General features: G+C 40.5%; 51 protein-coding genes and 3 rRNA genes (2 of these 54 running past the window's edge). 39 read left to right on the forward strand and 15 right to left on the reverse strand.

Features of this window, described 5'->3' with window-relative positions; translation table 11 throughout:
* The 3 genes from FLM47_RS03690 to FLM47_RS03700 form a co-directional block, all read left to right on the forward strand.
* Nucleotides 1-71 carry the 3' end of a flagellar motor protein MotB gene (locus FLM47_RS03690; RefSeq protein ID WP_010390949.1) on the forward strand. Its footprint begins 850 nt before the window's first position, so the window shows 71 of its 921 coding nt (coding positions 851-921); its start codon lies off the left edge, out of view; the stop codon is at nt 69-71.
* 153 nt (nt 72-224) lie between these two features.
* Nucleotides 225-710: a hypothetical protein gene (locus FLM47_RS03695; protein WP_178955261.1), complete on the forward strand. Its 486-nt coding sequence runs from the start codon at nt 225-227 to the stop codon at nt 708-710.
* Nucleotides 711-787: 77 nt separating this feature from the next.
* On the forward strand, nt 788-2,728 hold the full coding sequence (locus FLM47_RS03700) for a DNA topoisomerase III (protein WP_178955263.1): 1,941 nt from the start codon (nt 788-790) through the stop codon (nt 2,726-2,728).
* 28 nt (nt 2,729-2,756) lie between these two features.
* On the opposite strand, the gene FLM47_RS03705 is transcribed toward FLM47_RS03700, so the two are convergent.
* A complete protein-coding gene (locus FLM47_RS03705; protein WP_178955265.1) occupies nt 2,757-4,067 on the reverse strand; it encodes a M20 family metallopeptidase in 1,311 nt (436 codons plus the stop codon).
* Nucleotides 4,068-4,179: 112 nt separating this feature from the next.
* Between FLM47_RS03705 and FLM47_RS03710 the strand changes: the two genes are divergently transcribed.
* From FLM47_RS03710 to glsB, 5 genes are all read left to right on the forward strand, one after another.
* Complete coding sequence (locus FLM47_RS03710; RefSeq protein ID WP_138605123.1) at nt 4,180-5,037, forward strand: tetratricopeptide repeat protein; 858 nt, start codon at nt 4,180-4,182, stop codon at nt 5,035-5,037.
* A 605-nt stretch (nt 5,038-5,642) separates the two neighbouring features.
* Nucleotides 5,643-7,178 (forward strand): 16S ribosomal RNA (locus FLM47_RS03715).
* A gap of 285 nt (nt 7,179-7,463) precedes the next feature.
* Nucleotides 7,464-10,348: ribosomal RNA gene (locus FLM47_RS03720) — 23S ribosomal RNA — on the forward strand.
* 137 nt (nt 10,349-10,485) lie between these two features.
* A 5S ribosomal RNA gene (gene rrf / locus FLM47_RS03725) occupies nt 10,486-10,600 on the forward strand.
* Together the 16S, 23S and 5S rRNA genes form the textbook arrangement of a ribosomal RNA operon.
* A 639-nt stretch (nt 10,601-11,239) precedes the next feature.
* Nucleotides 11,240-12,163: a glutaminase B gene (gene glsB / locus FLM47_RS03730; RefSeq protein ID WP_138605120.1), complete on the forward strand. Its 924-nt coding sequence runs from the start codon at nt 11,240-11,242 to the stop codon at nt 12,161-12,163.
* Nucleotides 12,164-12,185: 22 nt separating this feature from the next.
* Here glsB and FLM47_RS03735 read toward each other — a convergent pair whose 3' ends face one another.
* On the reverse strand, nt 12,186-13,490 hold the full coding sequence (locus tag FLM47_RS03735; protein ID WP_138605119.1) for an inosine/guanosine kinase: 1,305 nt from the start codon (nt 13,488-13,490) through the stop codon (nt 12,186-12,188).
* 177 nt (nt 13,491-13,667) lie between these two features.
* Here FLM47_RS03735 and tadA point away from each other — a divergent pair, with 177 nt between their 5' ends.
* Nucleotides 13,668-14,174 (forward strand): tRNA adenosine(34) deaminase TadA, encoded by a 507-nt coding sequence (gene tadA / locus FLM47_RS03740; RefSeq protein ID WP_138605117.1) that lies wholly within the window; start codon nt 13,668-13,670, stop codon nt 14,172-14,174.
* Here tadA and FLM47_RS03745 read toward each other — a convergent pair.
* Nucleotides 14,171-14,341, reverse strand: a complete 171-nt coding sequence (locus tag FLM47_RS03745) for a hypothetical protein (protein WP_008115566.1) — start codon at nt 14,339-14,341, stop codon at nt 14,171-14,173. The genes tadA and FLM47_RS03745 overlap by 4 nt on opposite strands.
* A 136-nt stretch (nt 14,342-14,477) precedes the next feature.
* Nucleotides 14,478-15,929 (reverse strand): membrane-bound lytic murein transglycosylase MltF, encoded by a 1,452-nt coding sequence (mltF, locus tag FLM47_RS03750; protein ID WP_138605116.1) that lies wholly within the window; start codon nt 15,927-15,929, stop codon nt 14,478-14,480.
* Between the two features lie 211 nt (nt 15,930-16,140).
* Here mltF and purL point away from each other — a divergent pair, with 211 nt between their 5' ends.
* The 4 genes from purL to FLM47_RS03770 all read left to right on the forward strand — a co-directional run bounded on the left by purL (nt 16,141) and on the right by FLM47_RS03770 (nt 23,117).
* A complete protein-coding gene (purL, locus tag FLM47_RS03755; protein WP_178955267.1) occupies nt 16,141-20,031 on the forward strand; it encodes a phosphoribosylformylglycinamidine synthase in 3,891 nt (1,296 codons plus the stop codon).
* 124 nt (nt 20,032-20,155) lie between these two features.
* Entirely contained in the window at nt 20,156-22,597 is a 2,442-nt protein-coding gene (locus tag FLM47_RS03760; RefSeq protein ID WP_178955269.1) for a YdbH domain-containing protein, read from the forward strand.
* On the forward strand, nt 22,590-22,772 hold the full coding sequence (locus FLM47_RS03765) for a YnbE family lipoprotein (RefSeq protein WP_008115575.1): 183 nt from the start codon (nt 22,590-22,592) through the stop codon (nt 22,770-22,772). The genes FLM47_RS03760 and FLM47_RS03765 overlap by 8 nt, the downstream gene beginning before the upstream one ends.
* A 9-nt stretch (nt 22,773-22,781) precedes the next feature.
* Complete coding sequence (locus tag FLM47_RS03770) at nt 22,782-23,117, forward strand: YdbL family protein (RefSeq protein ID WP_008115577.1); 336 nt, start codon at nt 22,782-22,784, stop codon at nt 23,115-23,117.
* Between the two features lie 32 nt (nt 23,118-23,149).
* Here FLM47_RS03770 and FLM47_RS03775 read toward each other — a convergent pair whose 3' ends face one another.
* Nucleotides 23,150-23,698 (reverse strand): DUF1415 domain-containing protein, encoded by a 549-nt coding sequence (locus FLM47_RS03775; RefSeq protein WP_178955271.1) that lies wholly within the window; start codon nt 23,696-23,698, stop codon nt 23,150-23,152.
* Nucleotides 23,695-24,975: a lipid IV(A) 3-deoxy-D-manno-octulosonic acid transferase gene (gene waaA, locus FLM47_RS03780; RefSeq protein ID WP_178955273.1), complete on the reverse strand. Its 1,281-nt coding sequence runs from the start codon at nt 24,973-24,975 to the stop codon at nt 23,695-23,697. The genes FLM47_RS03775 and waaA overlap by 4 nt, the downstream gene beginning before the upstream one ends.
* Before the next feature lie 235 nt (nt 24,976-25,210).
* Here waaA and FLM47_RS03785 point away from each other — a divergent pair, with 235 nt between their 5' ends.
* Together FLM47_RS03785 and hldE are read left to right on the forward strand one after the other, a co-directional pair.
* The gene (locus tag FLM47_RS03785; RefSeq protein WP_008115583.1) at nt 25,211-25,801 is read left to right on the forward strand and encodes an SIS domain-containing protein; all 591 of its coding nucleotides are present in this window, start codon (nt 25,211-25,213) and stop codon (nt 25,799-25,801) included.
* The gene (gene hldE, locus FLM47_RS03790) at nt 25,801-27,240 is read left to right on the forward strand and encodes a bifunctional D-glycero-beta-D-manno-heptose-7-phosphate kinase/D-glycero-beta-D-manno-heptose 1-phosphate adenylyltransferase HldE (protein WP_138594062.1); all 1,440 of its coding nucleotides are present in this window, start codon (nt 25,801-25,803) and stop codon (nt 27,238-27,240) included. The genes FLM47_RS03785 and hldE overlap by 1 nt, the downstream gene beginning before the upstream one ends.
* A 63-nt stretch (nt 27,241-27,303) precedes the next feature.
* Here the strand turns inward: hldE and FLM47_RS03795 are convergent, their stop codons facing one another.
* Nucleotides 27,304-28,851, reverse strand: coding sequence for a capsule assembly Wzi family protein (locus tag FLM47_RS03795; RefSeq protein ID WP_178955275.1), 1,548 nt, complete (start codon nt 28,849-28,851; stop codon nt 27,304-27,306).
* 190 nt (nt 28,852-29,041) lie between these two features.
* Here FLM47_RS03795 and FLM47_RS03800 point away from each other — a divergent pair, with 190 nt between their 5' ends.
* A complete protein-coding gene (locus tag FLM47_RS03800) occupies nt 29,042-30,115 on the forward strand; it encodes a glycosyltransferase family 1 protein (RefSeq protein ID WP_178955277.1) in 1,074 nt (357 codons plus the stop codon).
* Entirely contained in the window at nt 30,112-31,197 is a 1,086-nt protein-coding gene (locus FLM47_RS03805) for a glycosyltransferase (RefSeq protein WP_178955279.1), read from the forward strand. Before FLM47_RS03800 ends, FLM47_RS03805 begins: the two co-directional genes overlap by 4 nt.
* Here the strand turns inward: FLM47_RS03805 and FLM47_RS03810 are convergent.
* The gene (locus tag FLM47_RS03810; protein WP_178955281.1) at nt 31,194-31,922 is read right to left on the reverse strand and encodes a 3-deoxy-D-manno-octulosonic acid kinase; all 729 of its coding nucleotides are present in this window, start codon (nt 31,920-31,922) and stop codon (nt 31,194-31,196) included. The genes FLM47_RS03805 and FLM47_RS03810 overlap by 4 nt on opposite strands.
* Before the next feature lie 123 nt (nt 31,923-32,045).
* Between FLM47_RS03810 and FLM47_RS03815 the strand changes: the two genes are divergently transcribed.
* From FLM47_RS03815 to glpG, 6 genes are all read left to right on the forward strand, one after another.
* Nucleotides 32,046-33,107 (forward strand): glycosyltransferase family 9 protein, encoded by a 1,062-nt coding sequence (locus tag FLM47_RS03815; protein WP_178955283.1) that lies wholly within the window; start codon nt 32,046-32,048, stop codon nt 33,105-33,107.
* Nucleotides 33,104-33,673 (forward strand): D-glycero-beta-D-manno-heptose 1,7-bisphosphate 7-phosphatase, encoded by a 570-nt coding sequence (gene gmhB / locus FLM47_RS03820; protein ID WP_178955285.1) that lies wholly within the window; start codon nt 33,104-33,106, stop codon nt 33,671-33,673. Before FLM47_RS03815 ends, gmhB begins: the two co-directional genes overlap by 4 nt.
* A gap of 163 nt (nt 33,674-33,836) precedes the next feature.
* Nucleotides 33,837-35,033: a glycine C-acetyltransferase gene (locus tag FLM47_RS03825; RefSeq protein ID WP_178955287.1), complete on the forward strand. Its 1,197-nt coding sequence runs from the start codon at nt 33,837-33,839 to the stop codon at nt 35,031-35,033.
* Between the two features lie 52 nt (nt 35,034-35,085).
* Entirely contained in the window at nt 35,086-36,111 is a 1,026-nt protein-coding gene (gene tdh / locus FLM47_RS03830; RefSeq protein ID WP_178955289.1) for an L-threonine 3-dehydrogenase, read from the forward strand.
* A gap of 66 nt (nt 36,112-36,177) precedes the next feature.
* Nucleotides 36,178-36,495 (forward strand): thiosulfate sulfurtransferase GlpE, encoded by a 318-nt coding sequence (gene glpE, locus FLM47_RS03835; protein WP_010390998.1) that lies wholly within the window; start codon nt 36,178-36,180, stop codon nt 36,493-36,495.
* Nucleotides 36,492-37,313: a rhomboid family intramembrane serine protease GlpG gene (gene glpG, locus FLM47_RS03840; protein WP_010391000.1), complete on the forward strand. Its 822-nt coding sequence runs from the start codon at nt 36,492-36,494 to the stop codon at nt 37,311-37,313. Before glpE ends, glpG begins: the two co-directional genes overlap by 4 nt.
* On the opposite strand, the gene FLM47_RS03845 is transcribed toward glpG, so the two are convergent.
* Entirely contained in the window at nt 37,310-37,708 is a 399-nt protein-coding gene (locus FLM47_RS03845; RefSeq protein WP_008115596.1) for a flagellar basal body-associated protein FliL, read from the reverse strand. The genes glpG and FLM47_RS03845 overlap by 4 nt on opposite strands.
* A 248-nt stretch (nt 37,709-37,956) precedes the next feature.
* Here FLM47_RS03845 and FLM47_RS03850 point away from each other — a divergent pair, with 248 nt between their 5' ends.
* Nucleotides 37,957-38,502: a chorismate lyase gene (locus tag FLM47_RS03850; RefSeq protein ID WP_178955291.1), complete on the forward strand. Its 546-nt coding sequence runs from the start codon at nt 37,957-37,959 to the stop codon at nt 38,500-38,502.
* Nucleotides 38,499-39,377 (forward strand): 4-hydroxybenzoate octaprenyltransferase, encoded by an 879-nt coding sequence (gene ubiA / locus FLM47_RS03855; protein ID WP_178955293.1) that lies wholly within the window; start codon nt 38,499-38,501, stop codon nt 39,375-39,377. The genes FLM47_RS03850 and ubiA overlap by 4 nt, the downstream gene beginning before the upstream one ends.
* On the opposite strand, the gene FLM47_RS03860 is transcribed toward ubiA, so the two are convergent.
* From FLM47_RS03860 to FLM47_RS03870, 3 genes are all read right to left on the reverse strand, one after another.
* Entirely contained in the window at nt 39,374-39,994 is a 621-nt protein-coding gene (locus tag FLM47_RS03860; RefSeq protein ID WP_178955295.1) for a 2OG-Fe(II) oxygenase, read from the reverse strand. The genes ubiA and FLM47_RS03860 overlap by 4 nt on opposite strands.
* A 256-nt stretch (nt 39,995-40,250) precedes the next feature.
* The gene (locus tag FLM47_RS03865; RefSeq protein ID WP_138605089.1) at nt 40,251-41,129 is read right to left on the reverse strand and encodes a LysR family transcriptional regulator; all 879 of its coding nucleotides are present in this window, start codon (nt 41,127-41,129) and stop codon (nt 40,251-40,253) included.
* Nucleotides 41,130-41,372: 243 nt separating this feature from the next.
* On the reverse strand, nt 41,373-41,822 hold the full coding sequence (locus tag FLM47_RS03870) for a DUF2721 domain-containing protein (RefSeq protein ID WP_138605088.1): 450 nt from the start codon (nt 41,820-41,822) through the stop codon (nt 41,373-41,375).
* A gap of 63 nt (nt 41,823-41,885) precedes the next feature.
* Between FLM47_RS03870 and FLM47_RS03875 the strand changes: the two genes are divergently transcribed.
* The 3 genes from FLM47_RS03875 to tsaD are packed head-to-tail and all read left to right on the forward strand — an operon-like array spanning nt 41,886 to nt 43,892.
* A complete protein-coding gene (locus FLM47_RS03875) occupies nt 41,886-42,260 on the forward strand; it encodes a DUF2007 domain-containing protein (protein WP_372239236.1) in 375 nt (124 codons plus the stop codon).
* Entirely contained in the window at nt 42,244-42,834 is a 591-nt protein-coding gene (locus tag FLM47_RS03880) for a YjaG family protein (RefSeq protein ID WP_178955297.1), read from the forward strand. Before FLM47_RS03875 ends, FLM47_RS03880 begins: the two co-directional genes overlap by 17 nt.
* 44 nt (nt 42,835-42,878) lie before the next feature.
* Nucleotides 42,879-43,892 (forward strand): tRNA (adenosine(37)-N6)-threonylcarbamoyltransferase complex transferase subunit TsaD, encoded by a 1,014-nt coding sequence (gene tsaD / locus FLM47_RS03885; protein WP_178955299.1) that lies wholly within the window; start codon nt 42,879-42,881, stop codon nt 43,890-43,892.
* A 23-nt stretch (nt 43,893-43,915) separates the two neighbouring features.
* Here the strand turns inward: tsaD and plsY are convergent, their stop codons facing one another.
* The gene (gene plsY / locus FLM47_RS03890; protein WP_010391012.1) at nt 43,916-44,521 is read right to left on the reverse strand and encodes a glycerol-3-phosphate 1-O-acyltransferase PlsY; all 606 of its coding nucleotides are present in this window, start codon (nt 44,519-44,521) and stop codon (nt 43,916-43,918) included.
* A 207-nt stretch (nt 44,522-44,728) separates the two neighbouring features.
* Between plsY and folB the strand changes: the two genes are divergently transcribed.
* The 8 genes from folB to FLM47_RS03930 all read left to right on the forward strand — a co-directional run bounded on the left by folB (nt 44,729) and on the right by FLM47_RS03930 (nt 50,866).
* On the forward strand, nt 44,729-45,088 hold the full coding sequence (gene folB, locus FLM47_RS03895; protein WP_178955301.1) for a dihydroneopterin aldolase: 360 nt from the start codon (nt 44,729-44,731) through the stop codon (nt 45,086-45,088).
* On the forward strand, nt 45,089-45,577 hold the full coding sequence (gene folK, locus FLM47_RS03900) for a 2-amino-4-hydroxy-6-hydroxymethyldihydropteridine diphosphokinase (RefSeq protein WP_075170695.1): 489 nt from the start codon (nt 45,089-45,091) through the stop codon (nt 45,575-45,577). It begins immediately after the preceding gene.
* Nucleotides 45,574-46,374 (forward strand): undecaprenyl-diphosphate phosphatase, encoded by an 801-nt coding sequence (locus FLM47_RS03905; RefSeq protein ID WP_178955303.1) that lies wholly within the window; start codon nt 45,574-45,576, stop codon nt 46,372-46,374. Before folK ends, FLM47_RS03905 begins: the two co-directional genes overlap by 4 nt.
* 146 nt (nt 46,375-46,520) lie before the next feature.
* On the forward strand, nt 46,521-47,876 hold the full coding sequence (gene mpl / locus FLM47_RS03910) for a UDP-N-acetylmuramate:L-alanyl-gamma-D-glutamyl-meso-diaminopimelate ligase (RefSeq protein ID WP_178955305.1): 1,356 nt from the start codon (nt 46,521-46,523) through the stop codon (nt 47,874-47,876).
* Nucleotide 47,877: 1 nt separating this feature from the next.
* Nucleotides 47,878-48,501: a flavin prenyltransferase UbiX gene (locus FLM47_RS03915; protein ID WP_178955307.1), complete on the forward strand. Its 624-nt coding sequence runs from the start codon at nt 47,878-47,880 to the stop codon at nt 48,499-48,501.
* Nucleotides 48,498-49,427, forward strand: a complete 930-nt coding sequence (locus tag FLM47_RS03920; RefSeq protein WP_178955309.1) for an ABC transporter ATP-binding protein — start codon at nt 48,498-48,500, stop codon at nt 49,425-49,427. The genes FLM47_RS03915 and FLM47_RS03920 overlap by 4 nt, the downstream gene beginning before the upstream one ends.
* On the forward strand, nt 49,428-50,195 hold the full coding sequence (locus tag FLM47_RS03925; protein ID WP_010391022.1) for an ABC transporter permease: 768 nt from the start codon (nt 49,428-49,430) through the stop codon (nt 50,193-50,195).
* Nucleotides 50,195-50,866 (forward strand): tRNA (guanosine(46)-N(7))-methyltransferase TrmB, encoded by a 672-nt coding sequence (locus tag FLM47_RS03930; RefSeq protein ID WP_178955311.1) that lies wholly within the window; start codon nt 50,195-50,197, stop codon nt 50,864-50,866. Before FLM47_RS03925 ends, FLM47_RS03930 begins: the two co-directional genes overlap by 1 nt.
* On the opposite strand, the gene FLM47_RS03935 is transcribed toward FLM47_RS03930, so the two are convergent.
* A complete protein-coding gene (locus FLM47_RS03935) occupies nt 50,863-52,731 on the reverse strand; it encodes a GGDEF domain-containing protein (RefSeq protein WP_178955313.1) in 1,869 nt (622 codons plus the stop codon). The genes FLM47_RS03930 and FLM47_RS03935 overlap by 4 nt on opposite strands.
* Before the next feature lie 259 nt (nt 52,732-52,990).
* Here FLM47_RS03935 and panP point away from each other — a divergent pair, with 259 nt between their 5' ends.
* Complete coding sequence (gene panP / locus FLM47_RS03940) at nt 52,991-54,616, forward strand: pyridoxal-dependent aspartate 1-decarboxylase PanP (RefSeq protein WP_178955315.1); 1,626 nt, start codon at nt 52,991-52,993, stop codon at nt 54,614-54,616.
* Nucleotides 54,617-54,865: 249 nt separating this feature from the next.
* On the opposite strand, the gene argE is transcribed toward panP, so the two are convergent.
* A complete protein-coding gene (gene argE, locus FLM47_RS03945) occupies nt 54,866-56,011 on the reverse strand; it encodes an acetylornithine deacetylase (RefSeq protein WP_178955317.1) in 1,146 nt (381 codons plus the stop codon).
* A 221-nt stretch (nt 56,012-56,232) separates the two neighbouring features.
* Between argE and argC the strand changes: the two genes are divergently transcribed.
* Together argC and argB are read left to right on the forward strand one after the other, a co-directional pair.
* Nucleotides 56,233-57,246, forward strand: coding sequence for an N-acetyl-gamma-glutamyl-phosphate reductase (gene argC / locus FLM47_RS03950; RefSeq protein ID WP_178955319.1), 1,014 nt, complete (start codon nt 56,233-56,235; stop codon nt 57,244-57,246).
* On the forward strand, nt 57,243-57,671 hold the 5' portion of the coding sequence (gene argB, locus FLM47_RS03955; RefSeq protein ID WP_178955321.1) for an acetylglutamate kinase. Its footprint extends 339 nt past the window's final position; the window shows 429 of its 768 coding nt (coding positions 1-429); its start codon is at nt 57,243-57,245; its stop codon lies off the right edge, out of view. The genes argC and argB overlap by 4 nt, the downstream gene beginning before the upstream one ends.

Consider the following 57,671-nt stretch of genomic DNA (forward strand, 5'->3'; position numbering starts at 1 on the left):
GTAACCGCCGGGTAGAAATATCAATTTTACAAGGCAAGGCGAAAGAATCAGATCCTATTGATATTAGATAGAATTTATTGGTTTTGTTACTTTTTTAGCATAGAATACACCTTTATTAACAGATGTAATTAAACTGGAGTGAATATGTTGGATAAGTTTTGTAGTATGCCTGGTAATGGAAATGGCGATGACGATGATAAAAAAACGAATTTTACTAAGTAATCATGCCTGATTGGTTTGATAAAGTCTTAGAGATTACAAACAGTAGCTGGATGCTTTTTTTGAGCCCAGCTATTTTTGTTTTTTATTTACGAAAAGATTTTTGTGCTTTAAGGTTTACTTTATTAACAGCCGCTTTTTTTCTTTTTGGTGCTTTAATTCATTCATCAATCAAAGAGTTTGATGACGGTACCTACATATATCGTTATATAATTTGGGCATTTAATGATTTAGCGTGGATGGCTCTGATTGCTTATTTGGGCCTGAAAGATAAACTGCATTTGTGGCAATGCGTACTGGGCCAACTTGTGGTTATTGGTGCACCCATCCTGCAGTTGTTTCGTCTAGTTGACCGTCACCTTTGGGATTTATCGTACAGCACTTATATGTATAAAACTTTGCTGCCATTAATTAATATTGGCACTATTGTAGTGTGTTATCTTCCCCTTTTATATATTTTTGCTAATAAGCGAAATAAAGCTTTAAGTTAATAACTACAAAAACACCCCTCGTTTTAAAATGATATGCTAGACTACTGTTTATATGAACAGTGTTAGAGCTTTTGGTTATGAAACTTTATATTGCTGAAAAACCCTCGCTGGGTCGCGCTATTGCAGACGCACTTCCTAAACCGCATAAAAAGCATGATGGCTATATTGAGGTAGCGAATGGTGATTGTGTATCTTGGTGCATAGGTCATTTGCTCGAACAAGCAGAACCCGATGACTATGACGAGCGTTTTAAAAAGTGGCAGTTTGAACATTTACCTATTGTGCCAGAACATTGGCAACTTAAAGCAAAGCCTAAAACTCGTAAACAACTCACTATTTTAAAAAAGCTAATCAAACAAGCAACAACACTTGTACATGCTGGCGATCCTGACCGTGAAGGCCAGTTATTAGTTGATGAAGTAATAGAACAAGCAAAAATCAGCCAAGCAAAAAAGCAAAATATTCAGCGCTTACTGATCTGTGACTTAAACTTAACGGCAGTTAAAAAGTCACTAAATAGTATGCGTGCTAACCGTGACTTTATTCCTTTGAGTGTTTCTGCTCTTGCGCGGTCTCGTGCTGATTGGTTGTTTGGCATGAACTTGACGCGTGCATACACATTAGCGGGGCAAAAAGCGGGATTTGGTAATGTATTGTCGGTTGGACGAGTGCAAACACCCATTTTGGGCCTAGTAGTTAATCGCGATAACGAGATAGCAAATTTTGTATCAAAACCATTTTATGAAGTACTTGCTCACCTTGATACACCTAAGGAGCAATCATTTACTGCTAAGTGGATACCAAGTAAAGCGTGCGAACCTTATCAAGATGAAGAGGGCAGAGTGCTTAACAAAGCTTTAGCTGAAAATGTAACTTCACGTATCGCTAATCAACCAGCAAGCGTAACTGCTCTTGAGCAAAAGCAAAAAAAACAAACCGCGCCGCTTCCCTATAATTTGTCTGCTTTACAAATAGATGCCGCTAAAGCGTTCGGATTGCCAGCGCAAAAAGTGCTCGATATTTGCCAGGTTTTATATGAACGTCATAAGTTAATTACTTACCCACGCTCAGATAATCGTTATTTACCAAAAGATCATCACCAAGATGCAGCTGCGATACTAAAAGCGATTGCAGTAAATGGAGGCCAAAAAGCAGAATTTGTTAATGGAGCAGATGCAAAAAAACGAAGTAAATGTTTTAACGATTCAAAAGTAGCAGCTCACCACGCGATTGTACCAACAGCTAAACAGTTAAAAACTGTGAGTTTAGCAAGTGATGAAGAAAAAATTTATCAGTTAATAAGTCGACACTATTTAATTCAGTTTTATTCCGATTACATTTATAACGAAACCAAGGTAGAGGTAACTATAGCGGGTGGTTTATTCAAAGCTAATGCAAAACAAGATGTAGACTTGGGTTTTAAATTGCTTATGGGTAAGTCAGAACTTAAAGAAGAAGCAACGTTGCCTTATTTGGAAAAAGGCATGGTACTTACCTGTACTAAAGGTGAGGTGGTGCAAAAGCATACAACTCCTCCTGCTCATTTTACCGATGCAACCTTACTTGCTGCTATGACGGGAATTAGCCGTTATGTAAAAGACTCGCAAATAAAAAAAATATTAAAAGAGACAGATGGCCTTGGTACTGAAGCCACTCGCGCAGGTATCATGGAACTATTATTTAAACGTCGCTTTTTAAAACGTGAAGGAAAAGCAATTAAAGCAACTGAAACAGGTCTGGCACTAATTAGTGTATTACCTGAGGGGTTATCAAGCCCCGATTTAACTGCAAAATGGGAGTCGAGTTTAGGAGATATCGCTCAGCAAGCAATGAGTTATCAGCAATTTATACAGCCTTTGCTAGCTGATTTAACTAATTTTGTAAGCCAAGCAACTAACTGCGATAGTAATGTATTTGCACATTTGCCAAAAACATCGCCTAAGAAGCGTTTTGCTAAACGTACAAAGAAAGCGCCGTATAAAAAGTCGAGTTACAAAAAAAGCCCTGCGGTAAATTAAACTCAGGGCTTGAAAATAACCTTGAAGATTATTGATTGAATAATGCCGCAGCGGCATTGCTCATTGCAGTTATTCCTGTTGGAAGCGCTACTTTATAATCGGGAGCAAATTTACTTGAATGTAATGAAGGGAGTGTTTCGTTATTTTTCATCGCATTTGTATATTGCTGTTGGTTAACTCCGCCTAACCAAAATAAAGTAATGGGGATGTTTTCTTCTGTTCTACCATATAGTCCAAAGTCTTCACCAGCCATAACAGCTTTAGTTTCAAGTACATTTTTTACACCAATTGCATCAGCAATGGCACTCCTAACTATATTTGTTTGCTCCGGATTATTGTAAGTAGATGGAATCGATTCACTTTCATGAACATACACTTCTGGGTAGAGCGCTTTTTCTAGACCTGCACTTTGTGCAATACCTGCAGTAATACGTTTAATCGCAGCAATTTGCGCGTTTCTAACTTCCGGGTTATAGCTACGCAGAGTAAGTTGTAGCTTTACTTCATCAGAAATTACATTGTGTTTTGAGCCGCCATGGATAGATCCAACAGTGATCACTGATGGTTCAAGAGGAGATAACTCCCGACTCGTAATTGTTTGTAATGCTAAAATGGTGCGAGCAGCAATAATAACAGGGTCAACAGTCGTATGTGGATAGGCTCCATGGCCTCCTTTGCCTTTTATTGAAATATCAACTGAGTCGACGCTTGCCATAGTGTACTCATTTTTCAGAGCAATTTTTCCTGCAGGTACACTAGCACTAACATGTAAAGCTATAATATGATCGGGTTTTGCGTATTTGCTAAATAACCCCTCACTAAGCATTGCTTTTGCACCACCCCCAACTTCTTCAGCCGGTTGCGCAACCATCATTAAAGTACCTTGCCACGACTGTTTATTTTTAATTAGTTGTTGCGCGGTGCCTATAAATGAACTCATATGAATATCATGACCACAACCATGCATAACACCGACTTTGCTACCTTGTTTATTTAGTGTGGTAACAGTTGATGCGTATGCTTTTCCTGTTTGTTCTGTGATTGGTAAGCCATCAGTATCAGTTCGAATCATAACGGTGGGGCCTTGGCCATTTCTATATATACCTACGACGCCATAACCGCCAACGCTATTGGTTACATCAAACCCAAGCTTTTGAAGCTGCGAAGCCATTTTTTTACCTGTTTGCTGCTCATGATAAGACAGTTCAGGTGACTGGTGTAAATCTAGATAAAGCTTTTCTATTGCTGGCATACTTTTATTAAGATCAAGCTTAAGTGTTTGCGCACTTAATAATGGGCTAACTAATAAACACAGTGCACTCGCATATACTAATTTCATATTTCCCTCATTTATATTGTATGCGTGTCTTAAATGATTTAGACACATGTCTTGTAATTATTATCTTCATCACCATATAAAAACCTAAATAGATGAACATGGCAATAACTCAATGAGCAATATAGTTAATCTTAACGCACAAAACCTTCAGCAAGTATTAGGTGAGACATCACAACAAAAGTTAGTATTACTTAACTTTTTTTCGCCTCAAAGCCCAGAATGTATTAGCCAAGCAGCTATTTTAGATAAGCTAGCCGCCGAATATAATAACTATATAGTTGTAGCAAACTTAGATTGTGATGCAGAGCAAGCTTTGGCCTCGCAACTTGCCCAGCAAGTAGGTTTACAAACCTTGCCTACTTTAGTGTTATTAAAAGACTCAGCTCCAGTTGATGTATTAGCGGGTGCACAAACAGAAAGCCAAGTACGTGATGTCCTATCTAAACACTTACCTGCGCAACAAGACCTATTATTAGAGCAAGCCAAGCAAGCACTGGTTAATAGTGATTTAAATGCCGCGTTTAATTATGCTAAGCAAGCGTATGAGTTAGATAGTAGTAATGCGAGAATTAAATTAGTGCTTGCAGATATATGTATACAGATTCACAAACTAGATGAAGCCGCTGCATTAATAGAGACAATAGAAGCACAAGATCAAGATGCATACTTCAATAACATTAAAGCTAAATGTGAGGCTGCGCTAGAGGCAACTGATTCACCTGAAATAAAAGCATTGCAAGAAAGAGTAGCCAAGCATCCCAATGAGCTTGAATTACAAATGGAACTAAGTAACCTACTTAATGAAGCAGGAAGGAAAGAGGAAGCATTAGAAGCACTCTTTACTATTCTTAAGAAAGATCTGAATTTTGATGAGGCTAAGCCAAACTTCTTGGCTGTTATTGCGTCTTTACCTGATGGCGATGCGCTAGCTGCTAAATATCGTCGCAAGCTTTATAGCATTTTGTATTAACGATTAAGATAAACTCTCTATAAAAAGCACCAATGTTAAGGTGCTTTTTTGTTTCTGCGTTAGGATAGCAGGGTAAAAGCAAGGTTATCCACAGGGTTTTGTGGGTATCCTGTGTTTCTGGGTGGGGTATCTTTGGGGTAAGAATTAAATGCAAAAAAGCGTTTAAAAACGCTTGCGTTAAAATCGATTCGCCCTATAATGCGACCCCACTGAGACGGGGAACGCCAACGCATAGCGAGGCACGAGCTACTCAGTGAGTCTAGTAAAACTTAGTTTTGAAAACTTTCAAGTTTAACAAAATTAAGTGTTGACAAAAAAATAGGAAAGCGTAGTATGCGCAGCCCTAGCGAGATAAAGTTTAACGCTTTAATCGCAGCGTTCTTTAACAATATAAAGCAATCATCTGTGTGGGCACTCGTACAGATTGAGTTCTAACAGCCAAGCTTAGTTTACTAAGTGAGGCAAACAAATTTAGAGTCTCAATTGAAACTGAGTGACCAACAGCAATAACTACTTAGGTAGGAATTGCAGCACAGTCAATTCAATATCGAAAGATATTAAATAAATTCAGAATTCATTGAGCTGTCGAAAGACATAAAACTTTTTAATTGAAGAGTTTGATCATGGCTCAGATTGAACGCTGGCGGCAGGCCTAACACATGCAAGTCGAGCGGTAACAGAAAGTAGCTTGCTACTTTGCTGACGAGCGGCGGACGGGTGAGTAATGCTTGGGAACATGCCTTGAGGTGGGGGACAACAGTTGGAAACGACTGCTAATACCGCATAATGTCTACGGACCAAAGGGGGCTTCGGCTCTCGCCTTTAGATTGGCCCAAGTGGGATTAGCTAGTTGGTGAGGTAATGGCTCACCAAGGCGACGATCCCTAGCTGGTTTGAGAGGATGATCAGCCACACTGGGACTGAGACACGGCCCAGACTCCTACGGGAGGCAGCAGTGGGGAATATTGCACAATGGGCGCAAGCCTGATGCAGCCATGCCGCGTGTGTGAAGAAGGCCTTCGGGTTGTAAAGCACTTTCAGTCAGGAGGAAAGGTTAGTAGTTAATACCTGCTAGCTGTGACGTTACTGACAGAAGAAGCACCGGCTAACTCCGTGCCAGCAGCCGCGGTAATACGGAGGGTGCGAGCGTTAATCGGAATTACTGGGCGTAAAGCGTACGCAGGCGGTTTGTTAAGCGAGATGTGAAAGCCCCGGGCTCAACCTGGGAACTGCATTTCGAACTGGCAAACTAGAGTGTGATAGAGGGTGGTAGAATTTCAGGTGTAGCGGTGAAATGCGTAGAGATCTGAAGGAATACCGATGGCGAAGGCAGCCACCTGGGTCAACACTGACGCTCATGTACGAAAGCGTGGGGAGCAAACAGGATTAGATACCCTGGTAGTCCACGCCGTAAACGATGTCTACTAGAAGCTCGGAACCTCGGTTCTGTTTTTCAAAGCTAACGCATTAAGTAGACCGCCTGGGGAGTACGGCCGCAAGGTTAAAACTCAAATGAATTGACGGGGGCCCGCACAAGCGGTGGAGCATGTGGTTTAATTCGATGCAACGCGAAGAACCTTACCTACACTTGACATACAGAGAACTTACCAGAGATGGTTTGGTGCCTTCGGGAACTCTGATACAGGTGCTGCATGGCTGTCGTCAGCTCGTGTTGTGAGATGTTGGGTTAAGTCCCGCAACGAGCGCAACCCCTATCCTTAGTTGCTAGCAGGTAATGCTGAGAACTCTAAGGAGACTGCCGGTGATAAACCGGAGGAAGGTGGGGACGACGTCAAGTCATCATGGCCCTTACGTGTAGGGCTACACACGTGCTACAATGGCGCATACAGAGTGCTGCGAACTCGCGAGAGTAAGCGAATCACTTAAAGTGCGTCGTAGTCCGGATTGGAGTCTGCAACTCGACTCCATGAAGTCGGAATCGCTAGTAATCGCGTATCAGAATGACGCGGTGAATACGTTCCCGGGCCTTGTACACACCGCCCGTCACACCATGGGAGTGGGTTGCTCCAGAAGTAGATAGTCTAACCCTCGGGAGGACGTTTACCACGGAGTGATTCATGACTGGGGTGAAGTCGTAACAAGGTAGCCCTAGGGGAACCTGGGGCTGGATCACCTCCTTATACGATTTAGAACTTATTTGTTCGTAGTGTCCACACAGATGATTGTTAGTTAGTTTGCTCTTTGAGTTTACTAATTAATATGCTCTTTAAAAATTTGGAAAAGCTGATAATAAAATTCGTATGAATACATTGTATTTGTACAGAGTTTTCAAAAGTAAAAAAGAATGATAGCAGTATCATTCAGTGCCATTTAATCCTCGGATTAATTGGTATCTACTTTAGTATTCAATATTAACTTCTGGCGAAGTTAAACTGTCACAAAACAAAGACCCGTTTGGGTTGTATGGTTAAGTGACTAAGCGTACACGGTGGATGCCTTGGCAGTTGGAGGCGATGAAGGACGTATTAACTTGCGATAAGCCTAGTCAAGCTAGTAAAAAGCACTTGAGACTAGGATTTCCGAATGGGGAAACCCACCTGCTTGCAGGTATCGTTAACTGAATACATAGGTTAACGAGGCGAACGCGGAGAACTGAAACATCTAAGTACCCGTAGGAAAAGAAATCAACCGAGATTCCGATAGTAGCGGCGAGCGAAATCGGAACAGCCCTTAAGCTTATTATGTGTTAATGGAAGGCTCTGGAAAGTGCCACGATACAGGGTGATAGTCCCGTACATGAAAACGCATTTTAAGTGAAATCGAGTAGGTCGGAGCACGTGAAACTTTGACTGAATATAGGTGGACCATCATCTAAGGCTAAATACTCCCAACTGACCGATAGTGAACCAGTACCGTGAGGGAAAGGCGAAAAGAACCCCTGTGAGGGGAGTGAAATAGAACCTGAAACCGTGTACGTACAAGCAGTAGGAGCCCCTCGAGGGTGACTGCGTACCTTTTGTATAATGGGTCAGCGACTTATATTTTGTAGCGAGGTTAACCGATTAGGGTAGCCGTAGGGAAACCGAGTCTTAACTGGGCGAATAGTTGCAAGGTATAGACCCGAAACCCGGTGATCTAGCCATGGGCAGGTTGAAGATTGAGTAACATCAATTGGAGGACCGAACCCACTAACGTTGAAAAGTTAGGGGATGACCTGTGGTTAGGAGTGAAAGGCTAATCAAACCGGGAGATAGCTGGTTCTCCCCGAAATCTATTTAGGTAGAGCCTCGGACGAATACTTACGGGGGTAGAGCACTGTTAAGGCTAGGGGGTCATCCCGACTTACCAACCCTTTGCAAACTCCGAATACCGTAAAGTAATATCCGGGAGACACACGGCGGGTGCTAACGTCCGTCGTGAAGAGGGAAACAACCCAGACCGCCAGCTAAGGTCCCAAAGTCATAGTTAAGTGGGAAACGATGTGGAAAGGCCCAGACAGCCAGGAGGTTGGCTTAGAAGCAGCCATCCTTTAAAGAAAGCGTAATAGCTCACTGGTCGAGTCGGTCTGCGCGGAAGATGTAACGGGGCTAAACTATGCACCGAAGCTGCGGATTCAGAATTTATTCTGAGTGGTAGGGGAGCGTTCTGTAAGCGGTTGAAGGTGTACCGGGAGGTATGCTGGACGTATCAGAAGTGCGAATGCTGACATGAGTAACGATAATGCGGGTGAAAAACCCGCACGCCGGAAGACCAAGGGTTCCTATCCCATGTTAATCAGGGTAGGGTAAGTCGACCCCTAAGGCGAGGCCGAAAGGCGTAGTCGATGGGAAACGGATTAATATTTCCGTACTTGGTATAATTGCGATGGGGGGACGGAGCAGGCTAAGCAAGCATGGCGATGGTAGTCCATGTGAAAGTGTGTAGGCTAGTGACTTAGGTAAATCCGGGTTGCTGTTAGGCTGAGACACGAGACGAGTCACTACGGTGATGAAGTTGCTGATGCCATACTTCCAGGAAAAGCCTCTAAGCTTCAGATTATACCGAATCGTACCCCAAACCGACACAGGTGGTCAGGTAGAGAATACTAAGGCGCTTGAGAGAACTCGGGTGAAGGAACTAGGCAAAATCGTACCGTAACTTCGGGAGAAGGTACGCTCCGATTGGTGATGAGACTTGCTCTCTAAGCTGATTGGAGCCGCAGTGACCAGGTGGCTGGGACTGTTTATTAAAAACACAGCACTGTGCAAAATCGCAAGATGACGTATACGGTGTGACACCTGCCCGGTGCCGGAAGGTTAATTGATGGGGTTATCTTCGGAGAAGCTCTTGATCGAAGCCCCGGTAAACGGCGGCCGTAACTATAACGGTCCTAAGGTAGCGAAATTCCTTGTCGGGTAAGTTCCGACCTGCACGAATGGTGTAACCATGGCCACGCTGTCTCCACCCGAGACTCAGTGAAATTGAAATCGCAGTGAAGATGCTGTGTACCCGCGGCTAGACGGAAAGACCCCGTGAACCTTTACTACAGCTTGGCACTGAACATTGAACCTACATGTGTAGGATAGGTGGGAGACTTTGAAGCAGAGACGCTAGTTTTTGTGGAGTCGTCCTTGAAATACCACCCTTGTAGTTTTGATGTTCTAACGTTGGCCCCTGAATCGGGGTTACGGACAGTGCCTGGTGGGTAGTTTGACTGGGGCGGTCTCCTCCCAAAGAGTAACGGAGGAGCACGAAGGTTGGCTAAGTACGGTCGGACATCGTACGGTTAGTGTAATGGTAGAAGCCAGCTTAACTGCGAGACAGACACGTCGAGCAGGTACGAAAGTAGGTCATAGTGATCCGGTGGTTCTGAATGGAAGGGCCATCGCTCAACGGATAAAAGGTACTCCGGGGATAACAGGCTGATACCGCCCAAGAGTTCATATCGACGGCGGTGTTTGGCACCTCGATGTCGGCTCATCACATCCTGGGGCTGAAGTCGGTCCCAAGGGTATGGCTGTTCGCCATTTAAAGTGGTACGCGAGCTGGGTTTAGAACGTCGTGAGACAGTTCGGTCCCTATCTGCCGTGGGCGTTTGAGAATTGAGAGGGGTTGCTCCTAGTACGAGAGGACCGGAGTGAACGAACCGCTGGTGTTCGGGTTGTCATGCCAATGGCATTGCCCGGTAGCTACGTTCGGAACTGATAAGCGCTGAAAGCATCTAAGCGCGAAGCAGGCCTCGAGATGAGTTCTCACTAGACTTTTAAAGTCTCTGAAGGGCCGTTGAAGACTACAACGTTGATAGGCAAGATGTGGAAGTGGTGTGAGCCATTAAGCTAACTTGTACTAATTACCCGTGAGGCTTAACCATACAACGCCAAACGCGTTTTATGTGATAGTGAAACAAGCGAAGAAGTTAATAGACTAAAGTAGATTACTGAAAACTTTTATTATCAGAATTCCAAATTTTAGTTAGTGCGTAGCGATACGGACTGACACCCAAATTTGCTTGGTGACAATAGCGTTTTGGACCCACCTGACCCCATGCCGAACTCAGTAGTGAAACGAAACAGCGCCGATGATAGTGTAGCATTTGTTATGTGAAAGTAGGACATTACCAGGATCCAATTAAAGAAACCCGTTACAGCAATGTAACGGGTTTTTTGCTATCTGGGGTTTAGTAAATAGCCAAGAACCCATGCCAAACTCAGTAGTCAAACAAAACAGCTCGAAGGCGAGCCCCGCGGAAGGCCGCCCCGACACAATGATAGTGTGGCATTTGTTATGTGACTTTCTACCGCTGTGGGTACCATGACATTACCAGAATTCAATTAAAGAAACCCGTTACAGCAATGTAACGGGTTTTTTGCTGTTTGGGGTTTAGTAAATATCTAAGAGCCCATGCCAAACTCAGTAGCCAAAAAAAAACAGCTCGAAGGCGAGCCCCGCGGAAGGCCGCCCCGACACAATGATAGCATCGCATTTGCTATGTGACTTTTTACCGCTGTGGGCACTGCGACATTCTACTGCGCTGTCGCTACGAAGTAGCGCACCGACTCTAATTAAAGGCATCAGATTAAAGTAAAAAAAGTAGGAACTTAAAGCCCTTACTATGGTTTACTTATGCTGTAATAGTTTCGAAGTTTGTAGTGAAATATTTTCATTGATATCAGCGAATCCCCTATTTGCTCAACATTACCATGCGGTTATGGATCTGACGTGTTAAAATTTAGTTTTAGATTTCGTATTATTGAGGTGTCGATTGCCAACGAGTGATTACCAACGAGTGTTAAATGAGATAACTCAAGAGGTTAAGCCTTTACTAACGCAGGGTAAAGTTGCCGATTATATACCGGCATTGGCAGAGGTTTCTCCTGAGCAGTTCTCTATTGCTATTTATACTACGGAAGGAGAAATTTTCTGCGCCGGTGATTGTGAGCAACGTTTCACAATTCAATCTGTATCTAAAGTAATGACTCTGACATTAGCTTTGCAACGCTATGGCGATGAATTATGGAATAGAGTTGGCAAAGAGCCTTCAGGTACAGCGTTTAACTCTCTGACACAGCTTGAGTTTGAAAAAGGGATTCCACGTAACCCATTTATTAATGCGGGAGCGATTGTTACCTGTGATGCTTTGTATAGTCGTTTATCAGCTCCAATGCACTCTATGCTTGAAACATTTCGCGATTTATCAGGTAATCGAAGTATTGTAATTGATAAGCAAGTGGCTAACTCAGAATATGAGTTTCGGCATAGAAATGCGGCAATGGCACATTTAATGAAATCATTCGGTAACTTTGAAAATGAAGTAGATGATGTCCTTTGGTCGTATTTTAATTTTTGTGCCATAGAACTTAATTGTATTGAACTTGCTAAGGCGTACAATTTTTTAGCCAATAAAGGGATGGATTACAGCTCAAACAAACGAGTACTTTCTAGTCGTCAAAACAAGCAATTAAATTCGTTGTTATTTACCAGTGGGTTATATGACGCAGCAGGTGACTTTGGTTATCGTGTAGGCATGCCTGGTAAATCGGGTGTTTCTGGTACAATATTAGCGGTGTTACCGAATAGATTTACAGTGGCAGTCTATTCACCAGGATTAAACTCTTTTGGTAACTCAGTGGCGGGAATAGCAGCATTAGAGCTGCTATCTAAAAAGCTTGATATATCTATATTTTAGCTTTGTTTAGCGTAATGGGATCTTATTGATCCCAATACACTTGTTCTAAACAATCTTCGCGCTCAGGCAAACCACGAGATAAGCGAGGAGAGTGCTGTACAAGTACTTCAAAGCTTGCACGGTTAGCATATTTGCTAATTTGTGCGAGCGAAGAGTAGGTAATGGCTTGTTGCTGATGCTTTGCTGAATTAGCAACATTCAACTTATGATAAACATTCGCTGATAAGTCATGTAAAACCGCGGCTAAAGCACAGTCACCGGCACCATTGGTATTTTTAATCGAGTCAGGCCCGCCCATAAACGGCGCTGTATGGCTATATGCCTTTATAGGGTTTTCACAGTCAACTTTACGCATTGCACGTGAAAATTCATAACGATTAAAATCTGGTATGGCACCCGGTAATAATGGATACTCTGTTTCACGTTTGCAGCTGTCGTCAACAAAACCAGCCATAAATAAGCCTTTTTCACCGGCTGTACAAATAACTAAGTCAACCCAATCTAATGCTTTGTCAGCAGCAAGAAGTGGATCTTCATATCCAGTAATTGCTTGGCCTTCTTCTTCGTTCATAGCAAGTATATCAACATGCTTTTCTACAAAGTTAGCCCACCATGTCGGGTCCTGCTCGATAAGAAACTTAGTCCCCAGTGTTAATACCACGGGTACATTTGCATCGTTAGCATACTTGATTGCTTGCATAGTCGCTTCGGTCATGGTTTCATCACCTTGAGTACGCATTAAATAAGCACTGATGACTAATGCTGATGAGCCTTCTATTAGCTCTTTATCAATTGACTCTGGCTTTAGGTAATTCATCAGGCCAGCACTAATAGCAAACGTGCGCTCACCTGTTTCATCAATCAAGGTAAAGCAACGGCCAATAGGACCATCGACTGGTTGTAAGTAGTCTAAATCTACACGACTTGAGTTATTACATAAAAATCTATAAGCATAACTGCCTATTTTTATATTTTCGCTCATTACGCCTAATAGTACCGAACGATCATCAGCAAGTACGGAATAGTTGTGCATTGTGTTGCCAACGGTTCCTCCTGCGAATTCGTAATCGACCATATCGTTTAGTTTTAAGCGATCGTATAAAGCATTAGTGATGTCATTATCTATAACTTGCGACATCCCTCGGCGCAATTGAAATTCATCGAGAAAAGCTTGGTCAACCTTAGCTTCTATATCAACAACGATTTGATCGATCCCCGTAACATAGCTGCGGTGTAATCGTTCTGTGGCGTTAAGTTGATTGGTCAGTGGATCTTTGGCTTCCACTGGGAAATAATGTTTATGCCTGCGGCGTCCAGGAAATTTCATTTGCTACCCGTGTTGTGAGCTAAATAAAAAAAGCGAGAGATTATAGCGTAAATCCCGCCTTATGGGCCATGGTAAACCACTTAAATTTGTTTTATTTTTGCAATAAAGTGATCAATTACGCATTTTTTTACGCTAAGTTGGTATAATTACGGCATAAAAAATAGTTAAGTAATAATCATGACAGAGCCATTTGACGACCAATATTGGATGGAACAAGCCCTTGTGTATGCAAAACAAGCAGAGCAACTCGATGAGATACCTGTAGGCGCCATTATTGTCAAAAATAATCAGCTTATAAGCGCGGGTTATAATCGCTCAATTACCGATAATGATCCGTCGGCTCATGCTGAGATGATAGCGGTAAGAGAAGCCGGCAAAGTGCTTAATAACTATCGCTTAATTGATTGCACTTTGTATGTTACGTTAGAGCCGTGCTCTATGTGTGCAGGTTTATTGGTGCACAGCCGAATTAAACGCTTAGTATTTGGTGCTGCCGATGCTAAAACGGGTTCTGCTGGTTCAATTATGAACTTGTTGCAAGAACCTCGTTTAAACCATCAGGTAGAAATAACGGGTGGGGTTTTAGAGACACAATGTGCAGAGACTATTTCTAGTTTTTTTAAGCGTCGCCGATCACAAATAAAAGCAGCAAAGCTAGCCGCTCGCAACCTTAACAGAGATTAGTCTGCAGCTGCTATTAAGGCGTCTAGCTCAGCCATTTGCTGCATAGCGAACATGCGGCGACGCCAGATAACCTTTTTATGCAAATTTCTTAACATCACTCGACGGCGAGTCGCAGTTGAGTGCTTTATACAACGTTTAAGTTGATGTGTACGTCTACGTTTAAGCATGACTTGTCCTTACGTGCTTGGTGATGACACAAATTTTAATACAATTGAGCCAGATTATTGAATAATTGATTGCAAGTAAACAACTATTTGCTTTTCTGACATGTAGCTAATATAGCGCGAAATTTTCAGAATGCATTTATTTTTCTTTTTCTGCTTCACCAGTGATACGTTGATTTGCATCATTTGGTTTAATGCTTTGATCTTTAGTTTCTTTTTCGGTTGTTGGCGGTGTAGTTGCCATTGCATTATTTTCATCAAGCCAAACTAGCGCATCGTAATAGCGACGAATATTATCAACATAAGTCACTGCAACATCACCGCGAGCATAGCCATAGCGGGTATTACGGTAGTGACGTTTTTTTACTAGTAATGGTAAGCGCTTTTTAACATCAGCCCATTTATCAGGGCTAGCTCCTTGTTGTTCGGTAATTATGCGGGCATCATTGACGTGGCCCCAACCAACATTATAAGCGGCAAGTGCGAGCCAAGTACGATCAGGCTGCGGGATTCTATCTGGTATACGTTTGATTAATTTAGCTAAGTATTGAGCACCGCCACGTATGTTTTGTTCTGGCTCCAAGCGATTAGTAACACCGACTTGTTTTGCTGTGCGCCTTGTTAGCATCATAATGCCGCGCACCCCTGTTGGCGATTTAGCTCGTGGGTTCCACATCGACTCTTGATAACTCAATGCAGCAAGTAAGCGCCAATCAAGGCTACCCGCATATTGTATAAACCAAGGCTGATATTTAGGCAGTGTTTCTTTTATTGCATCTATATAGGCTAAGGTATTAACGTAATTAAACTGACGGACATGGCCAAAATACTTCTCTTCAAGCACATAAAGTTGATTATTTTGTTTTGCTTCACCGAAAAAAGGAACTAGTAATGCGTACAAAGAGTCATCATTCGACTTTTTGAGTATCCATGCAATTGAATCATTACGGGTAACTGAAAAGCCAATACTCAAGTTAGGGTGATAGCGCCTAAACAACGCTAATGTATGAGAATCTGCCAAGGTGTAATCTATTTCACCATCAATAACGGCTTGTAATAACTCTTCCTCATCAAATTCTTCGGTTTCATTCCAAGTTAAATCTGGGTTGGTTTGTTGTATTTCTTCTAATGTGAGCGAGTGACTACTTTTAGCAATAACAGTGAAGTTACCAGTTAAATCATCAAAATCTCTAGGGCGTTCACGGCCTTGTTTAAATACTAATTTTTGACTAATTGTTCTGTAAGTTGGGCCATAGCGGTAACGTTTGGCGCGCGCCTTGTTAAAAGTAAGTCCAGAGGCAATTAAATCGAGATCGCCACTATCTAAGCGCGCAAACATATCGGATAAATTAAAAAAGGGCACAATTTCAAGCTCTACCCCAAGGTAATCGGCGAATGCTTGAGACAGTTCAAATTCAAACCCTTGTTCACCTTGAACAGCTTGATAGTAATTACTTGCGCTGGCGAGTGTACCCACACGAATTTTATTTTCTGATTTAATTTGGGCAAGCTGTGTTGACTGCTCTTGTGTATTACAGGCACACAAAAGGATGACTAACGTAATAATTGTTATTAGCTTTATCTTCAACATATTCGCCTCTTTAGCATCGTATCTCCTGTTATAACAAAACTTACTGATTACGTCACTTACCGTTTAATCGCAGTAAGTAAAAAATAGGTGTAAACAAAAAGAAAAAGTTAATTTAATGAAAAGCGCATTTTTGAGTTAAATCTGGGAGTAATTTGGACTATAATACGCGCCTAAAATATCGTTCAATCCCTAACCCCGGGTGAAATTACTTATGTTGATCCTTCGTGGTGCACCAGCACTTTCAGAGTTCAGAGTTAATAAAATTTTAGCGCGTTGCCAACAATCGCAACTTCCTGTCACCAATGTATATGCCGAATACGCTCACTTTGCCGATTTAACATCGCCATTAGACACTGATGAGCAAACCAAACTTGAAAAGTTATTAACCTATGGACCAACAATTGCTGAGCATACGCCAGCGGGTCAGTTGGTATTAGTAACGCCTCGACCTGGTACTATTTCGCCATGGGCTTCAAAAGCGACTGATATCGCTCATAACTGTGGGCTTAAACAAGTTCACAGGGTTGAACGTGGTATTGCTTACTATGTTGAAGGTGATTTAAGTACAGAGCAGCTTACACACGTTATTGCGCTTCTTCATGACCGTATGACTGAAGCTACTCATAGTAAATTAGAAGATGCAGCGCAGTTATTTCGCAGTGATGCACCTCGCCAAATGTCATCAGTTGATATTTTAGGTGGCGGCCGCGAAGCATTAGCCGTAGCCAATATAGAGCAAGGGTTTGCACTTGCTGATGATGAAATTGACTACTTAGTGGAAAACTTCATCAAGTTAGGGCGCAATCCTAACGACATCGAATTATTCATGTTTGCACAAGCAAACTCAGAGCATTGTCGTCATAAAATATTTAATGCTGATTGGACTATCGATGGTATTGAACAGCCAAAGTCGCTGTTTAAAATGATTAAAAATACCTTTGAGCATAACCCTGAAAATGTACTGTCTGCTTATAAAGATAACGCAGCCGTAATGAAAGGCTCAAAGGCGGGTCGCTTCTTCCCGAATGCGCAAGGTGAATATGCGTATCATCAAGAAGACATTGAAATATTAATGAAGGTTGAAACCCATAACCACCCAACGGCAATTGCGCCCTTTTCTGGTGCGGCAACAGGGTCGGGCGGTGAGATTCGCGATGAAGGTGCAACTGGCCGTGGTTCAAAACCAAAAGCCGGCTTAGTGGGCTTTACTGTATCTAACTTACGTATTCCTGGTTTTGAACAACCTTGGGAAAGTGATTTTGGTAAGCCTGGGCGCATAGTGAATGCCCTTGATATTATGACTGAAGGCCCATTAGGTGGTGCTGCGTTTAATAATGAGTTTGGCCGTCCTAATCTTTTAGGTTATTTCCGTACATACGAAGAAAAAGTAACGAGTCACAATGGTGAAGAGGTACGTGGTTACCACAAGCCAATTATGCTTGCCGGTGGTTTAGGTAATATTCGTGCTGATCATGTTCAAAAAGGCGATATTCCAGTAGGCGCAAAACTGATTGCGCTTGGCGGCCCTGCAATGAACATTGGTTTAGGCGGTGGTGCTGCATCTAGCATGGCATCGGGTCAATCAAACGAAGATTTAGATTTTGCTTCTGTTCAACGTGAAAACCCAGAAATGGAACGTCGTTGTCAAGAAGTAATCGACAAATGTTGGCAGCTAGGTGATGCAAATCCTATTGCGTTTATACATGATGTGGGCGCTGGTGGTTTATCAAATGCATTCCCTGAGCTTGTAGATGATGGTGGCCGTGGTGGTAAATTCCAACTGCGTGACATCCCTAATGATGAGCCGGGCATGGCACCACACGAAATTTGGTGTAATGAATCGCAAGAGCGATATGTGCTTGCTGTGGGCGTTGAAGACTTTGCACGCTTTGAAGCAATTTGTAAGCGTGAGCGCGCACAATATGCAGTTATTGGTGAAGCAACAGAAGAGCGTCATTTAACGGTTGCAGATAGTCATTTTGATAACAGCCCTGTAGATTTACCATTGGATGTATTACTAGGTAAAGCACCTAAAATGCATCGTGATGTTACGTCGCAACAAGTAGTCGGTACTGCATTAAATGTAGAGGCAATTAATCCTGCGGATGCAGCGCAGCGTTTATTACGTTTACCAACCATTGCAGAAAAAACCTTCCTGATTACTATTGGCGATCGCTCTGTAACTGGTTTAGTAGCGCGCGATCAAATGGTAGGCCCATGGCAAGTGCCTGTGGCTAACTGTGCAGTTACCGCAGCAACTTACGATACCTACCACGGTGAAGCTATGTCATTAGGTGAACGTACTCCAGCGGCATTACTTAATTATGGCGCTTCTGCACGTTTGGCTGTGGCCGAGTCTCTTACAAATATTGCTGGTACTAATATTGGTAGTCTTGAGAACATTAAGCTATCTGCTAACTGGATGGCGGCTGCAGGTCACCCTGGTGAAGACGCAGGTTTATATGAAGCGGTAAAAGCTGTTGGTGAAGAGTTATGTCCAGCACTTGGGTTAACAATCCCAGTAGGTAAAGACTCGATGTCGATGAAAACGACATGGAAAAATGAAGATGATACAACTGAGCAATCAGTAACATCGCCTTTATCACTGATTATTACAGCCTTTGGCCGTGTTGACGATGTACGTAAAACGGTGACTCCACAGCTGCGCACTGATAAGGGCGACACTTCGCTTATTTTAGTTGATTTAGGTGCGGGTAAAAACCGTATGGGCGCATCAAGCCTTGCACAAGTTTATAAGCAGCTTGGTGATGTTACTCCTGATGTAGACAGCCCTGAGTTACTAAAAGGCTTTTATAATGCTATGCAGGCGCTAGTGGCTGATAGCAAGTTACTTGCGTATCACGACCGTTCAGACGGTGGCTTGTTTACTACTATTGCTGAAATGGCGTTTACCGGACATACCGGTGTAACCGTAGATTTAGCGACTTTGACTGGCTCGGATATTGAAGCGCTTTATAACGAAGAGTTAGGTGCTGTAATTCAAGTAGCAAACAGTGATTTAGATGCTGTAAATTCTGTATTTGAGCAGCATGGTGTTGCCGCAATTAGCCATGTGATTGGCTCGCTTAATAATGACGATAACATTGTATTTAATCGTGGTGAGCAAACAGTACTTAATCATACGCGTACTGAGCTTCGTACAATTTGGGCCGAAACAACCTATCAGATGCAAGCGCGTCGTGATAACCCTGAGTGTGCTAAGCAAGAATTTGACGCTAAATTTGATGCAAAAGACCCAGGCTTAAACGTTAAACTTAACTTTGACTTAAACGAAGATATAGCTGCACCGTACATTGCGACAGGTGCTAAGCCACAAATGGCTATTTTACGTGAGCAAGGCGTTAACTCGCACCTAGAAATGGCTGCTGCGTTTAACCGTGCTGGTTTTGCTGCGGTAGATGTTCACATGAGTGATATTTTAGAAGGTCGTTTAACGCTTGAACAGTTTAAAGGTTTAGTGGCGTGTGGTGGCTTCTCTTACGGTGACGTATTAGGCGCTGGTGAAGGCTGGGCTAAGTCAATATTGTTTAACGATATGGCACGCGATCAGTTCCAAAGCTTCTTCCATCGTGAAGATACCTTTAGCTTAGGTGTATGTAACGGTTGTCAGATGCTATCAACATTAAAAGAGTTGATTCCAGGTACTGAACATTGGCCGCGCTTTGTAACTAATAAGTCAGAGCGTTTTGAAGCACGCTTTAGTCTGGTTGAAATTCAAGAAAACCCATCGGTGTTCTTTAATGGGATGGCAGGTTCACATATGCCAATTGCAGTTTCTCATGGTGAAGGTCATGCAGAATTTGCAAACGATGCGGCAACTAAGGCTGCACTTGCAAGCGGCACCGTAGCGGTTAAGTTTGTTGATAACTACGGTAATCCAACAACACAGTACCCAGCAAACCCGAATGGTTCACCTGAGGGGATCACGGGTATTACATCAACAGATGGTCGTGCAACTGTAATGATGCCACACCCTGAACGTGTATTCCGTGCGGTTGCTAACTCTTGGCACCCAGATGAGTGGGTTGAGGATAGCCCATGGATGCGTATGTTTAGAAATGCGCGTAAAAATGTAGGTTAATATACACGCTAGATTCATGATCTAGATGTAAGATAAAAAGGCTGCCTTGTGCAGCCTTTTTTGTTTAGACTGTTCAAGGTTCAAGGTTCAAGGTTCAAGGTTCAAGGTTCAAATTAAGGATAGTATGATCAAACGCATCGCATGGGGAATCGTGTTTTTATTTCTGAGTGTTCTAACACTGGGTTATGTATTTCGTATGCCTATAACTCAATGGGCTATAGCGCCATCTTTGAGCCAATCTGGCGTTGAATTACATTGTTTAGATTGGTCACTAAATGCAAATATTAGCTTAAACGTAAACCGGTTATGTTTGACTTACCAAGGCCATCAAATTGAGCTTGGTAGCATTGTGGCTGATACAAAAAAAATAACTGTTGGCCGCGCTAATCTTCGTTTAAATGATAGCGAGAGTGTCTCAGCAAGTAATAATTCCTTCAAAAAGCTGGCACTTAGTTTACCCAAAGAGCGGCCGAAAATTGATATCAAAAGATTGTTAATTACCCACCCACAACTTCATGATGAACTGGTAGTTAGCATTGGTGAAGAGAAGCTAAATACATTTGTGATTTCAGGTGATGCAATCGCAGAGGTAACAGTCAGCAATCATAAAATTACTGGTCACTTTAAGTTAGCTGATGGATTACTAACAAAGATAAAGCCGATACCCGCGCTTTCATTAAACAGTGGGCATGAGTTCACCTTTGATGGGTTATCCGTTGATATAAAATCAAACATAGATGCTGAGTTTACACAGCAATTTAGTAAATGCCCAGTAACGCTAAAGGCTTTTGGTGATATGAATATTTACTATCACTTTAACGATAAAAAAGCCTTGTTAAATACACAGCAATTAACCAGCTTGGTAACGTTTGATAGTGATTGTTTGACGCTTATAAGCAATCAATCACAGCGTGAATTTGTAGCCAAGCAGCTGCCGTTAAAATGGCAATTGATGCTCAGTGATACGGTAAAGTTTGAAAACGGACAACTTGTTATACCGTCAATGCTATTAAACACTAAAAATAGTGAAACGAAGCTGAGCCTGAAAAACCTAGCAATTAATGTTCAGCAGCCGTTAGAGTATGCCAAAGGCAATATTAAGTTATTGTTTATCAGCGAAGGTATTGAGCATATAGAAATAGATGCAGCTTTAAATAACTTGGCTGTGAATGGCAACTACCAATTAAACGTCGATGAGCTGCCTGGTTTTTTACCTGTATCAGCTAAAAAGGTAGCAAGCACAGGTCAATTTAAAATAGCGGATGTTTTACAACATAAAAAAAATGCGAAAATAACCAGCGAGATTGCTTTTGCTGAGCTTAGTTTTGATAAATTAACAGTAAAGGGCTACAAGGCACAGTTTACGACTGAGATTGACGATAAACAAAATATCAACGCAAGCTTGGATAGCCATTTACGCTCAGTGGCTTATGAGCAATACCAAGTGCGTGGTGTAAATAATCAATTATCAGCATCTTCTAGTTTGGCTGTTGGCGAATTATTTGTCGATTTAAACAGTGAAACTAAACTTACCCAACTTAACAGTGACTTTTTAAACCTAAGTAATATTCGCATAAGCTCTAAAGGCCTGCAAAGTCGGGCGCTTCAAGCCTCACATCATGTATTTATTGATGGTATTGAGTTGGTAGCCAGTCACCACATATCTGCTGTGGAACATCCATTTGAGATAACAGTTGCAGATCAAGCTGTGACTAAATTTAACCCTGTTTTACAGCAGTTTGAACCATTAGCCACGCTGACCGATGGTAGCTTTAATGGGGTTGTTCGCGGAGATGTTAATTTACAGCAGGCTGATTTTGCATTTCAAGTCGAACAGGTAAGTGGCTTATACAACGATTATTTAGCTAAGCATTTTAGCAGTCGCTTAACGGGTTCTTATGATTCAGGGCAGCTTAATGTGGCTCCTACTACATTTGAATTAAATGAGTTACGAGCAGGTGCTGTTGTGAGTAACATTGTCGGTAATTTTAGTGTTGAGAACTCTATTGCTCGCGCTGAAAAAATAACTGCTGATGTACTTGGTGGTCGTTTTGCTTTGGATAGCTACAAAGTGACGGAAAAAGCGCAGCAGTCTTTGGTCACATTTGAAAATATTGATGCGAGTAAACTTATTACCTTAGATGATAAATCAGGCATTACACTAACTGGTCGAGTGAATGGCCGCTTACCCGTTTACTTTGATCAACAAGGTATTTCGGTAAAATCTGGTGAATTATCTAACCAAGGAACAGGTAAACTAGTTATTACTGACAATGCAGCTTTTGATGCAGTTAAAGCTCAGCAACAAGAACTGGACCCGATTTTAAGCTTGTTGGAAGATTTAGACATTCAGAGCTTAAACAGTAGTGTTGACTTAAAGCCTGACGGTTGGCTTTATTTAGGTGTAAACTTAAAGGGATACAATAAGGAACAGGCGCAGCAAGTTAACTTTAATTACAACCATGAAGAAAATGTTTTTACACTCTTAAGAGCATTGCGCTTAAGTGATGAAATTACTCAAAAAGTTGAACAAGAGTATTCAACAAAAGGAACTAAAAATGACTAAATGGCTGATAATACTTACAGCACTGGGGTTGCTTAGTGCATGTACGCACCGCGTTGAAGTGGCAGCGAAAGAGCCTATCACCATTAATTTAAATGTGAAGGTTGATCATGAAATTCGCGTAAAAGTTGATAAAGAGCTAGATGACTTATTTAGCGATGACAGTGAGTTATTCTAAGGAGCAATTATGAGTTTATTAAAAAATAAAAAGTTAAACGTGATCACACTTTTAAGTGCCGCTTTATTGTCATTTTCTGCTTGGGCAATCAGTTTAGATGATGCTAAAAACCAAGGGCTTGTGGGTGAAGATAGCTCAGGTTATTTAGGTTTGGTTGTACAAAATGCAGAGGCTAAAGCGGTTGTTGATGAAATTAACGCAAAGCGCAAAGCACAATATTTAAAACTTGCGAAAAAGAACAACTTGTCACTTGCTCAAGTAGAAGCACTAGCGGCGGCAAAAACCATTGAAAAAACCCAAGCAGGGCATTTCGTTGAAGTTAATGGTGAGTGGGTTAAAAAATAACTCTGCGCATTATTAAAAACCAAAAACCGAGCTTATGCGCTCGGTTTTTTGCAATTTTCAAGTAGCTGCTGCCAAAAGTGAACTCCTTTACGGCGAGCTAAGTTGATATTGTGTTCAGGAATTGACTCCGGCTCGTTGTATTCATCTAGTGCCGCGCTCATACTTGCCTCACGTATTAAGTGTAAAGTAGGAAAAGGCGAGCGATTAGTATAATTTGCAGCGTCATCTTCATCACTATCAGCAAAAACATAGTCAGGATGAAAGTTTGCAATTTGGTACTTCCCCTCAAAACCTTGTGCAACTAATAGCGCATTGGCTAAGTCAACAAGGTCTAAAAAATCTTCAAAATCAGTAAAGCCATTATCAAATATTAACAAAGTTGTTTCACGCTGAGGATCACGGTCAAGCTGGGTACATTGTTCAAGCATATCCATAACAGCATCATCAATTTTTGAGGTGTTACTAATGGTGTAGTGAATGCAGTTATTTTCAACTTCTTTACGGGCAAATGGACAAAAATTGTATTTTACAATCACAGCGCTTACCCATTCACGGGTTTGAGATATAGCTAAGTTGGTCACGATTTTGGCTCTAAATAAGGAGTTATAATGGCAAGCGTTTTGGCAATAGCGCCTTGGTTTTTAGCAACACACTGAGCTGCTTTACTGCCAAGAATATCACACGCTTTGGTGTTTTTAATTAAGCGAAGCAATGCAAGCGCCAGTTCGTCAGTATTTTCAACCACATGGGCGCCTTTGAGTTTAATCAGTTCAGGGTAAACATGGTCAAAGTTGTAGGTATGAGGGCCGGTAAGTATACCCACTGAAAAAGCTGCCGACTCTAATGGGTTATGGCCACCACGACGAATTAAGCTGCCACCGATAAAGCTAATATTAGCGGCACCATATAGATATTGTAATTCACCTAATGTGTCGGCTAACACAACTTGTTCATTGTTATAATTTTTTTGACTGCGACGACTAAAGCTAAGATTAGAGTGAGTCAGTAGCTCTGCAACTTTATCAAACTGTTCGGGATGACGTGGCGCAATGATCAGCAAAGCGTCAGGGTGTGCTTCTAGTAGTTGTTGGTGGGCTACTAAAATAAACTCATGCTCTATAGGGTGTGTAGAACCTGCGACCCATATAAAGCGTTCTGCTTTTTTATAATATTGCTTTAAAGAGGCTACTTTATCGAGTTGTGCAGTGGTTGGGGTAATATCAAATTTTATTGATCCCGTTACATGGCTTTTTTCAGCAGGTAGCCCTAATTCAATAAAGCGATTTGCATCGGTTTTGTCGTGACTTGCAAGTGCGGTAATTGATTGCATGATACTGCGAGTTAGCTGGGCCACTTTTTCGTAGCCTTGCTGAGACTTTTCAGATAGTCGTGCATTAACTACCAATACAGGTATATTTTGTTTGTGCGCATTAGCCATTAAGTTCGGCCATAGTTCAGTTTCTAAAATACAGAGTAATTGCGGTTTTACTCGTTTTAAAAAGCGAGTGGTGGCCATTGGAAAATCAATGGGTAAATAACTAACAGCAACGCTGTTTTTAAATTGTGCGCTAACTTGCTCTCGTCCTGTTGGAGTATTGCAGGTAATTAAAATATTTAACTGCGGTTGTTCATGTTGTAGGGCTTTAATTAAAGGGGTTGCAGCTAACACCTCGCCCACAGAAGCACAATGAAATACAGCTGGTTTGTTGTTTGAAAATAAAGCGCGGCTTATGAAGCCAAAACGTTCCTTAAAGTGAGCGCGATATCCTGCGTTTTTTTTACCTCTTAGTACATATAAGTAAAATACAATCAGTGGGCTAATAATAATTAATGCGAGTGAATAAAAAATGCGTGCCATACTGTTGCTTTGTATAAATGAAAGTGGCGCTAGTTTAGCGTGAAATCGTTTTTATCTAAATACACAAATATAAAATAGCAACTTGAAAAAGGTAACAACGATAAAAACCTTCTTTATCTGAATAATAACTTTCTACCCGTACTTTAATTTAGTTATATAGAGGTGATTTGGCTATAAAATTATGGAATAATGAAATTAATTTTTCCTGCCATTTCAGTTCCAAGAGGAATATCTCATGTCAATTATAGATTCAGTGGCAACTAGCTACCTAGAAAGTTTAAATCGTCACCAAGTATTGTTCGAAACCATGGAGGCGTATCATCAAGAGGTAATGCAGTTGTTAGAAGCATGTCATAGTGCTTTACAGGCTGGTGGTAAGGTTGTTTGGTTTGGTAATGGCGGCAGTGCGGCTGATGCTCAGCATTTGGCTGCAGAGTTTGTGGTACGTTATAAGTTAGAGCGAGGACCGTTAGCGTCTATTGCTCTAACCACAGACACCTCTATTTTAACAGCGCATAGTAATGACTATCATTTTGACACAGTATTTGAACGCCAAGTACAGGCGCTATGTAAACCTGAAGATATTGTAATTGGCTTAACCACATCGGGCACCAGTAATAATATTAATTTAGCGTTAGAAGCCGCTAATAAAATAGGAGCATTCACTGTTGCATTTACAGGTCGCGATGGGGGGAAAGTAAAAGACATCGCCAAGTTACCTATTATTATTAAAAATGATGAAACAGCCCGTATCCAAGAGGCGCATATGTTTATCGGCCATTGGTTGTGTGAAGCCATGGATATGGTTGTTGCGGAGCAGCAGTAATGGATTTATCGCTATTAAAAAACTTATCAGCAGCGCGTATTTTAGTGGTTGGTGACGTTATGCTAGACCGCTACTGGTATGGTGATTCTGGCCGTATTTCGCCGGAGGCACCAGTACCCGTTGTAAAAGTCAGTAAATTTGAAGACAAAGCCGGTGGTGCCGCCAATGTGGCTAAAAATATAGCCCGACTAGATGGCAAAGTGGGTTTACTTGGCCTAATTGGCGAGGATGAAAGCGGACAAATTTTAGAAAACATTCTAGAGGGTGAAAAAATAAATTCACAGCTTGTGAGTGTATGCGATTTGCCGACTATTTCTAAAATGCGGGTGATCAGTCGTCATCAACAAGTTGTGCGTTTAGATTTAGAAGAGGCTTTTAATGAGTCTCATAGCCAGTTGTTATTAAATCGATTAGAGCTGGTGCTGAGTGATTACGACTTTATTGTATTTTCTGATTACAACAAGGGCTCACTCGCGCTAATCCAAAAAATGATTTCGGTTGCTAAAGATGCAGGTAAAACCGTGCTTGTTGACCCTAAATCATCTGATTTAGAGTTGTACCGTGGAGCTGATTACATAACCCCTAATTTAAATGAGTTTAAATTAGCGGGTGGTCAGGTTGGTTCAGAAGAGTTGCTTGCTAGCAGCGCGCGTACCCTGATTAGTGATGCGGGTATTAACGCCATGCTACTAACACGCTCAGAACAAGGTATGTCGCTAATTGATGCAACGCAAAAGCATGACTTTGCAGCGCAACAACTCGAAGTAAGTGATGTAACCGGTGCGGGCGATACTGTTATTGCTACATTAGCTGTAATGCTAGGTGCGGGTATGACCGCCAAAGATGCAGTCGAAATTGCAAACTTAGCAGCCGGTATTGCAGTAAGTAAATTGGGAGCGGCTACCGTTTCTCCTGAAGAGTTGAGCCGCAAGTTAGGCCAATACTTACAAGCCACTGGCGAGCATTATCAAACCCCATTTGATGATGTATTACAGCATATTGAATTTGCAAAGCAAAATGGTGAAACCATTGTATTTACTAATGGTTGTTTTGATATTTTGCATGCAGGCCATGTGCGCTATTTAGCACAAGCTAAAGCGCGAGGTGATAGATTAGTGGTTGGTTTAAATAACGATGAATCCATTGCCCGTTTAAAAGGTCCTGAGCGCCCAATTAACCCATTAGACGAGCGTGCTATGGTGCTAAGTGCGCTTGCCTCTGTTGATTGGGTTATTCCGTTTGGCAGTGAGGATGAAAATGACACACCGGCAAAGTTAATTGAACAAATTAGCCCAGATATTCTTGTTAAAGGTGGTGATTACACCGTTGAGCAAATTGCTGGTGCCGAGCATGTGTTGCGTCATGGCGGAAAAGTAGAAGTGCTTGAGTTTTTAGATGGTTGCTCTACATCAAAAGTGATTAGCAAAATTAAAAGCTAGCTAGTTAGTGAAATAAAAAAGGGGATAAACTTTGGTTTATCCCCTTTTTTAATGCTTGCAAAACTAAAAGTTATATTCGAACTTTGCAAATGCAGACGTATCGTTTTCTGCTCCATCGTTATTAGAGGCAAGTCCACCAAGGGTCAAGCGCCCCCCCATGGCAAGCATTCTGTAACGTACTTCAAGCTGTTTAGAGCTAAATGCTGTTTTGGTAATCGAGTTACCTAAATCAGGGTTATTTGGGTAACGGTCACGGTTGTCGCTGTTGTAGTCAATATCACGTAATTTTACTTGCCAGTCAGTTCCGCTTGAGAGTTGCCCAAGTACGGTTAACACTAGCGATTGTGAATCATTATCATAGGTAGAGCCGATAGGGCGACCATGGTAACGATACCCTGAATTATAAATACTGTGCTCATAGAAGCAGTTTTCAGTTGCTGATGTGGCAGAACACGCTACGCCGGTATCAGTGTATTCTAGGTTAAATAAAATATTCTGATTATAAATGCGAGTCGTGGTTTGTATTCCACCAAGATAGCCTCTGTCTACTGGCTTAATGCCGCCACTGGTATCTTCACCAATCGTGCTTGCATATACCGCATAAGGTTGATCAAACAAAGTGTCAGACCAACGAATATCAAAGCCCGCGAGTTGATTCCCCAAGCGAGTTATAAGCTCACCATCACAATCATTGGTACCATCAACACATTCACCTCCGCCGGTTATTAAATCAAAAAAGTCGCCTGCTGAACTGGGTTGTCCCTTGCCAGCCCATTGTGCTGACCAACTAAAGCCAATTTCTAATTGTTGAATTGGACGAAGATTTAAACGAGTACTCCATAATAATGCATCAGGTACAACTCGGGTTGATTCAAGCTTAGCCATTTGTGCTGTAAAGCTCCACTGACCAATCCAGCTAAGCCAAGGCGTTTCGAACGCGCTACTTTGTTCTCGGCTGAGGCTTATTGCGGGAAGTGGCTTTGAATTACCAGACATAATTAAGCTGTTATCAACACCTGGGCCCCAAAATTGCTCAACGGCACCTGCTCTTACAATCCAATTACCCATACGATAAGCTAAATAGCTGTCATCTAAAGAGGTATCATTACAGTCTGTTAGCACTTGCTCATTTTTGGCTATATCGTCAGTTGTTTTGCCATTGACTAAACAGTTTTTGCCATCACTGCGATGATTAAGCGCAACTTTAGCCGCAAAGTTATGTCCTAGATAAGCATAAGCTGCTGTTAATTCAGACTCTTGAGTATTTGTTGCCCCAAAGCTAGTAACGGCTAATGGATCTGAGTTGGCGGAAGCTGAAAGTTGTACACTATGAGAACCACTATTTTCTGACTTATAACGATGTTTCACACGCAATAACGCATCCTGCAGGCGAGGAGGTAATTGTTCTAACGTCGTATTATTTACATCATTAATAAAGCTTTTCCACATTAATGGATACGTTGTTACTGGCGCTAAAATAATGCCAGCATCGGCAAGCTGTTGTATATCAGCTCTAAGACCATAGTCATCAGGCTTTACCCAGGGTTCAGCATTCACGGTTGTGGTTACGGCACAAAAAAGCGAAGAAAGTATAAAAATTTTGTTTCGCAAAGCTCAGATCCTTGTGATTTATATTGCGGCTAAGTCTAGCAATCTACGCCCTTTATTGCAGTAATTAAATCAACTCATTAAACAAAGATTAGCTAAAAAATATTACTCCGGAACAGATTAAAACACTGTAGCTCTATCGTAAAAAAGATGGCGTTGATATACTCGCTGCAAAGGAAAAGCAGAGATAGTAATGAGCAACAAACGACTTTTATTTATTCCCGTGTCATCGCCAGAAGGTATTGGTGAATATATGCGCTCGTTACAGCTAGCTCAAACCTTAAAGGCTGAGTATGGCAAGCAGTTAGATATTCATTTTATTTTAAATAAACATACGGCTTATGCTAAAAACTGCCCATTCCCTACCTTATTGTTAAATCAATCGGCAACAAAAGAAAATACGCACGTATGTCAGTTTATTAAGCAATACAAACCAGATGCGGTGCTATTTGATTGTGCAGGACGCGCTGAGCAAATGAAAGCTGCAAAAAAAGTGGGTGCTAAAGTTGTTTTTATTTCACAGCATGCAAAAAAGCGAGCAAAAGGTTTAAAGCTTAATAGAGCGGGCCTTATTGATACTCATTGGGTGGTTCAGCCTGATTACTGTATCGACCCTCTTTCATGGTATGAAAAACTAAAGCTCAATATGGTGCCATTGGCATACCCTAAAAATGTAGGGCCATTTACTGTTTTTGCTTCAGAGCAACAAAAAAGTGATGTACTGACACGTTATAACTTACAAGAAAAAGAATTTTTTATTGTTAACGCGGGCTCTGGTGGGCATACAGTTAATGGCGTGAATTGCGCAGATTTATATTTTCAAGCAGGGCTTATTATTGCTAAGCAAACAGGCTTGAAAGGTGTTGTGGTATTTGGTCCTAATTACACTAAGTCGTTACCTAAAAGCGATGAGTTAATTTGTTTGCCAAGCCAAGAGGGGAGTGAATTTTTAGCCTTACTAAGTCAGGCTAAGGTGGCATTATTAAGCGCGGGCGATACTTTACTTCAAGCCATTGCTTTACAAACTCCAACGATAGCATGTGCTATTTCAAAAGATCAAAATGAGCGAGTTGTTCGTTGTGCGAGTACCGGTGTTGTTAAAGAGGCTAAGCTTGATATTTTAAATATTACCCAAAAAATAAAAGAGCTACTTTTTGAGCCAAATTATAATAATACAGTTAGCCAATACGAGTCGCTAGAAAATGTGCATAGCTTTGATGTTATAACCAAAGGAGTACAAGCGTTGTTAACAGGAAGTAAGCTATGAATATTGTTATTGTAATTGACTCCCTCGTTGGTGGTGGCGCTGAAAAAGTAATGCTTACTTTGGCGCAGGAAATGGTATCAAAAGCCCACAATGTGACTATTTTGTCATTGGCGCAAAATATTGAATATGACATTCCAAACACCTTATCTGTTGAAAGTTTATTTTCAGGTCGAGCAACAAAAGTTGATCGATTTTGGCAGATAAAAAAGAATGTTAAAGTATTAGAGACATGGTTTGAGCAAAAGTTACTTCAACTTGGTTCTATTGATTTAGTACTTTCTAATTTAGATCGTAGTAATAACTTATTAGCAAAAAGTAAAATAGAAAATATCCATTTTGTTGTTCATAACTCAGTTAATGCAGAGCTCTCTAGACAAAAAAAACTAGGTCCACTTTCATATATATATCTTAAAAAAAGCAAACAAAATTTAAATGGGAAGTCTTTGATCTGTGTTTCCAAAGGAGTTGAAGAAGAAATAAAGCAAGGCAACTTAATTAGTCCAAGTGCTATAACGACTATTTATAACCCATTCAACTTTAAAGAAATTTATGAGCAAGCTAATGAATCAAATATTAATATACCAGATACACCTTACTTGATTCATGTGGGGCGTTTAGCTAAACAAAAACGCCATGATATTTTATTTTCTGCATTTGCCAAATTAGATAAAAAATATAAATTGGTATTGTTATGTAACAAAAAAGAAAAGGCATTAAAGTTGGCTAAAGAATATGGTATCGAAAGTCGGCTTATTGTTCCGGGGTTTGTACAAAACCCATACAACTGGATAAATCAGGCGAAAGCTTTATTGTTAAGCTCAGACTTTGAAGGCTTTGGTAATGTGTTAGTCGAGGCTTTGGCTGTAGGAACACCAGTTGTCAGTACTGAGTGTCCTCATGGTCCAAGTGAAATACTTACAGGTGAGTTAAGCAAATATTTAGTACCAATAGGTCAAAGCGAAGAGCTTGCACTGGCAGTTAAGCAAGTGCTCGCAGATAACCCAAATGTAGGCAAAGCAGCTATTTTAGAAAAAGTGTGTGCCGATAGGGTAACAGAGCAATACTTAGCATTAGCAAACTAGTTTTTATTAGTTAACCCGTCACGATAGTGTTTATCTAAACGCTGCCAATCGTTTTGCTGCCAATGAAAGTTGCTATTGCGGCTTTGCTCTTTTAAAAAGGAGCGCTGTAAGCGAGACATGTTGCTTTGTTGCCATTTTTTATGGGGCACTTTTATTTCGCCACGGTCAAAGTCGATAATGTAAACATCACCAGAGTCATCAAATAAAATATTATTAATATTTAAATCAGCGTGATACACCCCTTTACTATGAAATTGGGCAATAGTTTGCGCTATTTTTTTTACCTCAGCTTCACTCAATGTGCGTTCAATTAGTATATCTAATATACTTTTAGCGTCGCTTACCGCTTCAGTAATAATATCACCTCGGTAAATAAAGCCATGTCGGCTCACTTTAGCTGCAATAGGCTTTGGTACATTTAAGCCTAACTCTATTAATCGAGTCATTAAGCTAAATTCTTGATAAACACGGGTATGCTCAAGTCCGAAGTATAAATATTGATCGCTGAGTAGTTTTCCTATTAGGCCGCCACGCCAATAATGGCGCAATACAGCTGTTAAATCTGCGTGTTTAAAAAACCAAGCAGTTGCACGCCCCTTTTTAGCGCCGACAATTTTTTGCTGTTGTTGCCAGAAATTGGGCTCAAACCAATCTAACTCTATTTCGGTGCTATATTGAGGATGGCTTAAAATGACATGGTTATTTTTGACGTGTTGATTAAACATAGCTCATAGGATTCGCTTAAATATGTGCACATATTAACGTGTTTTCAGGCTAAGGATAAGTACTTGCAATGACGCGATTATAATTTAAGATCGGGTTTTATTATTTTACCTCCAAGGAAACGTGTGACTTCAGCGCCTACTTACACATCTATTTGTATTTTACGTCTTTCTGCCATTGGTGATGTATGCCATGCAGTGAGTGCAGTACAAGCAATTCAAAAAGCGCATCCAAATGCTAAAATTACATGGGTGATAGGGAAGGTCGAGGCGATGCTGTTAGCAGATTTGCCTGGCGTTGAGCTTGTTGTATTTGATAAAAAACAAGGAAAAACGGCACTGAAACAGTTAAAGCAAACCTTCAAAGGGCAGTGTTTTGACGTACTACTTAATATGCAAGTGGCTTTAAGAGCTGGTTTTGTCGCTCGCTGTATTCCTGCCAAAGTTAAAATTGGTTTTGACTGGGCTCGTTCAAAAGAGCTGCATAGTTTATTTATTAATAAACGCATTAAAGCCCAATCTCAGGCGCATGTTTTAGAGGGATTTAAAGGCTTTGCTCAAACAATTGGTGTTGATGATTATGTCCCTGTTTGGAATATGCCCTATACCGACAAAGATCAAGCTAAAGCTGATGAGCTGTTAGGTGACGACTATTTATCAAATAAGTTATTTGTTATTTCGCCAGCGGCAAGTAAAGCACAGCGTAACTGGTTAGCCGAACGCTATGCCGTGCTTGCTGATTATGCCAATGCGCAAGGTTTTAAAGTAGTGCTAACCGGTGGGCCTACTGAACTTGAAATTAATTTAGCAAATAGCATCATTAAATACAGTGATTCACCCATTCTGAACTTGGTGGGTAAAACAAAACTCAAAGAATTATTGTGCGTACTTAAGCGTGCGGGTTTAGTACTTGCGCCCGATACAGGCCCAGCCCATATGGCGGTTACTGTTGGCACGCCTGTTATTGGTCTATATGCGCATTCAAACCCAGCGCGAACGGGGCCTTATTTATACCAAGATTACGTGGTTGAGGTTTATCACCAAAACTTATTAAAGCAAACAGGTAAAACCGCCGAGCAATTGCCTTGGGGTACTCGGGTTAAAGGCGATGATTTAATGAGTCAAATAACCACGGATACAGTAAAAGAAATGTTTGACCATGTTGTTAATAAAGAGTCGTTATTATGAATGATAAACACATAAATAAGGCGCTTTTTTTAGACCGTGATGGTGTAGTAAATGTTGATCATGGCTATGTATTTAAAAGCGAAGAGTTTGAATTTATAGATGGTGTGTTTTCAACGTGTAAAGCATTTTATGACGCGGGCTACAAAATAATTGTTGTAACGAACCAATCAGGGATTGGTCGAGGTTATTACTCAGAAGCCGATTTTTTTGCCCTTAACATATGGATGAAAGCGCAGTTTAGTCATCATCAAATTGAAATTACTGATGTTTATTTTTGTCCTCATCATCCTGAAAATGCATTACCAGCGTATTTAACAGATTGCGATTGCAGAAAGCCAGCGCCTGGTATGTTACTTCAAGGAATGAAAGATCATCATATCGACCCTGCACTGAGTGTGATGGTGGGGGACAAACGAGGTGATATGCAAGCTGCTATAAGCGCCAATATACGCACTAAAGTATTGGTACGTTCGGGGCAAACAGTTGATGAGCAAGCCGTAAAGTCTGCTGACTATGTTTGTGACTCAATCAAGGAACTTCCTGTTTTGCTTGCTGATCTCATTTAATATATATCTCATGCCTGTAAACTGGCAGCTTTTCCTGCCAATTAGCTAATTTGCGACGAATGACAAACAGTGCAATTTGGTGCTTAAACTTTTACAATACCCGCATTATAAATAGCAGCAACGCGTCTGCTGTTTAACCCGTTCAACCAAATGGAGATCACAGATGAGAGCATCTGCTTTTTTTAGCCAATTACAACAGCAAATCGAAGACGTTAAAGCTGAAGGTTTGTACAAAAATGAACGTGTTATCACTTCACAGCAGCAAGCTCAAATTGAAGTGGCATCAGGTGATAAAGTTATTAATTTTTGTGCTAACAACTACTTAGGTTTAGCTAACAGCCCAGAGCTAATTGCAGCTGCACAAAAAGGTTTAGATGACCATGGTTTCGGTGTGGCATCTGTGCGTTTCATTTGTGGCACACAAGATATTCATAAGACGCTTGAGAAAAAAATCAGTCAATTTTTAGAGACTGAGGACACCATTTTGTATTCATCATGTTTTGATGCGAATACAGGCTTGTTTGAAACTATTTTAGGTGCAGACGATGCGATTATTTCTGATTCATTAAACCATGCTTCTATTATTGATGGTGTTCGTTTATGTAAAGCAAAGCGTTTCCGTTATGCAAATAACGATATGGCAGATTTAGAAAAGCAATTAATTGCAGCCGATGAAGCCGGTGCTAAAACTAAACTAATTGCTACTGATGGCGTGTTCTCAATGGATGGCGTTATTTGTAATTTAGAAGCAGTGTGTGATTTAGCCGACAAATACGACGCACTCGTTATGGTTGATGACTCACATGCCGTTGGTTTTGTTGGCGAAAACGGTAAAGGTACACCTGAGTACTGTAATGTACTCGACCGTGTCGATATTATTACTGGCACCTTAGGTAAAGCGCTTGGTGGAGCTTCTGGTGGTTATACCTCAGGTAAAAAAGAAATTGTTGAGTGGCTTCGTCAGCGTTCTCGTCCTTACTTATTCTCAAATTCATTAGCGCCTTCAATTGTAACAGCGTCAATCAAAGTACTAGAAATGCTTGAAAATGGCGGTGAGCTTCGCGCTAAGCTATGGTCAAACGCTAAATACTTCCGCGAGCAAATGGAAACGGCAGGTTTTACCTGTGCAGGTAAAGATCATGCGATTATTCCAGTGATGCTAGGAGATGCCAAAGTAGCGTCACTTATGGCTGATAAGCTTTTGGCCGAAGGGATTTATGTAACTGGGTTCTCATTCCCTGTTGTACCAAAAGGTCAGGCGCGTATTCGTACCCAAATTTCTGCAGCGCACAGCAAGGAACAGCTTGATACAGCCATTGCAGCATTTACCCGTATTGGTAAAGAGATTGGTGTTATTTAATTTTCTTGTTAAATCGCGGTTATAGTCGCGATTTTTTAATTGAGTGTGGATTATGAAAGCATTATCAAAGTTAAAAGCAGAACCGGGCATTTGGATGACAGATGCGCCAAAGCCTGAAGTAGGCCATAACGATCTGTTAATTAAGATACGTAAAACGGCTATTTGTGGCACCGATGTTCACATTTATAAGTGGGATGAGTGGGCACAAAACACCATTCCTACGCCTATGGTGGTTGGCCACGAATATGTGGGTGAAGTAATTGACATGGGCCAAGAAGTTCGCGGTTTCGAAGTTGGCGACCGTGTATCAGGTGAAGGTCATATAACCTGTGGTCATTGTCGTAACTGTCGTGCTGGACGCGTTCATTTATGCCGAAATACAACCGGTGTGGGCGTTAACCGCGAAGGTGCATTTGCTGAGTACCTAGTGATCCCAGCATTTAATGCGTTTAAAATCCCAGATAATATTAGCGATGAACTGGCCTCTATTTTTGACCCGTTTGGTAATGCAGTACATACCGCTTTATCGTTTGATTTAGTGGGTGAAGATGTATTAATCACTGGTGCAGGCCCTATTGGTATTATGGCTGCAGCTGTAGCTAAACATGTAGGTGCACGTTATGTGGTTATCACCGACGTAAATGAATACCGCCTAGACTTAGCGCGTAAAATGGGCGCAACGCGTGCTGTAAACGTTGCAAATGAAAAGCTTGAAGATGTAGCTAAAGATCTAGGTATGACCGAAGGCTTTGATATTGGCTTAGAGATGTCAGGTGTTCCGAGTGCATTTAATGCCATGCTAAATAACATGAATCATGGCGGCAAAATTGCCATGTTAGGTATTCCACCTTCAGATATGGCGGTCGATTGGAATCAAGTAATTTTTAAAGGCTTAGTGATCAAAGGTATTTACGGTCGTGAGATGTTTGAAACTTGGTACAAAATGGCTAGCTTGATTCAATCAGGGCTTGATTTAAAACCAATCATTACTCATCAGTATTCAATTGATGACTTCCAAGCTGGCTTTGATATGATGATTTCAGGCCAATCGGGTAAAGTAATTCTTAACTGGGATTAATTATCCCCTTGTTAAGAGAATTAAAGGCGGCATTTGTCGCCTTTTTTGTAATTATAAGAGAGCACTATGGCATTTAAACATATATCAATCGCACAAACCCTCGAACTACTAGACAAAGAAGATGTGGTGATTGCTGATATTCGCGATCCTAATTCGTATCAGACAGGGCACATTCCTGGCTCTGAAGCGCTTTCAAATGCAAATATCGCCCAATTTATGATGGAAAAAGAGTTTGACCAGCCGATTATTATTGTTTGTTATCACGGCATGAGCTCACAGGGTGCAGCAAGTTACTTAGTAGAGCAAGGCTTTGAAGATGTTTACAGCATGGATGGCGGTTTTACTGCGTGGGAAGCCGCTTACAAGGATAAAGTAGCACGATGATAGAGCTAGGCAGTCTAACTAACCCCCGTGCTGCACAGGGCTTTATAGATTACCTAAAAAGCCAAGGGCTTACAGGGCAAATTCGTACTGAGGATGGTCATACGCTTGTTATTAGTGTGGCACCTGAAGACTTCCATGCAGTGCAGCCTTTATGGAACGAATTTGCTAAAAACCCTAATCATGAGCGTTACCAACAAGCATCATGGCAAGTAGGTACTACGCAGTCACCGTTAAAGTATCAAGGGCAGTCACTTAATTTAGTCGCTCGTTTTAAAGCCTTAAGCTGGCTTAATCAAGGTGTTAGTATTCTCAGCATTGTTGTTTATATTGCCTTTTTATTTGGTGCGTTTGAGCCTATTTATATGGCGTTGCAGTTCAATCCTGCGTCACCACTTACCTGGTTAACACCTGCTGTTGTGCATTTTAGCGCTATGCATATTGTGTTTAACTTAATCTGGTGGGTATCACTGGGTGACAACATTGAAAAGCAATGTGGTAAGTCGAGTTTAATCGGGCTGTTTTTAGTTACTGCTTTAATAAGTAATTGGGCACAGTACTTAATGGTCGGTCCTAACTTTGGTGGGCTTAGCGGTGTTGTATATGGGTTGTTAGGCTTTTGTTGGATTTACAGCGCACTTAATCCTAAACAGCCTGCACTGGTTACAACCGCAATTGTTGGTTTTATGCTGGTATGGTTAGTACTTGGTTTTGCAGATGTATTATTTGTTGGAATGGCTAATTGGGCACACTTAGGTGGGCTTGTTAGCGGTATGGCTTTTGCCTATACCGCTCAGCTTTTTAAAACAAAAAGCGCCTAATGATATAAATATTTAGTAAATAACAGGTCTCGGATTATTTCTTGGCCTGTTTCTTCCTTAAGTAAGCTTTTTAGTTTTTCTGCGCTTTTAAGGCGAATTTGCTCACGCCCTGTTAAAGACTTTATTTTGTTTTCAGGCTCTTTTGATAATATCTCTACTAGCGCATCACGTAACAGCGGGGTGTGGTGTTCTACAATGGCAATATCGGATGTTTTGTTTAGCATTAAATCTACCGTGACGCGAACGTAACCCATTTTTTTACTTGATGGACCAATGTAATTTGTAATAATGTCTGGCTCAAACCCAAAATAACCCACAGTAGACTCAGCACGTGCTGATAAGCTAGTTAGGCTGACTAAAAGAATAAAAAGGCCTGTAAATACTGTTTTTTTCATTTCAAAAGCGTTTCCGTAAACTGGTTACAAATAGTTTATACTTATTAGTAAATAAGATACAGCAAGATGCTGTTATTTGTTGTGTTTGTAAAAGTACTCTGGATTCAAGTTTGGGATAGGCAATAGCGAGAGTCAAATGCTGATTAGCTTTTTATGACACAGGATGTGCTTGGTATTGAGTAAATCGCGCTTTTTCAAATTCGTTGGCAATGTTATGATCTCTCTGATTTTTTTCAAGTAGAGTTATTGTGATTACTTTTCCTCTTTCTTTATCTGCTGATTGGCAGAGTACCGCTCAAGTCACTGGCTTATCTAACGCTGAGAAAGAGTGGTTATTTGAACCGCATTCTTTAACGGCTAAATTAAAAAGTCAGTCTCAGCGTTTTGCTGTAAAAGTGTTGAGTGAGCAAAAAGTAGACCTTTCTCAATCACAGCAAACGCTATTAAGTAAGCAGGTAAGTACAGTACTTAACCGTGAAGTGTTACTGTTGTGTGATGAACAACCGATTGTTTATGCTCAAAGTTGGTTGCCAGTAACAAGTAATAATACAAACAATCAGCTGCACAATATGGGAGAACGCCCGTTAGGTGATGTTATCTTTCAAGATCCTGCGTTAAGGCGCACTGATATTGAAATTGCTCGCTTTGATGATAATCACTCATTGCAATCACTGGTGAGCGAACTTAATTTACCGAATCACTCTTTGCTGGGCAGGCGCAGCGTATTTTCTTTACATAACTATCAATTTTTGGTCTGTGAGGTTTTTTTACCAGGAGCTTACTTATACTCATGAAACTAGCCGCTTTGTCTGTTAATCATATTCCCCATTACATCCAGTTAATGCGAATTGATAAGCCCATAGGCACTTTATTGCTACTTTGGCCAACTTATTGGGCACTATGGATAGCGAATGATGGTCTGCCTAGCTTAACGAACTTCATTGTGTTTACCCTTGGGGTAATAGTTATGCGAAGCGCAGGATGCGTTATCAATGATTTTGCAGATAGAAAAATTGATGGCTCAGTAAAGCGTACTTGTCAGCGGCCGCTAGCGACCGGAGCGGTAAGTAGTGGCGAAGCAATTAGTTTGTTTTTATTACTCGTTGTCATCGCTTTTATATTAGTATTACTGCTTAATACCAATACTATTTTGTTATCGTTTGGTGCACTTGGATTAGCGTTTTGTTATCCCTTTATGAAACGTTACACGCAACTTCCTCAAGTTGTATTGGGCGCGGCTTTTGGTTGGGCAATCCCTATGGCTTTTATGGCATCAATAAACTCTCTACCCGTGCAGGCATGGTTGCTATTTATTGCCAATATTTGCTGGACGGTGGCTTACGACACTATGTACGCAATGGTTGATAGAGACGATGATTTAAAAATAGGAGTAAAATCAACCGCTATTTTATTCGCCAGTTATGACCGCCATATTATAGCGCTACTTAACTTTAGCTTTTTTGCGTTGATGGTTTTAATTGGGTTGATGAATCAAATAGGATTTAGTTTTTGGTTGGGATTAGCTATTGCAGCAATGTTACTTGTGTATCAACAGCGTTTGATTCATTTACGCCAGCGAGATAATTGTTTTAAAGCATTTTTAAATAACCATTACGTAGGACTGGCTATTTTTATTGGTTTATTATTTTCTTACCCCGTTTTTGCTTAACGGGGTGGGTCGATAATGCCACTAATTGACGCGTTTTTTCTGAACCAACCAGCAATCGAATAGCGGTTATCAACAGCAGGAAGTACTTCATGTACAAAGCGTTCGCTTTCAAATAATACCAAAGTGCCTGCTGTGGGTTTTATTACTATTTCTATGCCTTTACTTTTAGGCTTGTAAATAACTAGCTCTCCACCTTTCTCTGGAGAGTTCAAATATAATACGGTAGTAAAAACACGGTTTGAACGACCTTTAAATGCATCTACATGTTTTTTATAAAAATCACCTTGCGTATATTTTGCATAGTGACATTCATAATCAAACAAACCCATAAAGAAAGTTCGATTAAGCGTATTACGAACTGCTTCCATTACTTGCTGGTAGCCAAGTTGTGCATTTGAACTGCCATCAAACCAATAGGTTTTGTCTTTACGAACTGTATTATCAATTTGCAAGTTATTTAATCGACCAATACCAGCAAGGCTAAAGTGTGGATTTATTCTGTAGCAATCTGCCATTAAATCAAAGATTAGGTCACTATCAATGGCGTTTTCAATAATGGCATAACCATGCGTTTCAATCTGCTCTAGATAAATTCCAGAAGCTGTAAAGTTGTTCATTAACGCTAGTCATAATAGTAGGGAGCGTTAGTTTAATGTAAAAAAACTTTAAAGCTACAAATTTATAGCTGTTATCATACCAATTACATTAAATGAGTGCTCCATTATAGCGACAAGTAAATAAGTCAATAGCAAGGCAAAAATAATGACATATAGTTGTTCTATATGAATAATTTTTAACGCAGCTAGCGATTTATTTAATACGCTAAAATGATCATGTTTTTAATAAAGTTGGTATAAAGCGCATGGTGTAATGTTATGCTTTTGATACTTTATTTATTAGCGAGAGTAAGTGATCAACATGCTCACCCGCTTCTATTTGCTGGCTGGTTTGCACAATAAGTTGCTCATGGCTAATATCGTTATTAGTTTTAAGTTGAATCAAATTTTGGTTTTCTGCCACAGAGCTGGTGTGTTCAATACCGGCAATCGCAAAATGGTCTGATTTTTCAAGTCCAGCCATGACCTGCTCAATACTGCCCACTTTAATAGTTGATACTTTATTTAATGAGTCTACTACTTCATTAAGCATTGATTGCACTTGTTTTGACTGTGAAAAACAACTGAACATTGGATAACTTTCGAGTTCTTTTTTACTAATATCGCTTTTATTTGCTAAAGGATGTTGTTTTGAACAAAATAAAATAAGCTGATCAGGTAATTGTATGTCGCTACCAATGCTATTGACTATTTGCGAGCATACACTAATGTCAATTTCGCCTTGAAGTAACTTTCTATGAAGCTCAGTTTTGTTTTGTAGCTGCATTTCGATTTTAACATGCGGGTATTGGCTTAAAAATTCACCGCAGGTAATTGGTACTATGCTGCTAGTTGTTGTGGTGTAACCAATAACCAGTTTTTTCTCTTCAGTGCCATTAATTGACTGAAAAGCACGATGTTTTATTTGTTCTAGCTCATTGAGGGTATTTTTTGCAAAGTCGAGGAAAAGTTCGCCTGCTTGAGTTAATTTAACCGAGCGAGTAGAGCGAGTAACAAGCTCATAGCCAAGCTCTGTTTCAAGAGTTTGAATACTTCGAGTTAACGCCGATGTGCTAATTTGAGTTTGTTCTGCAGCTTGCCTAAAATGACGAAGTAGGCCAAGCGCTACAAATTGTTCTAATTGTTCAAATCTCACTATATAGTCCTTTTTTATAGGTAAGCTAGGGGAATTACAGATTAAATACTGACTTTATATCCCTATAGTTCAGTTGAAGTAATGTTTTTAACCACCTCATTAGATTAACTTTCTTTTTGCCTTATTTAAAGAGAATAGTTGCTAAAAATTGTTATACCTTTGGGTAATGTTAAGTAACTGTTGGGTTTTATCATTAGCCTAATTTGTGCAATTTTATAACCGTTTTCTTAGAATTTCGGTTTGTTAATTACTGTTTTTGCTTTTAGGGTTGGGCTCAATAAAATTTTTACTTACTCGGTTACTTAAAGGCTTACTTTCAATGTTTTGCAATTCAATTTCTATGGCATCACAAGAGATGTGAATTTCAAATAAGGAGGTGAGTAAAGACAAGCTTAAGCAACTTAAACTGACACCAAATAAAATAATGCCCGTGGTATTAAACTCTATAAATAATGCGAACATAGATAGCGTACATAATAAAAAAGCAGCCACTCCGTATACTTGCATGGTTCTTATTAATTTTATTCGCTTTCTAAGGTTGGTTATTTGCGCCACCACAACAGGACGAATAGATTCCCCTTCACGTGCATTCAGTTCTCGTATTAGTTGCGCTAGCACTAAAAATCGGTTTGTATAGGCGAGTAACAACAACGAGATTGCTGGAAAAAGTAAACCTGGAGTAGTTAGCGTCATAATGTGTCCTTAAATCATATTATTTGCTTTAGGTTACGCAGGCAAATTGTACACATAAAGTAAATGAGGTGGATATTGCAAAATATTAATAATAGCGATTCAAATATAACATCATTTGATTGGGTTACGCTTTATAACGCAGAAAATAGTTTAGAGGCCAATATTATAAAAGGATTGATTCTGAATGCGGGAATTGAGTGTCAAATTAAAGGTGAAATGCTGCAAGGTGCAATGGGCGAGATCCCGTTTGAGCAAACACAAGTAAGTGTGCAGGTTTATGCGATAAAAGAGCGCCATGCACGCGAAATATTGGTAAACTATCAGCAAGTAAAACAATCCGCTCCAGATTGGGTGTGCCCTAACTGTAATGAGCATAATGGATCAACATTTGATTTTTGTTGGTCATGTGGGACTTTAAAGAATGACAAAAGCGAATAATTTTCAGCGTATTAGAGAGTTAAATTACCTGCAAAAAGCGGTATTGGCCAGTGCGTTAATAGAGCGTATGTTGCCTAATTATGGACTGTTTAGTGAGGCTACCGGTTTTGGCGATGAGGTTATTTTACGTAATGCTTTAAATGTATGTTGGGAAAAGATACTGCTTCCTAAAAGTAAAATTGACTTAGAAAAGCAAGTCGAAAAAATTGAGCCTAATGTACCTGAACTTGCTGATTTTGATATGTTTGGCACTTACCCTGCGATTGACGCTGCAACTTCATTATTGAGCTTAATGCATGGCCTTTTAGCACAAGACGAGCAAGAATTTGTTAATGTGAGTAAAATATCGCAGGCAACTGTGGCTCGCTTTATTGAGTATCAAATGACGGTTGAAGGGGATGTTGCTGATAACAAAGCAGTGCGTGAACACCCACTAATGCAATACGAAATAGAAGTATTAAGTGAACTAATTGATTTTGTAGAAGCTATGGGGCGTATTACTGCTGAAAATGTAAAAGCATTGAAAAAGCATGTCCTTGCTGATGGCCAAACTAACATCGGTTTAGCACTTTAAGTTATTTGTTTTAAACACCTTGTTAGGTGGCAGGAGAATTAACAATGCGAATTTTAGGCATTGAATCATCATGCGATGAAACTGGTATTGCTATTTATGATGATGAAAAAGGGCTACTGGCTCATCAATTATATAGCCAAGTAAAAGTACATGCTGATTACGGTGGTGTGGTACCTGAACTTGCATCTCGCGATCATGTACGTAAAACATTGCCGCTTATCGAGGCGGCATTTGCGCAAGCTGGCTGTGGACCTGAAGATTTAGACGGCATTGCCTACACGGCAGGACCTGGTTTAGTGGGGGCATTGTTAGTAGGTACCTCAATTGGTCGCTCTTTAGCGTATGGTTGGGACATTCCAGCTGTAGCAGTGCACCATATGGAAGGGCATTTATTAGCGCCAATGCTTGAGGAAAACGTTCCCGAATTTCCATTTATTGCTTTACTCGTATCTGGCGGTCATACCATGATGGTAAAGGTCGCGGGTATTGGCCAATATGAAGTATTGGGTGAGTCGGTAGATGACGCTGCAGGTGAAGCATTTGATAAAACAGCTAAATTACTAGGACTTGATTACCCTGGCGGTCCTCGTTTAGCTAAAATGGCTGAGCAAGGCGTTGCCAAACGATTTGTTTTTCCACGCCCGATGACAGATAAGCCTGGTCTTGATTTTAGCTTTAGTGGCCTAAAAACCGCCGCTTCGATTGCTATTCGTGAAAATGATAGTGACGAGCAAACTAAAGCAGATATTGCCCATGCATTTCAAACAGCTGTTATAGATACTCTAGTGATTAAGTGTAAGCGAGCACTAAAGCAAACAGGTATTAAACGTTTAGTCATAGCCGGTGGTGTAAGTGCTAATACGCAACTACGTTTGCAACTAGAGCGTGTGATGCAAGGTATGAAGGGCGAAGTGTATTACCCACGCACTGAGTTTTGTACCGACAATGGCGCAATGATTGCTTATGCTGGTATGCAGCGTTTAAAAGCGGGGCAGTTTGCTACGCTTGATATGAAAACTAAACCGCGCTGGCCAATCGATAGCCTAGAAGCAATATAGTTAACCAGAACCTAGGTTAGTTATTACTTCTTATCATTTGTAGGGGCTTGTTTAGTCCCTACTTTTGGTTCTTCACCTTTAAATAAACGCACAATATTAGTGCGATGCCTAATAATGATCAGTAGCGTAATAAAGGTCACTGGTAAGGTATATAACGGCTTTATCCACCATGTATATAAAGGTGCTAGCGTCACAGCTACTAACGCTGCAAGGGATGAGTAGCGGGTAATCGCGACAATAATCAGCCAAGTACCAATCAATAACCCACCTAAAGAGAGCCCTATCGGCAGTAACGAGCCAAATGCTGTTGCGACCGCTTTCCCTCCTTTAAAACTAAAAAATAATGGGTACATGTGCCCTAAGCATGCTGCAACCGCAATTAAACCGAGCTCTAGCGGCTCAAGTTTTAAAAAGTAAGCGCCCCAAACAGGGATAGTGCCCTTTAAAATATCAAATATTAACACTAAGCATGCGGGGAGAGCGCCGCCTAAACGGTAAACATTGGTTGCTCCTGGGTTATTGGAGCCATTTGTGCGTGGATCGGGAAGTTTGAATAGCCGCGACACTAAAATGGCCGATGAAATCGAGCCGAGCAAATAGGCTAATACAAACATTAAAATGACTAACACGCGCTTCCTTATTTTTTAATCATTACTTTTAAGCTATTATTGGCGTCAAAATTTACGGGTTTCTTAAATTACTCGCAATTTTGTAATTATTCTATTGTAGAAGTAATTTTAGTATATTTAAACACTGATTAAAGTATATACAGTATTAATTTGATTGATACAATATGTAATTAACTCAGTGACTTGTTACAGTCATTTGGAGTATCAATGGACAAGGTATTTATATCACAATTGCATGTCGAAACGATTATCGGGGTGTATGATTTTGAAAAGAAAAGTAAACAAAGCCTATACTTTGATATTGAAATGCTAAGCGACATTAAGCCCGCAGCACAAAACGACGATATTAACTTAGCATTAGATTACGCTAAGGTGAGTGAGCGAGTTATCGAGCACAGCACGGCTAAACCAGTCGAACTTTTAGAAACGCTAGTGGAACAATTAGCGCAAATTATCTTAACCGAATTTAATACTCCTCAAGTAACGATAAGAGTTAGCAAGCCCGCTGCAGTTTCACAAGCGCAAACTGTGGGTGTAGAGATTACGCGCATCAAGGCTACGGCTTAAATGGCGCAGATATTTATTAGCCTTGGTTCAAACATTAACAAGGCAGAGCATATTCGGCGTGCTCTAGTGGCGTTAAATCAGCACTTTGAAAACACACATCACTCATCAGTATTTGAAAGTGAAGCTGTGGGTTTTGCCGGTAATAACTTTTATAACTCAGTACTTGCAGCCACCACTAACATGGCGCTTGTTGATGTTTGCGCGTTATTAAAACAAATTGAACGCGACAATGGTCGCCAAGCAAATGATAAAAAGTTTAGCCCACGTACACTGGATCTCGATTTACTCTTTTATGATGATGTAATTTGCGAGAGCCCAGCACAATTACCGCGTGACGAAATTACTAAAAATGCCTTTGTCTTGCAGCCTTTAGCTGAGGTGGCCCCTGATTTTTATCATCCGGTAGCAAAACAAACGATTGCCCAAATATGGAATGCATATAACAACCCTCAACAAAAGCTATGGAAGGTGGAGTTTTCTAACCCATGAGTATTATAGAAATAATTGTTTTAGCCCTAATTCAGGGATTTACTGAGTTTTTACCTATATCGAGTTCGGCACACTTAATTTTACCATCACAAATTTTAGGCTGGGAGGATCAAGGGTTAGCGTTCGATGTTGCTGTTCACGTAGGCACTTTAATTGCGGTTGTTATTTATTTCCGTAAAGAAGTAGCCGATATACTCGGTGCTTGGTTTAAATCGTTTGGCGTGCAGGGCACAACAGATGATAGCAAACTAGGTTGGTGGATCATTTTAGGTACCGTGCCAGCAGCTATTTTAGGCTTGTTATTAAAAGATTTTGTTGAACTGTACTTACGCAGTGCATGGGTGATTGCGACCACAACAATCGTATTTGGTCTATTGCTTTGGTACGCCGATGCCAAAGGTAAGCAAATAAAAACAATCTATCAGCTAAACTGGAAAACGGCCCTCATTATTGGCTTTGCACAAGCCGTTGCAATGATCCCTGGCACTTCACGTTCAGGTATTACCATGACAGCGGGTTTAATGTTAGGTATGAACAAACAAAGTGCAGCGCGCTTTTCGTTTTTATTAGCTATTCCAATCATTTCAATGATGGGTATTTATTATACTGCAGAGCTTGCCCTTGGCGATCATATCGTAGATTGGACGGCATTATTGTTAGGTGTAGTGCTGTCGTTTTTATCAGCTTATGCTTGTATTTTTATGTTTTTAAAAGTGATTGAGCGAATGGGAATGCTACCATTTGTTATTTATCGTTTATTATTAGGTGTCGGTTTAATATTCTTTTTAATGCTATAAGTTATTAATCTTCAGGAAAGCCTCCCACTTTGGGAGGCTTTTTTACTTGCGCCAAGGGTTAATGGTAACTTAAGCTAAATTTTGGCATTATAGCGCCATTAAATTTTGCCCTAGAGCAAACTCCGCGCAGGATGAAAGGATAGTAAATGCATATACATATTTTGGGTATTTGTGGCACATTTATGGGTGGTATTGCCGCTATAGCTAAATCATTGGGTCACCACGTTACTGGGTCAGATCAAAACGTTTACCCACCAATGAGTACTCAGTTACAAGAACTGGGTATTGAACTAACACAGGGCTATGACGTATCTCAACTAGAGCCAGCTCCAGATATCGTTGTTATTGGTAATGCTATGAGCCGTGGTAACCCGTGTGTTGAATATGTACTCGATAAGAGCCTGCCTTATACTTCAGGACCTGAGTGGCTAAAACATAACTTACTACAAGATTCGTGGGTGCTGGCTGTGGCAGGAACTCATGGTAAAACAACCACCGCCAGTATGTTGGCGTGGATACTTGAATATGCGGGTTTAAAGCCTGGCTTTTTAATTGGCGGAATTGTACAAAATTTTGGTCTTTCTGCGCGAGTTGGGCAAACGCCATTTTTTGTTATAGAAGCCGATGAGTACGACACGGCCTTTTTTGATAAACGCAGCAAATTTGTTCATTATTTACCTCGAACACTTATTTTAAATAATCTTGAATTTGATCATGCTGATATTTTTGAAGATTTAAACGCAATTAAAAAACAATTTCACCATTTGATTCGTACACTACCGCAAAGCGGCAAAGTGCTGTGGCCAAAAAATGATGAAGCACTGAGCGATGTGATTACAAAAGGCTTGTGGAGCGAGAGCGAAACTCTAGGCGATGACTGGAATTATGAATTACTCAAAGCCGATGGTTCTCAATTTAATGTTTTACTAAATAAGCAGTTACAAGGCGTTGTTAGCTGGCAAGCGATTGGTGAGCATAACGTTAAAAATGCCATGATGGCTATTGCAGCAGCACGCCATGTGGGAATTGCAATAGAACACAGTATTGAAGCTTTGGGTGAATTTATAAGCCCAAAAAGGCGAATGGAGCTTAAAGCAGATATTAATCATATTAAAGTGTATGACGATTTTGCCCATCACCCAACCGCGATTCAAACAACACTTGCGGGGCTGCGTGCTAAAGTGGGGGATGAAAAAATTATTGCGATTTTAGAGCCGCGCTCTAACACCATGAAAATGGGAGTGCATCAATTTACACTTCTCGATTCACTTCGCGATGCAGACGACGTGCTGTTATTTGAGCCAGAAAATTTAAACTGGTCACTTAAAGAGCAAGCTGACAAAGCGGGTATGCAATGCTTTGATTCTACAACCGCTATTATTGATACAGTACTTGAGAATATTGAGCCAAATCAACATGTTTTAATTATGAGTAATGGTGGTTTTAATGGTCTTCATCTGCAACTTGTTGATGGTTTGGCCGATAAATACAGCGGAGAATAATGTGCAATTTAAAGATACAATTACCTTAGCATTTAGTGGCGCATCAGGCGCACCATATGGATTAAGGCTGTTGGAAGTGTTACTTGAACAACAATTTCAAGTGTATGTGCTTATTTCAAGTGCCGCGCGTGTAGTTTTTGATACCGAGTCTAATATAAAGTTATCAGGGAATGAAGATAAAGCTACCGAGCAGTTAAGTGCATTATTTAACGCCAAGAGCGAACAATTAAAGGTATTTGGCAAAGATAACTGGTTCAGCCCTGTAGCTTCGGGCTCTGCAGCGCCGAAAAAAATGGTAGTATGTCCATGTAGCGCAGGATCTGTGTCTGCGATTGCAGTCGGCGCATCAGATAATTTATTAGAGCGCGCCGCCGATGTGGTGATAAAAGAGCGAGGTCAACTTATTTTAGTGCCACGCGAAACCCCGTTTAGCGAAATTCACTTAGAAAATATGCTTAAATTGTCGCGTTTAGGGGTCACTATCATGCCCGCTGCACCTGGTTTTTATCATCAACCACAAAGCATAGAAGACTTAGTTGATTTTATGGTGGCGCGAATTTTAGATCATTTAAATATTGAACATAATCTCACAAAGCGCTGGGGTTATGGTGAGGGTAAGAAATGAATAAGCAAAATATTGCTTTAAATATTGAAGGCCTTACCAAGGTTTACAAAAATGGGGTTGAGGCAGTAAAAGGCGTTGATTTACAAGTGCATGAAGGTGACTTTTTTGCACTGTTAGGTCCAAATGGAGCGGGTAAATCAACCACTATTGGGGTGATATCTTCTTTGGTAAATAAGACCAAAGGTAAAGTTGAAGTATTTGGTCATGATATTGATACCGACCTTGAAGCGGCGAAAGCCAACTTGGGCTTAGTGCCACAAGAGTTTAACTTCAGTCAGTTTGAAACCCTAAGCCAAATACTCGTTAATCAAGCAGGTTACTACGGTGTACCGCGCGGCGAAGCGCACAAACGTGCTGACAAGTACTTAGCACAACTTGGGCTACTTGAGAAAAAAGATAAGCAAGCGCGTACCCTTTCTGGTGGTATGAAGCGTCGCTTGATGATTGCACGCGCCTTAATGCATGAACCAAAGTTACTTATTTTAGACGAACCAACTGCGGGCGTTGATATAGAGCTGCGCCGCTCAATGTGGGAGTTTTTAAGACAAATCAACGAACAAGGCGTGACCATTATTTTAACCACTCACTACCTTGAAGAAGCCGAACTACTGTGTAAAAACATCGCTATAATTGATACCGGCCGTATAGTTGAAAACACCACCATAAAAGCCTTGTTGGCTAAATTAGACAAAGAAACCTTTGTATTGGATTTAAAACAGCCTACCAATCCGGTGACGCTTGAAGGGTATAATTTTACCATGACTGATGATCACACCATTGAAGTTGAGGTGGCTAAATCACAAGGGCTTAATGCTGTATTTAGCGCGTTAACCGAACAAGGTAATACTGTGCTAAGCATGCGTAATAAAGCAAATCGATTAGAAGAATTATTTGTAGGTTTATTAGAGCAAGGGCGGGGCGAATAAATGTTTAAATATGGCGTAGCCTTAAAAAGTATTTGGATTAAAGAGTGTATTCGCTTTTTGCGTATTTGGGTGCAAACCTTAGTGCCGCCAGCGATTACTATGAGCTTATATTTTGTTATTTTTGGGAACTTAATAGGCTCGCGTATTGGCGATATGGGCGGCTTTAGTTACATGGAGTTTATTGTTCCTGGCCTTATTATGATGTCAGTTATAACAAACTCTTACTCGAATGTGGCTTCGAGCTTTTACTCAACTAAGTTTCAAAAAAGTATTGAAGAGTTATTGGTTGCACCTGTGCCTAATTACATCATTGTGTTGGGTTATATGGGCGGAGGCATGACCCGAGGCATTATGGTGGGCTTTATTGTAACGTGCGTTTCTTTATTTTTTGTAGATATACAAATACATAATATTTTTGTGATTATAGCCACTGTTATTCTTACCTCGGCGGTGTTTGCCTTGGGCGGGTTAATCAACGCTATTTATGCAAACAGCTTTGATGACATAAGTATTATTCCGACCTTTATTTTAACGCCTCTAACTTATTTAGGCGGAGTGTTTTACTCAATCACTTTACTGCCTGATTTTTGGCAAATGGTATCGCAAATAAACCCGATCATTTATATGGTTAACGCATTCAGATACGGATTTTTAGGTGTTTCTGATGTTGATTTAACGGTTGCGATTGCGGTGTTGTTGGTGTTTATCAGCGTATTATTTACTTTAGCACTTACGCTAATTAAAAAAGGTGTGGGGCTAAGACACTAATGAGCGATGCAAATTCACGTAGTATTGTATCTAATCAAGCGGGACTTCATGAAAAGCTTGATGAAATAGTTAATAAACACTTACAAGCCGAGTTTAAAAAGCCAATTGCAGCGCATACTCAAACCGCATTTGATGAAGTTAATGCTAAGGTGCAAGCCTTTGATGGACCGCTTATTCTAGACTCCTGTTGTGGCGTTGGCGAAAGCACTGCTAATTTAGCGAAACGTCATCCTGATGCGTTAGTTGTGGGTATTGATAAGTCATCTCACCGACTTGATAAGCATGATGTTGAGTATAAACAAACTGAGAGTGGTCAATACATTTTGGTGCAAGCTGACTTAAATGATTTTTGGCGTTTAGCTGTCGCTGCTAATTGGCAGCCTACTCATCATTATTTGCTATACCCAAACCCGTGGCCTAAGTCTAAGCACATTCAACGGCGCTGGCATGGGGCGGCTATCTTCCCCTTTATTGTAAAACTAGGTGGTTTGCTTGAAGTGCGCAGTAACTGGGATATCTATGTTAAAGAGTTTGCCAGAGCGCTCGAATTAACAGGGCATCCATGTGAAACTGTATTGTTTGAATCAGACGAAGCAATTACCCCTTTTGAGCGTAAGTACTGGGCCAGTGGTCAGCAAAGCCACCGACTAGCCATTAATCTTAATAACTAATTCATTGCTTTTTTAAAGTCAGTAACATGTGGCGTTGATTTGCCAAGGTAGCTACCTTGCATCAGCGTCACATTTAGCTGGCTGAGCAACTCTGCAACTGTATTACTTTCTACCGCTTCAATAACCAATTCAAGTTCAAGCTGCTGAGCTATATCAGCGATATAGGTTATAAATAGCGACGTATTTGCATCATTTAACAGCTGCTTTGTGATTGCACCATCGAGTTTAATACCATCAACCTCCACTTTTAACGTATTGAGGGTATTAATAAATTCATTACCCCAGCAGTGCATCACCACCTTTGCTCCCTTACTTTTTACCATTGCGATAAATGACTTTATTTCGTAGTAATGTGAAATAACCTGCGACTCTAAAATTGAAATAGTGATATTTTCAGGATTAGGATAGCGATGAAGTTCATAGGCAATATGATCATAAATAGTGGGATCAGCAATGTTTTCAGCGCACACTGTTAGCTCCCAACAAATTGCCGATTTACGAAAACGTGAAACACATTGAGTAAATAGGGTATGGGTTAACATGCCATTCATACGCAGTCTATCTAGTGCATTTGCAAAGGTATCAGGGGTTAAAATCTCCCCTTGTGAAGTGACTATTCTCGGTGAGCAATCATACCTAATAACTTCATCGGTATGAGTATTTATAACCGGCTGGAAGTAAGGAACAACACGATGAGCATCAAATGCTTCACGAATTTCTTTTGCTATTTCAACATTATATAAATATAGAGATTTAGCGTCGTTAATTGCCTCACAGTAGTTAACTATGCTCTGATCGCTCTGCTTAGATTGCAGTAACGCAATATGAGCATTCTTAAGCAGTAATGACTTATTGCCTCTAGCTACACCAGCGTTAAGGGTAATATAAATAAAAGGCTGATTTAAAAACGGTATATTTTTATCATGTGACTGGATGATGCTATATAGCTCATCAAAGGGAGTTTCTTTATCAGTCAAAATAGCGAGTTTATTAGTTGCAATACGATAAATACGTGCGTGCAAACGGGCTTGCTGCTTAAAGTGAGTGAGCAGCTTTTTCATCACTTCATCGGCTGTTTTTGTGCCAAAAAAACGGCTGATATTATCAATTTCGTTCACTAAAATAATCGCAATTTGTAAATGATGTTCATTGCTTTTTTTTAGCCGTTTTTCTAAGGCAATATGATTTTCAAATCCGCTTGCATGGTCGCTCATTAATGAACGACGTACTCCATAGTAATAAAGAATATAAACTATTAATAAAATAATAATTACGCAGCAAAAATGAAACATAGATTGATATAAGTCTGTTTTTAACGCATTGCTAATTTTATCAACGCTAATATCTGCAGCTGTAATATAGGTTCTGCCATTTTTTGCCAGATGAGGAATATATACTGTTTTAGAATGGCCGCGATGCGCTGTTGAGGTTTCAAAAATAGGGGCCGTTGATAAAAATGCAGCCATAGTTATTGGCGTGGCTTCGGGATAAAGATCTAAAAACTGAGTAACTTTACCGTTATTTTGATCATCTTGAGTGTAGCTAGAGGCAGTAAAATAAACATTCTCATCAATCAGTACCATTGAATATAAATAATCTATATTTAAATCATTGGCCAATGCCGAAAGCTGGTCGGCTTTATTTTGATAGCTTGAAAAGCTAATTTCTTGCGCTACTTTATCGTGATAATCACTACCTAAAATGTACTTTACGCTGGTGGCTGCATTTAATAAACGATTATCAATGCTGCGTATCACATCATTATTGATGGCAGTGTAGGTGTAGTAACTGTAGATTATTAAGCTGACTAAAAAAAAGACGGTACCGAGCGCCAACCGAGTTAATTTTAGATTTCCTTTTAGCATGTAACATCCTTATTTTTTGTTAGATTTATTATACTTAAAAATTATAAATGCCCAATATTTTAATTACCCTTTGTACTAAATATAAAAAATAGTGAAATGTTATCTATTTTGTATTGTCTTTTATGGCTTAAAACGAGACATTTTTGTCATATTGCAGTAAAGTTAGCGCAATTTTTTAGAAATGCCGTTGCTTAAAAACACCTTAAATTAGCGTGTTTTACAAACTAACAGGTGTTTTAGTCACACACTAGGTATGAAGATGGATCAAAAGCGTTGTGCCGTCGCCTCTAAAGAAAGCCTCAAACGGATATTTACCGTTCCAGAGGCCCCTGACTCAACTTTGAGCAAAATAGAGCTTGAAATTTCGAGTAATTTAGCAGGTTTCTTAAACGAAAATATCGCGGCAATTGAAAAACCATTACATGAAATAGAAAAAGATTTTCAATCGGCGGCTATCCCTGAAGAGCCAACGTTTGTGTCTTGCTATGCCCAAGATATTATGGAACAGCTGGTTGCTCATTCTGTACATACCGCAGCGCCAAGCTTTATTGGTCACATGACATCTGCTCTGCCACATTTTTTACTGCCGCTTTCTAAATTAATGGTTGGGCTAAATCAAAACCTTGTAAAAATAGAAACCTCAAAAGCGTTTACCCCATTAGAGCGTCAAGTTTTAGGAATGATGCATCATCTAGCTTATGGACAAAATGATGGCTTTTATTCTAAATGGATGCACAGTGCAAAAACCTCTTTAGGAGCATTTTGCTCTGGTGGCACAGTAGCTAACATTACAGCACTTTGGATTGCCCGCAACCGCTTATTAAAAGCAGATGGCAACTTTAAAGGCATTGCTGCACAAGGTTTAGTGGCGGGAATGCTTCATTATGGTTACAAAGGACTGGCGGTTTTAATCTCTGAGCGAGGTCATTACTCGTTGGGCAAATCGGTAGATTTACTAGGTATTGGCCGTGAGAATTTAATTGGTATTAAAACATCGGCTGATAATAAAGTTGATGTAGATTCTATGCGAGAAAAAGCGCTAGAGCTTGAAGCGCAAGGCATTAAAGTGATGGCAATTATTGGTGTAGCCGGAACGACTGAAACTGGTAATATCGATCCACTTGAAGACATGGCTAATTTAGCACAAGAAATTAATTGCCATTTTCATGTTGATGCGGCGTGGGGCGGAGCTACTTTACTGTCTAATACCCATAGGCACCTTTTAAAAGGTATTGAGCATGCAGATTCAATCACCATTGATGCGCATAAACAAATGTATGTACCGATGGGAGCAGGTTTGGTGCTGTTTAAAGACCCTGCTGCAACTGATGCCATAGAGCATCATGCTGAATATATTTTACGTAAAGGCTCTAAAGATTTAGGCAGCCATACCCTTGAGGGGAGCCGCCCTGGTATGGCGATGTTAGTGCATGCTTGCTTACGTGTTATTGGTCGTAAAGGCTACGAAATGCTTATCGATCGCAGTATTAAAAAAGCCCGTTACTTTGCTGATTTGATAAAAGCAGATGAAGACTTTGAATTAATATCAGAACCTGAGCTATGTTTGCTAACTTATCGTTATGTCCCTAAGCAAATTAAAAATGCGATAGCACAGGCCAACGCACAAACCCGTTTAGATATTTTTGCCGCGCTTAATCGTTTTACTGCAAGCATGCAAAAACGTCAACGTGAATCAGGTCGCTCGTTTGTATCGCGTACACGTTTAACGCCAGTTCAATATGATAACCAACCAACCGTGGTATTTAGAGTGGTGCTTGCGAATCCGCTTACATCAGGTGCAATATTAAAAGAGATATTAGATGAGCAGAAAGAACTAGCTCAAACCGACCCTGTATTTAAAAAGTATTTACGAAAATATATGTAACTAACCTGAACTCTGGTTAAGAGATTTACTAACATATTGAATCAAAGATGATATTTATGTTTATTTTCTCTAGCCAGAGATTTTCAGTGAAAACAAGGCGAACTTACGCGTCAATAGCTAGCCTATTGCAAGTAAATTCAACGCAGTTAGCGCTAAAAATAGCTGCTTGAGATAGATATATTACTCAGAGTTCAGGTTAAATATAAATGCTATAAAAAAGACGCTTAATAGCGTCTTTTTTGTTACTGATTAAAAGCAACTCGCCTTTATGAGGTTGCTGATAATTTGTTGCGAAGGCTTTATTTTTTCCATCGCTAAATATTCATCGGGCTGATGCGCTTGGTTAATTGAACCCGGTCCCATGACGATGGTTTCACAACCCAGTTGTTGTATAAATGGTGCCTCAGTACAGTAATTAACAGCCACTGCTTTTTGCCCTGCTATATTTTCGGCAAGTTTAACTAACGCGCTGTCTGTGCTTCCTGTAAATGCTGGAATTGGCTCATGTAAATCAATCACACTGACCGAATTAGGGTATTGCTGATTTATATCGTAGGTTGCATCAAGCAGCAATGCTTGCAGCTCTTGTACACTTAAGCCAGGAAGAGGGCGCATATCAATGTGCATTTCACAGCAACCGCAAATCCGATTCGCATTATCGCCCCCATGAATATTGCCTAAATTGAGCGTTGGGTAAGGAATTTCAAAGTGATTTATTGAATATTTATTCTTAAGTTGTTCTTTTAAGATTAGCAATTTTGTAATCACTTTATGCATCACTTCGATGGCGTTAAGACCCCGTTCGGGATCTGAGCTATGTCCTGAACGGCCGACAACTCTTATTGCTGTACTCATATGACCTTTATGAGTAAATACCGGCGTCATATCAGTAGGTTCACCAATAATACAGCGACTTGGCTTTAAATTTGGGTGCTTACAGATTTGTTGTGCGCCAGCCATAGTGGTTTCTTCGTCTGCGGTGGCTAATATTAAAATTGGTTGTGTTTGTTGCTTTTCATCAAGCTCACTAATAGCCTGCAGTACAAAAGCAAAAAAACCTTTCATATCAATGCTACCTAAGCCATATAGTTTATTATCTCGCTCAGTTAATTTAAATGGGTTGTGATTCCAACGACTATCATCAAATGGCACCGTATCAGTGTGACCTGCCAGCATTAAACCGCCGTCACCTTGACCGCGTTTTGCTAATAAGTTGTAGCGGCCTTTGTTGCCTTTTAATTCTATTATTTCACAGGTAAAACCTAAGCTTTGACACCATTGCGCTAGCAATTCAATGACACTCTTATTACTCATGCATAAATGATCTTCAATGGCACTAATAGAGGGGGCAGCAATCAATTGCTGGTACATCGAAATAAATGACGGCAGAGACATAAAAAATTCCAAAATAAGTATTCATTTTAATTGCATAACAATATAAAAGTATTTATGATGAATATCAATTCACTTTTTAAGCATAAATATATTAAAGTTACGCCATGAAAATAATACGACGATAGTTATCACTCATAAATTTAATCTGTTTGGCTGGGTTATACCCTAGTGTAAACAAACAACATGGAATGTGGTCACTAATTTTAGATAAAGAGTAAATAATGAACGTAGTAATTATAGGTGCCAGCGGTTACAGCGGCGCAGAACTGGCTAGCTTAGTAGCAAAACATCCAACTCTTTCGCTAACTGGCTGTTATGTATCAGCGCAAAGTTTAGATAAACATAAATTGCTTAGTGAATTGTATCCTGAGCATTTAGGATTACTTGATTTACCTCTGCAGCCACTAAATGAACATGCACTTGCTGATATCACTCATTCAGCAGATTACGTTTGTCTGTGCACCGATCATAAAGTAAGTGTGGATTTAGCGCCTCAGTTTTTAGCGATGGGCAAAAAGGTATTTGACCTTTCCGGTGGCTATCGTCTTGCAAGTAATGATGATTACGTTACTTATTATGGTTTTGAACACCAACACCCAGAACTACTTAATCAAGCGGCTTATGGTCTTGCTGAATGGAATAGTAAAGCCATTACTGATGCTCAGTTAATTGCTGTTGCTGGCTGCTATCCAACGGCTGCATTAAATGCATTAAAGCCTCTTCAGCAAGCGTGTTTGTTGAGTGATGAAAAAATTATTATTAATGCAGTTTCTGGCGTAACGGGCGCAGGGCGTAAAGCCAGCCTAGGGACTCATTTTTGTGAGGTATCACTTGCACCCTATGGTTTGTTTAATCACCGTCACGGGCCTGAAATACAACAGCACCTAGGTCATGAGGTGTTATTTACTCCTCATTTAGGTAATTTTCCGCGCGGTATTTTAGAAACTATTTATGTGCAATTAAAGCCGGGTGTGACCAGTGAGCAAGTAGCTAAAGCTTATCAAGTATTGGCTGATGAGCCATTAATTCGTTTGCTTGGCAGCAAAATCCCTTCGATTAAAGGGGTGGCCAAACAACCTTATGTAGATATTGCGTGGCAGCAGCAAGGCTCACAGTTAATAGTAATGGCAGCAATTGACAACTTATTAAAAGGGGCAGCTGGTCAGGCTTTGCAATGTATTAATTTATCAATGGGGCTTCCCCACACTACAGGTCTAATAGGAGCGTTTAGATGAGCAGTAAAACGTGGGTTATTAAACTCGGTGGTGCAGTACTCAATACTGAAAATGCCGCTAAAGCATTATTTGAAATACTCAACGAGCAAGATGATGCTCAGTTTGTGATTGTGCATGGTGGTGGCTCATTAGTTGATAGCTGGTTAAAAGAGGCTGGTTTTGCCAGTGCTAAACACCAAGGTTTACGTATTAGCCCTAAAGAACAGATGCCTTATATTGTTGGAGCCCTTGCGGGTGCGGCAAACAAACAACTCATGGCGCAAGCAATTAGTGTTGGTCATAAGCCGGTGGGGTTAAGTTTATATGAAGCAGGGATCACCGCCTCGCAAAAATTAAAAGCATTGGGTCAAGTAGGTCAATGTCACAACAATGCTGATTCTATTATTGATGATTTACTCAGTGTTGGCCGGTTACCAATCATCAGC

This window comes from Pseudoalteromonas sp. Scap06 (genome assembly GCF_013394165.1).
Taxonomy (GTDB): Bacteria; Pseudomonadota; Gammaproteobacteria; order Enterobacterales; family Alteromonadaceae; genus Pseudoalteromonas.

Excerpts from the sequence above, each read along its gene's own strand:
- FLM47_RS03695 (WP_178955261.1), top strand. The coding sequence starts at position 225 with ATGCCTGATTGGTTTGATAAAGTCTTAGAGATTACAAACAGTAGCTGG.
- FLM47_RS03700 (WP_178955263.1), top strand. The coding sequence starts at position 788 with ATGAAACTTTATATTGCTGAAAAACCCTCGCTGGGTCGCGCTATTGCA.
- FLM47_RS03705 (WP_178955265.1), bottom strand. The coding sequence starts at position 4,067 with ATGAAATTAGTATATGCGAGTGCACTGTGTTTATTAGTTAGCCCATTA.
- FLM47_RS03710 (WP_138605123.1), top strand. The coding sequence starts at position 4,180 with ATGAGCAATATAGTTAATCTTAACGCACAAAACCTTCAGCAAGTATTA.
- FLM47_RS03735 (WP_138605119.1), bottom strand. The coding sequence starts at position 13,490 with ATGAAATTTCCTGGACGCCGCAGGCATAAACATTATTTCCCAGTGGAA.
- tadA (WP_138605117.1), top strand. The coding sequence starts at position 13,668 with ATGACAGAGCCATTTGACGACCAATATTGGATGGAACAAGCCCTTGTG.
- FLM47_RS03745 (WP_008115566.1), bottom strand. The coding sequence starts at position 14,341 with ATGCTTAAACGTAGACGTACACATCAACTTAAACGTTGTATAAAGCAC.
- mltF (WP_138605116.1), bottom strand. The coding sequence starts at position 15,929 with ATGTTGAAGATAAAGCTAATAACAATTATTACGTTAGTCATCCTTTTG.
- purL (WP_178955267.1), top strand. The coding sequence starts at position 16,141 with ATGTTGATCCTTCGTGGTGCACCAGCACTTTCAGAGTTCAGAGTTAAT.
- FLM47_RS03760 (WP_178955269.1), top strand. The coding sequence starts at position 20,156 with ATGATCAAACGCATCGCATGGGGAATCGTGTTTTTATTTCTGAGTGTT.
- FLM47_RS03765 (WP_008115575.1), top strand. The coding sequence starts at position 22,590 with ATGACTAAATGGCTGATAATACTTACAGCACTGGGGTTGCTTAGTGCA.
- FLM47_RS03770 (WP_008115577.1), top strand. The coding sequence starts at position 22,782 with ATGAGTTTATTAAAAAATAAAAAGTTAAACGTGATCACACTTTTAAGT.
- waaA (WP_178955273.1), bottom strand. The coding sequence starts at position 24,975 with ATGGCACGCATTTTTTATTCACTCGCATTAATTATTATTAGCCCACTG.
- FLM47_RS03785 (WP_008115583.1), top strand. The coding sequence starts at position 25,211 with ATGTCAATTATAGATTCAGTGGCAACTAGCTACCTAGAAAGTTTAAAT.
- hldE (WP_138594062.1), top strand. The coding sequence starts at position 25,801 with ATGGATTTATCGCTATTAAAAAACTTATCAGCAGCGCGTATTTTAGTG.
- FLM47_RS03800 (WP_178955277.1), top strand. The coding sequence starts at position 29,042 with ATGAGCAACAAACGACTTTTATTTATTCCCGTGTCATCGCCAGAAGGT.
- FLM47_RS03805 (WP_178955279.1), top strand. The coding sequence starts at position 30,112 with ATGAATATTGTTATTGTAATTGACTCCCTCGTTGGTGGTGGCGCTGAA.
- FLM47_RS03810 (WP_178955281.1), bottom strand. The coding sequence starts at position 31,922 with ATGTTTAATCAACACGTCAAAAATAACCATGTCATTTTAAGCCATCCT.
- gmhB (WP_178955285.1), top strand. The coding sequence starts at position 33,104 with ATGAATGATAAACACATAAATAAGGCGCTTTTTTTAGACCGTGATGGT.
- FLM47_RS03825 (WP_178955287.1), top strand. The coding sequence starts at position 33,837 with ATGAGAGCATCTGCTTTTTTTAGCCAATTACAACAGCAAATCGAAGAC.
- tdh (WP_178955289.1), top strand. The coding sequence starts at position 35,086 with ATGAAAGCATTATCAAAGTTAAAAGCAGAACCGGGCATTTGGATGACA.
- glpE (WP_010390998.1), top strand. The coding sequence starts at position 36,178 with ATGGCATTTAAACATATATCAATCGCACAAACCCTCGAACTACTAGAC.
- glpG (WP_010391000.1), top strand. The coding sequence starts at position 36,492 with ATGATAGAGCTAGGCAGTCTAACTAACCCCCGTGCTGCACAGGGCTTT.
- FLM47_RS03845 (WP_008115596.1), bottom strand. The coding sequence starts at position 37,708 with ATGAAAAAAACAGTATTTACAGGCCTTTTTATTCTTTTAGTCAGCCTA.
- ubiA (WP_178955293.1), top strand. The coding sequence starts at position 38,499 with ATGAAACTAGCCGCTTTGTCTGTTAATCATATTCCCCATTACATCCAG.
- FLM47_RS03860 (WP_178955295.1), bottom strand. The coding sequence starts at position 39,994 with ATGAACAACTTTACAGCTTCTGGAATTTATCTAGAGCAGATTGAAACG.
- FLM47_RS03870 (WP_138605088.1), bottom strand. The coding sequence starts at position 41,822 with ATGACGCTAACTACTCCAGGTTTACTTTTTCCAGCAATCTCGTTGTTG.
- FLM47_RS03875 (WP_372239236.1), top strand. The coding sequence starts at position 41,886 with ATGAGGTGGATATTGCAAAATATTAATAATAGCGATTCAAATATAACA.
- FLM47_RS03880 (WP_178955297.1), top strand. The coding sequence starts at position 42,244 with ATGACAAAAGCGAATAATTTTCAGCGTATTAGAGAGTTAAATTACCTG.
- tsaD (WP_178955299.1), top strand. The coding sequence starts at position 42,879 with ATGCGAATTTTAGGCATTGAATCATCATGCGATGAAACTGGTATTGCT.
- folB (WP_178955301.1), top strand. The coding sequence starts at position 44,729 with ATGGACAAGGTATTTATATCACAATTGCATGTCGAAACGATTATCGGG.
- folK (WP_075170695.1), top strand. The coding sequence starts at position 45,089 with ATGGCGCAGATATTTATTAGCCTTGGTTCAAACATTAACAAGGCAGAG.
- FLM47_RS03905 (WP_178955303.1), top strand. The coding sequence starts at position 45,574 with ATGAGTATTATAGAAATAATTGTTTTAGCCCTAATTCAGGGATTTACT.
- mpl (WP_178955305.1), top strand. The coding sequence starts at position 46,521 with ATGCATATACATATTTTGGGTATTTGTGGCACATTTATGGGTGGTATT.
- FLM47_RS03920 (WP_178955309.1), top strand. The coding sequence starts at position 48,498 with ATGAATAAGCAAAATATTGCTTTAAATATTGAAGGCCTTACCAAGGTT.
- FLM47_RS03925 (WP_010391022.1), top strand. The coding sequence starts at position 49,428 with ATGTTTAAATATGGCGTAGCCTTAAAAAGTATTTGGATTAAAGAGTGT.
- FLM47_RS03930 (WP_178955311.1), top strand. The coding sequence starts at position 50,195 with ATGAGCGATGCAAATTCACGTAGTATTGTATCTAATCAAGCGGGACTT.
- FLM47_RS03935 (WP_178955313.1), bottom strand. The coding sequence starts at position 52,731 with ATGCTAAAAGGAAATCTAAAATTAACTCGGTTGGCGCTCGGTACCGTC.
- panP (WP_178955315.1), top strand. The coding sequence starts at position 52,991 with ATGGATCAAAAGCGTTGTGCCGTCGCCTCTAAAGAAAGCCTCAAACGG.
- argE (WP_178955317.1), bottom strand. The coding sequence starts at position 56,011 with ATGTCTCTGCCGTCATTTATTTCGATGTACCAGCAATTGATTGCTGCC.
- argC (WP_178955319.1), top strand. The coding sequence starts at position 56,233 with ATGAACGTAGTAATTATAGGTGCCAGCGGTTACAGCGGCGCAGAACTG.